46 protein-coding genes, 1 tRNA gene and 2 rRNA genes (2 of these 49 running past the window's edge) are annotated in these 57,671 nt (G+C 62.2%); 21 read left to right on the top strand and 28 right to left on the bottom strand.

The features are described from left to right. Window positions 1-629, bottom strand: the 5' portion of a protein-coding gene (locus tag HG718_RS01375) for a lytic murein transglycosylase (protein WP_244617580.1). 589 nt of this gene lie to the left of the window's left edge; the window shows 629 of its 1,218 coding nt (coding positions 1-629); its start codon is at window positions 627-629; its stop codon lies beyond the left edge, outside the window. A gap of 309 nt (window positions 630-938) precedes the next feature. Here HG718_RS01375 and galU point away from each other — a divergent pair, with 309 nt between their 5' ends. From galU to HG718_RS01360, 3 genes are all read left to right on the top strand, one after another. Then, window positions 939-1,808, top strand: a complete 870-nt coding sequence (gene galU, locus HG718_RS01370) for a UTP--glucose-1-phosphate uridylyltransferase GalU (protein ID WP_027838937.1) — start codon at window positions 939-941, stop codon at window positions 1,806-1,808. 79 nt (window positions 1,809-1,887) lie between these two features. Then, window positions 1,888-3,207 (top strand): UDP-glucose dehydrogenase family protein, encoded by a 1,320-nt coding sequence (locus HG718_RS01365; RefSeq protein ID WP_027838936.1) that lies wholly within the window; start codon window positions 1,888-1,890, stop codon window positions 3,205-3,207. A gap of 102 nt (window positions 3,208-3,309) precedes the next feature. Then, complete coding sequence (locus HG718_RS01360; RefSeq protein WP_160586716.1) at window positions 3,310-3,957, top strand: MlaC/ttg2D family ABC transporter substrate-binding protein; 648 nt, start codon at window positions 3,310-3,312, stop codon at window positions 3,955-3,957. 41 nt (window positions 3,958-3,998) lie between these two features. Here the strand turns inward: HG718_RS01360 and HG718_RS01355 are convergent, their stop codons facing one another. Then, on the bottom strand, window positions 3,999-5,435 hold the full coding sequence (locus tag HG718_RS01355) for a mannose-1-phosphate guanylyltransferase/mannose-6-phosphate isomerase (protein ID WP_160586715.1): 1,437 nt from the start codon (window positions 5,433-5,435) through the stop codon (window positions 3,999-4,001). Window positions 5,436-5,760: 325 nt separating this feature from the next. On the opposite strand from HG718_RS01355, the gene HG718_RS01350 reads away from it, so the two are divergent. Next, entirely contained in the window at window positions 5,761-6,573 is an 813-nt protein-coding gene (locus HG718_RS01350; RefSeq protein ID WP_205345621.1) for a sugar transferase, read from the top strand. Window positions 6,574-6,593: 20 nt separating this feature from the next. On the opposite strand, the gene HG718_RS01345 is transcribed toward HG718_RS01350, so the two are convergent. From HG718_RS01345 to HG718_RS01335, 3 genes are all read right to left on the bottom strand, one after another. Next, a complete protein-coding gene (locus HG718_RS01345; protein ID WP_160586714.1) occupies window positions 6,594-7,709 on the bottom strand; it encodes an NAD(P)/FAD-dependent oxidoreductase in 1,116 nt (371 codons plus the stop codon). A 156-nt stretch (window positions 7,710-7,865) separates the two neighbouring features. Beyond that, window positions 7,866-12,962, bottom strand: coding sequence for a beta strand repeat-containing protein (locus tag HG718_RS01340; protein ID WP_160586713.1), 5,097 nt, complete (start codon window positions 12,960-12,962; stop codon window positions 7,866-7,868). 159 nt (window positions 12,963-13,121) lie between these two features. After that, on the bottom strand, window positions 13,122-14,771 hold the full coding sequence (locus HG718_RS01335) for a ShlB/FhaC/HecB family hemolysin secretion/activation protein (RefSeq protein ID WP_160586712.1): 1,650 nt from the start codon (window positions 14,769-14,771) through the stop codon (window positions 13,122-13,124). A gap of 541 nt (window positions 14,772-15,312) precedes the next feature. Between HG718_RS01335 and HG718_RS01330 the strand changes: the two genes are divergently transcribed. Next, window positions 15,313-16,275, top strand: coding sequence for a transglutaminase-like cysteine peptidase (locus HG718_RS01330; RefSeq protein WP_160586711.1), 963 nt, complete (start codon window positions 15,313-15,315; stop codon window positions 16,273-16,275). A 6-nt stretch (window positions 16,276-16,281) separates the two neighbouring features. On the opposite strand, the gene HG718_RS01325 is transcribed toward HG718_RS01330, so the two are convergent. The 8 genes from HG718_RS01325 to HG718_RS01290 form a co-directional block, all read right to left on the bottom strand. Next, window positions 16,282-17,025 (bottom strand): SapC family protein, encoded by a 744-nt coding sequence (locus tag HG718_RS01325; RefSeq protein WP_160586710.1) that lies wholly within the window; start codon window positions 17,023-17,025, stop codon window positions 16,282-16,284. Window positions 17,026-17,188: 163 nt separating this feature from the next. Next, window positions 17,189-18,178, bottom strand: a complete 990-nt coding sequence (galE, locus tag HG718_RS01320) for a UDP-glucose 4-epimerase GalE (protein WP_160586709.1) — start codon at window positions 18,176-18,178, stop codon at window positions 17,189-17,191. 65 nt (window positions 18,179-18,243) lie between these two features. Continuing rightward, entirely contained in the window at window positions 18,244-19,284 is a 1,041-nt protein-coding gene (gene gmd / locus HG718_RS01315; RefSeq protein ID WP_160586708.1) for a GDP-mannose 4,6-dehydratase, read from the bottom strand. Window positions 19,285-19,798: 514 nt separating this feature from the next. Beyond that, window positions 19,799-21,721 (bottom strand): adenylyl-sulfate kinase, encoded by a 1,923-nt coding sequence (gene cysC / locus HG718_RS01310; RefSeq protein ID WP_027838925.1) that lies wholly within the window; start codon window positions 21,719-21,721, stop codon window positions 19,799-19,801. 15 nt (window positions 21,722-21,736) lie between these two features. Beyond that, window positions 21,737-22,531: a sulfate adenylyltransferase subunit CysD gene (gene cysD, locus HG718_RS01305; protein ID WP_027838924.1), complete on the bottom strand. Its 795-nt coding sequence runs from the start codon at window positions 22,529-22,531 to the stop codon at window positions 21,737-21,739. Between the two features lie 200 nt (window positions 22,532-22,731). Further along, window positions 22,732-24,018: an outer membrane beta-barrel protein gene (locus tag HG718_RS01300; RefSeq protein WP_160586707.1), complete on the bottom strand. Its 1,287-nt coding sequence runs from the start codon at window positions 24,016-24,018 to the stop codon at window positions 22,732-22,734. A gap of 140 nt (window positions 24,019-24,158) precedes the next feature. Continuing rightward, on the bottom strand, window positions 24,159-24,869 hold the full coding sequence (locus tag HG718_RS01295; RefSeq protein WP_244624768.1) for a metallophosphoesterase family protein: 711 nt from the start codon (window positions 24,867-24,869) through the stop codon (window positions 24,159-24,161). Between the two features lie 194 nt (window positions 24,870-25,063). Continuing rightward, complete coding sequence (locus tag HG718_RS01290; RefSeq protein WP_205345620.1) at window positions 25,064-25,549, bottom strand: YHS domain-containing (seleno)protein; 486 nt, start codon at window positions 25,547-25,549, stop codon at window positions 25,064-25,066. 216 nt (window positions 25,550-25,765) lie between these two features. Between HG718_RS01290 and HG718_RS01285 the strand changes: the two genes are divergently transcribed. The 3 genes from HG718_RS01285 to HG718_RS01275 all read left to right on the top strand — a co-directional run bounded on the left by HG718_RS01285 (window position 25,766) and on the right by HG718_RS01275 (window position 28,935). Then, window positions 25,766-26,173: a VanZ family protein gene (locus HG718_RS01285; protein WP_160586705.1), complete on the top strand. Its 408-nt coding sequence runs from the start codon at window positions 25,766-25,768 to the stop codon at window positions 26,171-26,173. 159 nt (window positions 26,174-26,332) lie between these two features. Continuing rightward, window positions 26,333-27,109 carry a hypothetical protein gene (locus HG718_RS01280; protein WP_160586704.1) on the top strand — a complete coding sequence of 259 codons (777 nt, stop codon included), beginning with the start codon at window positions 26,333-26,335 and terminating at the stop codon, window positions 27,107-27,109. Window positions 27,110-27,213: 104 nt separating this feature from the next. After that, window positions 27,214-28,935 carry a calcineurin-like phosphoesterase family protein gene (locus HG718_RS01275; protein WP_160586703.1) on the top strand — a complete coding sequence of 574 codons (1,722 nt, stop codon included), beginning with the start codon at window positions 27,214-27,216 and terminating at the stop codon, window positions 28,933-28,935. Between the two features lie 118 nt (window positions 28,936-29,053). Here HG718_RS01275 and HG718_RS01270 read toward each other — a convergent pair whose 3' ends face one another. Beyond that, the gene (locus HG718_RS01270) at window positions 29,054-29,437 is read right to left on the bottom strand and encodes a hypothetical protein (RefSeq protein WP_027838909.1); all 384 of its coding nucleotides are present in this window, start codon (window positions 29,435-29,437) and stop codon (window positions 29,054-29,056) included. 481 nt (window positions 29,438-29,918) lie between these two features. Further along, a complete protein-coding gene (locus HG718_RS01265) occupies window positions 29,919-30,719 on the bottom strand; it encodes a helix-turn-helix transcriptional regulator (protein ID WP_244624804.1) in 801 nt (266 codons plus the stop codon). A gap of 379 nt (window positions 30,720-31,098) precedes the next feature. Here HG718_RS01265 and HG718_RS01260 point away from each other — a divergent pair, with 379 nt between their 5' ends. From HG718_RS01260 to HG718_RS01220, 9 genes are all read left to right on the top strand, one after another. Continuing rightward, window positions 31,099-33,159, top strand: a complete 2,061-nt coding sequence (locus HG718_RS01260) for a TonB-dependent receptor (protein WP_160586701.1) — start codon at window positions 31,099-31,101, stop codon at window positions 33,157-33,159. 290 nt (window positions 33,160-33,449) lie between these two features. Then, a complete protein-coding gene (locus tag HG718_RS01255) occupies window positions 33,450-34,955 on the top strand; it encodes an MmgE/PrpD family protein (RefSeq protein ID WP_027838907.1) in 1,506 nt (501 codons plus the stop codon). Then, entirely contained in the window at window positions 34,955-35,848 is an 894-nt protein-coding gene (prpB, locus tag HG718_RS01250) for a methylisocitrate lyase (protein ID WP_027838906.1), read from the top strand. The genes HG718_RS01255 and prpB overlap by 1 nt, the downstream gene beginning before the upstream one ends. Before the next feature lie 68 nt (window positions 35,849-35,916). Beyond that, window positions 35,917-37,062, top strand: a complete 1,146-nt coding sequence (locus HG718_RS01245) for a bifunctional 2-methylcitrate synthase/citrate synthase (RefSeq protein ID WP_160586700.1) — start codon at window positions 35,917-35,919, stop codon at window positions 37,060-37,062. A 177-nt stretch (window positions 37,063-37,239) separates the two neighbouring features. After that, window positions 37,240-38,049, top strand: a complete 810-nt coding sequence (locus tag HG718_RS01240; protein ID WP_160586699.1) for a hypothetical protein — start codon at window positions 37,240-37,242, stop codon at window positions 38,047-38,049. Between the two features lie 11 nt (window positions 38,050-38,060). Then, window positions 38,061-39,029, top strand: coding sequence for a glycosyltransferase family 2 protein (locus HG718_RS01235; RefSeq protein ID WP_160586698.1), 969 nt, complete (start codon window positions 38,061-38,063; stop codon window positions 39,027-39,029). Window positions 39,030-39,093: 64 nt separating this feature from the next. Next, the gene (locus tag HG718_RS01230; RefSeq protein WP_160586697.1) at window positions 39,094-39,837 is read left to right on the top strand and encodes a class I SAM-dependent methyltransferase; all 744 of its coding nucleotides are present in this window, start codon (window positions 39,094-39,096) and stop codon (window positions 39,835-39,837) included. 4 nt (window positions 39,838-39,841) lie between these two features. Next, a complete protein-coding gene (asnB, locus tag HG718_RS01225; RefSeq protein WP_160586696.1) occupies window positions 39,842-41,701 on the top strand; it encodes an asparagine synthase (glutamine-hydrolyzing) in 1,860 nt (619 codons plus the stop codon). Between the two features lie 53 nt (window positions 41,702-41,754). Further along, window positions 41,755-42,495, top strand: a complete 741-nt coding sequence (locus HG718_RS01220; RefSeq protein WP_160586695.1) for a hypothetical protein — start codon at window positions 41,755-41,757, stop codon at window positions 42,493-42,495. A 5-nt stretch (window positions 42,496-42,500) separates the two neighbouring features. On the opposite strand, the gene HG718_RS01215 is transcribed toward HG718_RS01220, so the two are convergent. From HG718_RS01215 to HG718_RS01205, 3 genes are all read right to left on the bottom strand, one after another. Then, on the bottom strand, window positions 42,501-43,292 hold the full coding sequence (locus HG718_RS01215; RefSeq protein ID WP_160586694.1) for a thioesterase family protein: 792 nt from the start codon (window positions 43,290-43,292) through the stop codon (window positions 42,501-42,503). After that, entirely contained in the window at window positions 43,289-43,882 is a 594-nt protein-coding gene (locus HG718_RS01210; protein ID WP_160586693.1) for a 2-hydroxychromene-2-carboxylate isomerase, read from the bottom strand. The genes HG718_RS01215 and HG718_RS01210 overlap by 4 nt, the downstream gene beginning before the upstream one ends. Before the next feature lie 65 nt (window positions 43,883-43,947). Beyond that, window positions 43,948-44,691 (bottom strand): SDR family oxidoreductase, encoded by a 744-nt coding sequence (locus tag HG718_RS01205; RefSeq protein WP_160586692.1) that lies wholly within the window; start codon window positions 44,689-44,691, stop codon window positions 43,948-43,950. Window positions 44,692-44,875: 184 nt separating this feature from the next. Here HG718_RS01205 and HG718_RS01200 point away from each other — a divergent pair, with 184 nt between their 5' ends. Next, entirely contained in the window at window positions 44,876-45,364 is a 489-nt protein-coding gene (locus tag HG718_RS01200) for a winged helix-turn-helix transcriptional regulator (RefSeq protein WP_160586691.1), read from the top strand. Window positions 45,365-45,409: 45 nt separating this feature from the next. Here the strand turns inward: HG718_RS01200 and HG718_RS01195 are convergent, their stop codons facing one another. Next, the gene (locus HG718_RS01195) at window positions 45,410-47,011 is read right to left on the bottom strand and encodes an ArnT family glycosyltransferase (protein WP_160586690.1); all 1,602 of its coding nucleotides are present in this window, start codon (window positions 47,009-47,011) and stop codon (window positions 45,410-45,412) included. A gap of 183 nt (window positions 47,012-47,194) precedes the next feature. Beyond that, window positions 47,195-47,707, bottom strand: a complete 513-nt coding sequence (locus HG718_RS01190; protein ID WP_027838898.1) for a peroxiredoxin-like family protein — start codon at window positions 47,705-47,707, stop codon at window positions 47,195-47,197. A 284-nt stretch (window positions 47,708-47,991) separates the two neighbouring features. Here HG718_RS01190 and HG718_RS01185 point away from each other — a divergent pair, with 284 nt between their 5' ends. Both HG718_RS01185 and HG718_RS01180 read left to right on the top strand, forming a co-directional pair. Beyond that, window positions 47,992-48,936 carry a helix-turn-helix transcriptional regulator gene (locus HG718_RS01185; RefSeq protein WP_205345619.1) on the top strand — a complete coding sequence of 315 codons (945 nt, stop codon included), beginning with the start codon at window positions 47,992-47,994 and terminating at the stop codon, window positions 48,934-48,936. Between the two features lie 91 nt (window positions 48,937-49,027). Next, window positions 49,028-49,561 carry an SRPBCC domain-containing protein gene (locus HG718_RS01180; protein ID WP_160586689.1) on the top strand — a complete coding sequence of 178 codons (534 nt, stop codon included), beginning with the start codon at window positions 49,028-49,030 and terminating at the stop codon, window positions 49,559-49,561. Here HG718_RS01180 and HG718_RS01175 read toward each other — a convergent pair. From HG718_RS01175 to HG718_RS01160, 4 genes are all read right to left on the bottom strand, one after another. Further along, entirely contained in the window at window positions 49,558-50,412 is an 855-nt protein-coding gene (locus tag HG718_RS01175; protein ID WP_160586688.1) for a universal stress protein, read from the bottom strand. The genes HG718_RS01180 and HG718_RS01175 overlap by 4 nt on opposite strands. A 64-nt stretch (window positions 50,413-50,476) precedes the next feature. Beyond that, entirely contained in the window at window positions 50,477-51,952 is a 1,476-nt protein-coding gene (locus HG718_RS01170; RefSeq protein ID WP_244624803.1) for a SulP family inorganic anion transporter, read from the bottom strand. Window positions 51,953-52,151: 199 nt separating this feature from the next. Beyond that, a complete protein-coding gene (locus HG718_RS01165; RefSeq protein WP_160586686.1) occupies window positions 52,152-52,790 on the bottom strand; it encodes an NAD(P)-dependent oxidoreductase in 639 nt (212 codons plus the stop codon). A 27-nt stretch (window positions 52,791-52,817) separates the two neighbouring features. Further along, window positions 52,818-53,624 (bottom strand): MBL fold metallo-hydrolase, encoded by an 807-nt coding sequence (locus HG718_RS01160; protein ID WP_160586685.1) that lies wholly within the window; start codon window positions 53,622-53,624, stop codon window positions 52,818-52,820. Window positions 53,625-53,740: 116 nt separating this feature from the next. Here HG718_RS01160 and HG718_RS01155 point away from each other — a divergent pair, with 116 nt between their 5' ends. Next, window positions 53,741-54,631 (top strand): LysR family transcriptional regulator, encoded by an 891-nt coding sequence (locus HG718_RS01155; protein ID WP_160586684.1) that lies wholly within the window; start codon window positions 53,741-53,743, stop codon window positions 54,629-54,631. Between the two features lie 96 nt (window positions 54,632-54,727). On the opposite strand, the gene HG718_RS01150 is transcribed toward HG718_RS01155, so the two are convergent. From HG718_RS01150 to HG718_RS01135, 4 genes are all read right to left on the bottom strand, one after another. Beyond that, on the bottom strand, window positions 54,728-55,405 hold the full coding sequence (locus HG718_RS01150; RefSeq protein WP_160586683.1) for a nitroreductase: 678 nt from the start codon (window positions 55,403-55,405) through the stop codon (window positions 54,728-54,730). A 135-nt stretch (window positions 55,406-55,540) separates the two neighbouring features. Further along, a tRNA-Met gene (locus HG718_RS01145) sits at window positions 55,541-55,617 on the bottom strand. Window positions 55,618-55,773: 156 nt separating this feature from the next. After that, window positions 55,774-55,888 (bottom strand): 5S ribosomal RNA (gene rrf, locus HG718_RS01140). A gap of 133 nt (window positions 55,889-56,021) precedes the next feature. After that, window positions 56,022-57,671, bottom strand: a 23S ribosomal RNA gene (locus HG718_RS01135); it runs 1,071 nt beyond the window's last position.

Here is a 57,671-nt window from a genome sequence, read left to right as displayed (position 1 = left end):
ATATTGCGTTTGCCATCCCCATCGAAATCCACGGCATGCTCAAGATAGGTCGTGGGAATGAACTGGGTGTGGCCCATCGCGCCAGCCCAGGAGCCATTCATGGCTTCCGGCGAGATGTCGCCATTCTCGAGGATCTTGAGGGCGGCAAGAAGCTGCGTCCTGCCGAAGTCGGCGCGCCGCCCTTCAAAGGCAAGGGTCGTCAGAGACCTGATGACATTCCGGCTACCGGTGAAGGTGCCGTAATGGGTCTCAAGCCCCCAGATCGCTGCCAGCACTTCCCGCTCAACGCCATATTTTGCTTCGAGCTTGTCAAACAGGGTGCGGTTTGCCGCAAGCTGGGCTTCCCCATCGGCCTTGCGTTTGTCCGAAAGCGCCGAACCCAGATAGTCCCAGATGGGTCGCACGAATTCCGGTTGCTTCTGGTTGAGCTCCAGCACCTTCACATCAAGGGTGATGCCCTTGAACGCCGCATTAAAGGTCCGGGCACTGATCCCCGCCTCAAGCGCCTCTGCGCGGAATGCTGTCAGCCATGCTGCAAGGCGGTCTTCCATCTCCGCCGTCACCACCACGTCATCCGCCACCGGCGCCATCTGTTGCGCCTGCACCGGTGCACCTGCCAGAGCTGCCATACCTGTAGCCAGAGCCGCTACGAAATAGCCGGACGTAAGGAGACCTGAATTAAGGCCGTTTCGTGCTGATTTCCGCCGCATCGATTTGTCTTTCCACCCTCAACTTGCTGAGCCTGCCGCAGGCCGCGCGCCACATTACGGCAAGCAAACTCACAATTCACTGTGGCAATTCTATGCGCCAAAGAGAGCACGATCGGGCCCGCTCGCTGGGGCGCAACCTGTGCGCCTTGCCGCGCGCGACAAAGCCATGGCACAAACCGGCAATCCAGTTGAGCGGCTCTCATCCGCGTCCTGCCCGGAAGGCATGTCATGTCCAAGAAAGTTCGCAAGGTCGTATTTCCCGTCGCCGGTCTCGGCACCCGCTTTCTGCCGGCGACAAAGTCCGTCCCGAAAGAAATGCTGCCGGTAGTCGACCGCCCGCTCATTCAGTATGCGGTGGATGAAGCCAAGGAAGCCGGCATCGAACACTTCATTTTTGTGACCGGGCGCGGCAAGACTGCGATTGCGGACTATTTCGACCATGCCTACGAGCTGGAACAGACGCTTTCCTCCAAGGGCAAGACACAGGCCCTCAACATGCTCACTGAGATGCGCCCGCGTGCCGGTGCCGCGTCATTCCTGCGCCAGCAGGAGCCGGCAGGTCTCGGCCACGCTGTATGGTGCGCCCGCGATCTTGTGGGCGATGAGCCTTTTGCCGTCATCCTCGCCGATGAACTGCTTAAGTCTTCCCCCGGCTGCCTGGCTCAGATGGTGGAAGCTTACGAGCGCACCCAGGGCAATGTCGTCGGTCTCGTGGATGTCCCCAAGGAGCACACGGATCGGTACGGTGTCATCAAGCCCGGCGCGCGCGACGGGAAACTCGTTGAAGTGTCCGGCATGATCGAAAAGCCGAAGCCGGATGCAGCCCCGTCAACGCTGGCACTTGTCGGCCGTTACATCCTGCAGCCATCCGTATTCGACCATCTGGCCCGCCAGGACCGCGGCGCGGGTGGTGAAATCCAGTTGACCGACGCAATGGCGCGCCTGATCGGCAACGAGCCTTTCCATGGCCTCGAATTCGACGGGACCCGTTTCGACTGCGGTAACAAAGTGGGCTTCATGGCAGCCAATGTGGCCTACGCGCTGGAGCGCGAGGACATGGCCGACGAACTGCGCGCCTATCTGCGCTCCGTAATCTGACGATTTCTTTCAGCGGCAGTCTCGCCGCACTCTGACGAGTCCGCGGCTGAAGAAGCCGCCCATCTGATAAGGATGCGCCATGCGCGTTGCAATGATTGGCACAGGCTATGTCGGCCTGGTCTCCGGTGCCTGCTTCTCCGACTTCGGCCACGAAGTGATTTGCGTCGACAAGGATGAAAGCAAGATCGAAGCGCTCAAGCGCGGCGAGATCCCCATCTACGAGCCCGGCCTGGATGTGCTTGTGAACGGCAACATGCGTGTTGGCCGCCTGAGCTTCACTTCTGACCTCGCAACCGCCGTGCCGGACGCCGATGCGGTCTTCATCGCCGTTGGCACGCCGTCCCGCCGCGGCGACGGCCACGCAGACCTGTCCTATGTTTTTGCTGCCGCGCAGGAGATTGCGCCGCTGCTCAAGGACTACACAGTCGTCGTGACCAAATCGACCGTCCCCGTGGGGACCGGCGACGAGGTGGAGCGCCTGATCCGGGAAACCGCGCCTGACGCCGCTTTCGACGTGGCTTCGAACCCCGAGTTTCTCCGCGAAGGCTCAGCCATCGAGGATTTCAAGCGCCCTGACCGCGTTGTCGTCGGCACCACGTCCGAACGGGCACGGGACGTCATGCGCGAACTCTATCGCCCGCTGTTCCTGCGTGAGACCCCGATGGTGATGACCAATCGCCAGACGTCCGAACTCATCAAATATGCAGGCAACGCGTTTCTCGCGACGAAGATCACCTTCATCAACGAGATGGCTGACATCTGCGAGAAGGTCGACGCCAATATTCAGGACGTTGCAAAGGGCATCGGCCTTGATGGCCGCATCGGCAAGCTGTTCCTGCATGCGGGCCCGGGCTATGGCGGCTCGTGTTTCCCGAAGGATACGCTTGCCCTTGTGAAGACAGCTGAGGATGTGGGTGCACCGACCAAGATCGTGAATTCGGTCGTTGAAGTGAATGCCGACCGCAAGAAGCGGATGGCAACGAAAATCATCGAGGCCGCAGGCGGATCCGTTGACGGCAAGAAGATTGCCGTCCTGGGCGTCACCTTCAAGCCCAACACGGATGACATGCGCGACAGTCCGAGCCTCGACATCATCCCGATCCTGCAGGAAAAGGGCGCAACCATCCGCGCCTTCGATCCTGCCGGCATGGAAGAAGCCGGACGCCTGCTGCCGGGCGTGGACTGGTGCGAGAACGCCTATGACACCATCGCCGGTGCGGACATTCTGGTGATCCTCACCGAATGGAACGAGTTTCGTGCACTGCAATGGGACCGCGTGGCGGACGCCATGCCCGGGCGGCTCGTGGTCGATCTGCGTAACATCTATTTTCCGCATGAAGTGGCCCGCCAGGGCTTCACCTATCACTCCATCGGTCGCTCGCCCGCCGAAGCGGAGTAGCCGCGCGAAAGACGCTCGCAGACTTTTGCCGCATTTGCGCGATAGGCAGGAACTGACCCCACACCGACACGCCCGTGTCACCTGAAATGTTGCGGAGCCCCCATGCAGACCTTCCCCTGGCTCAAATCCATCTGCGCCGCTGTCCTTCTCACCGCTGTGTCACTCCAGGCCGCCTCGGCCGCGCCGGCGGAGGACGCTCAGAAATTCATCCGCGACGGCGTTGATCAGGCCCTCACCATCCTCCAGGAAACCGGGCCCGAAGATCCTGCCCGGTCAAGCCGCTTCCGGGGGTTTGTCGATGACGTGATTGATACCCGCTCGGTTGCCCTGTTCACGCTCGGTCACTACCGCAAGGGGGCGGACCCGGCACTTGTCAATGCATTCGTCCAGGGCTTCAAGGCCTACGCCACTGCCAGCTATGAAAGCCAGCTCGGCCTTTATGGCGGCCAGACCATCACCGTAGGAGATGCGATTGCGCGCTCCGACACCGATGTTCTGGTGAAAGGCACCATCAATAACAAGGCCGGTGAGGCCGTCGCTGATGTGGCATTCCGCGTGCTTGATACGCCCCGGGGCATGCGCCTGTTCGATGCCCAGGTAGAAGGCATTTGGCTGGCCGTGGAGCAGCGCAACCAGTTCGGTTCATATCTCGCCCAGCACAATGGCGACCTGCAGGCGCTGATTGACTTCCTGGCCGATGAAACAGCGCGTCTGCGCGCGAAGTCACCCGACGTCGCCGTTAACGGCTGACCTCGGCACGGCAGAAGTAGAACTTGTCAGGCAGGCGGAGCTTACTCCGCCGCCTGTACCTCCCGCACACGACCGTAAACGTCATCGAACCGCACGATGTCGTCTTCGCCCAGATAGCTGCCCGACTGCACCTCAATGATGGAGAGCGGCATCTTGCCGGGGTTCTCCAGCCTGTGGGTGGCCCCAATGGGGATGTAGACGGACTCATTCTCTGAAAGCAGGCGGGTATCGTCACCGACGGTTACCCGCGCGGTGCCGTTGACCACCACCCAGTGCTCGGCCCGATGATGGTGCATCTGCAGGGAAATGGCCGCACCCGGCTTGATCATCAAATGCTTCACCTGATGGCGTTCGCCCGTGTCCAGCCCCTCATAGAAGCCCCAGGGCCGGTGGACGCGTGCATGCACTTCATGTTCGGCACGCCCCTCCGCCTTGAGCCGCGCCACCACGGCCTTGACGTCCTGAACCTTGTCACGACGGGCAACAAGCACGGCGTCTGAAGTTTCCACCACAATCAGGTCATCCACCCCAATGGTGGCGACCAGACGGGACTCTGCGCGGATGAAGGTGTTCTGCGTCTCCTGCATGACCGCGTCTCCGCTGACGACATTGCCATGGGCATCCTTGTCACCGATGTCCCACAGCGCGGTCCAGGAGCCGACATCGCTCCAACCGATATCAGCGGGCACCACGACGGCATCCTTCGTGTGTTCCATTACCGCATAATCAATGCTGTCGGACGGGCACAACTCGAAGGCTTCAGCCGACAGACGCAGGAAATCGAGGTCGAGCCTGCCGGTGGTGACGGCCCGAGCCGCGTGGCGCCAGATATCAGGCGCCAGGGCTTCCAGTTCCCGGATCATCCGGTCAGCGCGGAACAGGAAGATGCCCGCGTTCCAGAAATATCCGCCAGCATCAAGGTAATCACGCGCAGTGTCTGCATCCGGCTTTTCAACAAAAGCATCTACCGCAAAACCGCCCTCGCCGGCTGCCTCACCTGCGCGGATATAGCCAAAGCCCGTTTCCGGCGCATCCGGCACGATACCGAAAGTGACGAGCTTGCCCTCTTCGGCAAGCCCTGCGCCCTGAGCGATCACATCAAGGAACAGATCCGGCCGGGCAATGTGATGGTCGGCCGGCAGCACAAGCAGCAATTCTTCCGGATCGTGCGCCGCACACAGGGCTGCAGCTGCCGCAATGGCAGGAGCAGTGTTCCGACCGACGGGCTCAAGGACTTCCACTTCCGGCGAAATGCCTACCTGCTGGAGTTCCGATGCAACGGTAAAGCGGTGCTCCTCGTTGCACACCACCACCGGCGGCAGAAAGCGCTCGCTATCCGATACCCGCAGGGCGGTTTCCTGGATCATGGTGCGCTCAGAGGTGAGCGGCATGAACTGCTTGGGATGCAGAGCCCGCGAGGTCGGCCACAGCCGCGTACCGGCTCCCCCGGACAGAATGATCGGGCGGATCGCTTTCATTGGTCGGATGTCCCCTTGCTGGACGCAGACGGGCCCTGAATGAGGGCCGCGAGACTCCTAGCACGAATCAGGCCGCATGCAGCACAGCTTCGCAGTGTCCCGCACCGGCACACCCACTGCCCCATTGCGGATCGCCAAAAGTTAACGCACCCGCGCGTAGAGCGGGTGACAGGCGCTCAGCCTTACACCCATGTCGGGCAAAAATTTCACTCAACACACTGAATTTAAAAGGAAAACGCCAACTTCACTGCCAGGCAGGCATCACTGGCACGCGGCTTGATCCCTCAAGGGCAGACGTTAACGCGCTTGAGGAGACATCCCCCCAATGTCCGCGCTCCCGAAGACCAACGCCACCGCCCTTCCCTACGGCTCTGTCGACGTAACCGACCGGGCACCAAACCGGTATGTGATGCGCCGCGAGGGTGCTTACGCCGGATCTGTGGGCCCTGTTGCCCTGCCCGTTTACGGCACCGCGGAAATCACCGATTTCGCCCCGGCTGAAGCTCAGCCGGCGCTCGCGGAAAGCGCGGTGCGCAACGCGGCCATCCGGGTTCTGGATGTTCTGGGGTCCATGGCCGGCCTGCTGCTTGCCTCGCCGATTCTGCTGGTTCTTGCGCTCCTTATTCGCCGCGACGGCGGCAAGGCGCTGTTCAGCCAGATTCGCGTCGGTAAGGATGGGGTTGGGTTCCAGTGCTACAAGATGCGCTCCATGGCGTCCGATGCTGAGGCGCGTCTCTCCTCGCTACTGGAGTCCGACCCGCAGGCCGCTGCGGAATGGGCCGAGCATCGCAAGCTTCGCAACGACCCGCGCATCACCCCGCTGGGCCACTTCATCCGCAAGACCAGCCTAGATGAGCTGCCGCAGCTGTGGAACGTGCTGAAGGGCGACATGAGCCTTGTTGGCCCGCGCCCCATCGTGCCGGATGAGCTGGCCATGTATGGCAAGGATGCCGCGGCCTATATGGCCCAGCGCCCTGGCCTGACCGGTCTGTGGCAGGTGTCCGGCCGCAGCGACTGTGACTACGAGACCCGCGTTGCCCTGGATATCGAGTGGAACAACCGCCGCACGGTGCTGTCCTATCTCGAAATCATCTTCAAGACGGTGCCCGCCGTGCTTGCCAAGGACGGCGCCTACTGATCACCGGGTGCTTGCCCTCCTTACGCATCGAGGCGCGCAAGGATTTCGTCGGCAATCGCCAGAGACGACGTGAGCCCGGGGGACTCAATTCCCAGAAGATTGACGAGGCCCGGCACACCGTGTGTGCCGGGTCCGTCTATGCGGAAATCCGCAGCCGGTGCGTCCGGCCCGCCCAGCTTGGGCCGGATACCTGAATAGGCCGGATGCAGGCTCCCCTCGCGCAGATCCGGCCAATAGCGCCGGATCGCCGCGTAAAAACCATCGGCCCGCGACGGATCAACGGTGTAGTCGATGCCGTCTACCCACTCCGTGTCAGGCCCGAAGCGGGCCTGTCCCCCCAAATCAAGCGTGAGGTGAACACCAAGTCCGGCTTCCTCCGGAACCGGATAGATCAAGCGATCAAATGGCGCCCGCCCTTCAAGACTGTAGTAGTTGCCTTTGCAATAATGGGCCTCGGGCACATGAGCTGGATCCAGTGCACCGATCATCCGGGCAATACCTGGCGCAAATAGTCCAGCGGCATTGATCAGCACACGGCAGGAAATCCGCGTTTCCTGACCGTCACCCGACGCACGCACCTGGAACCCATCGCCAGTAGCCTCGATGGCGTCGACCCTTGTGCCGAAGGCGAGCATACCGCCCGCATCCTCCATCTCGCCCTGAAGCGCGAGCATCAAACCGTGGCTATCAATGATGCCGGTTGATGATGAGAGAAGCGCTGCCCGGCAGGACAAGGCCGGCTCGAGCGCCACCGCCGCATCAGCATCGAGAAGAGACATGTCTTCGACACCATTGGCTTCCGCCTTGCCCAGGATAGTTTCGAGCTCCGGCACCTGAGCATCGCTAGTCGCAACAATCAGCTTGCCGCATCGCCGATGAGACACGCCACGGGCAGCACAATAGTCATAGAGTTTGCGTTTACCCTCCACGCACAGACGCGCCTTGAGAGACCCTTGTGGATAGTAGATACCCGCATGGATGACTTCGCTGTTGCGCGCACTTGTGTGACTGCCGATGAGTGTTTCCTGCTCGAGCACCACCACATCGTGGCCGGCAAGCGCCAGGGCACGTGCCGCCGCCAAGCCGATGACACCCGCCCCCACCACGATCGCATCTGTCGAATAGCTGTCAGACACCTAAATTACCTGCCGCCCGCACTCGTTTCTTGTGACCTGAGATACCCGCCTGCCCGGTGCTCAGGCAAGCATCCAGCCCTTGGGCGCGAGCCTGAATCGAAAAGGCCGGGCAAAAACCCGGCCTTCCCAAAGTCGATAATGAAGATCGTGGAGATCTTACTGGGCGAGAGCAAGCTCCTGCTCTTCATCACTGAAGCCACTGTTCAGATCGATCACGATGGCTGTGTAGCCTTCCGACAGAAGCTGGCCCAGGCGCTGGACCGAGCGGACCAGGACAACCTTGGTTTCCAGGCCACCCTCCGGCCCCGCAGCCGGGCTGATGAGGCCCAGCGTAAGCCCCTGCGGCAACACGATCTCGCCGGATTCAGAGATGAACGCGCCCTGCGGAAGCGTGAAGCCCTCAACGACAATCTGGTTTGCATCAGCATTGCTGGTGCCGATCACATTCTGGCCATTGACCGAGAGGGTACCACTGCCGGCGGTGCTCAGACTTGCTGGGCTACCGGTAACGCTACCGCCCTGCGCATTCACTGCGAATGAACCACCACTCAGGTTGGCATTCACCGTCTGGGCATTGATGGTACCGCTCTGGCTGGCGTTGATGTTACCGCTCACAGATTGACCGTTCAGAACCACCGTGGAACCAGAGATATTGCCGTTGATGCTCCCGCCGGAATTCACCGTGACGGGTGCGTTAGTGACGATCGGACCGTTTGCGTTCCCCCCAACACTGCTGTTGACACCGCCATTGGCATACAGCGTCTCGGTGCTGAACGTCTGGTCACCTGTCAGTTGAGAGGTAAATGCACCGGCCAATCGGACAGTATCGGCTTCAAAGTCGTCGCCGTTTGCGGTCATTGACCCAAGCAGGACACCAGCGGTGCCGGCATTCTGCAGAGTAACGTCACCATTGGACGATGCCGCACCAAGACCATTGCCAGCGCTGAAGCTCACTGACTGCCCGCCATTGGCCGTACCAAAGAGATTACCAAGGAAGGTAATCGCACCAGCGGCGGCGTTTGAGATGGTGGTATTGAAGGTCGTCAGGACCTGCGTAAGGCGCACGTCAGACCCGAATGTCAGGCTGTTGGCATTATAGTTGGCACCCGTCAGCACCTTCTGACCGGCGCCAGTCAGCGTCGTTGCACCCAGACGCGTCGTGTTGCCGAGTGAACCGACATTGGCTGCCCCCGCGGTGTTGACCACAAGCGTCTGGCCACCGGCAGTGGTGCCATTGATTGATGCCGCATTGAAGGCCGCACCACCGGTCGTTGTGAAGCTGGTGCTGCCGGAAAGAAGGATCGGTGCGGCAAAGTTGAACCCGTTGACCGACGAGCCCAGCGTGCCGGATACCGTCGTGCCCGCACCATTCAATGTCAGACCGTCAACCGACACATTTCCGAAGATGAAGTTAGCCTGACGGTTGGACACAACGTTCTCGGAGTAGTTGCCGTCGGCAACATTGACGAAGCCGCCGGTCACCAGTCCGTCGAGTGCCGCTTGGAAGTTGGGCAGCGCCTGACGCTCGTTGCCGAGGCCATTGCCGATCGCAAAGTCTTCAGCAGGCGAAACCGTGCTGTCGTCGTCCACGAAGATATGTGTGCGGTTTGCGAAGGCGAAACCACGGTCGAGAACTGTCCAGCCACCGTTGCTGGTGCTGAGCCCGAGAAGCTCAGCCTGGCGGGCGAGGTCGGCCGTCAGCGTTCCGGAATTGTCGATATTGGACAGATTGAGGACGACACCCCACTCATTGCCCAACGGCCCTTCGGAGTTGCCGGAGAGTTCACTGATCTGCCCCGGCCGCAGCAGAACGGCACCCTTGGTGTTCTCGATTCGGTTGTTGGTGATCGTGGCATCGCTGCCGTTAGAGACGTTGATGCCGCTGCGGATGTCGTGAATGTTGTTGTTGGTCACCACAATACCGCTGCGACCACCGCCAATATTGATCGCCATGCTGGAGCTCACGGACGGGTCAGTCCAGTCCACGTTCCGCCAATCGCCAACCACCGGGCCGATGAACTCAAGACCCGAAATGGTCACGTCATCAGCTGTCACGGTGAAACCGGTCTGCGTGTTCGCAACATTGATAACAGCGCCAGCCGAGCCCTGAACCGTCAGGCCAGTCTTGTTGACTGTGTTACCTGCAGCAAAGTTACCAGCCAGGACGTTGACCGTATCACCGTCATCTGCCGCGGTAATGGCCGTCTGGATGGACATGGCCTGCGTGCCGCCCCCAAACAGATTGCCCACACCAACGAAGAATTGGTCAGTAACGTCCGTACCATCCCAGCCCGCGACAGCGCTTGATCCCGGGTTCACGAGATTGACTGCGAAGTCGAGCGCTCCCTGCAGGGTCTCCTGGAAGAAGGTGAACTCATCGCCATCGGCGCGATGATCCGGATTTGCGACGACATGAGAGAAGCCAGCAAGGTTGAGCGTGCCGAAATCGTGGAGGGCGGATTCGTCTTCCGCGTACAATCCAATCCACTCATTGAAGCTGTTTAGCGACGCATCAATGTTAATGTTGGTCGACTGCTGATCGTAGTAGGTGTTGTTTTGGAACAGCGCAACACCACCCCAGTCATTTCCGAGCGTGGTCACGCCAGTAAGCGTCACATTGGCGCTATCGCCGATTTGTATGCCAGCGCCGGCGGTGGTCACGTTGTCATCGTCAACGGTGCGGCCATCGGCTGTGACATTGGTCAGCACAGCGCCGTTGACGCCGTTGAGATCGACTTCGGCGCGACCGGCACCGCGGCTGGTGACGTTGGTGAGGGTGAAGTTGTTGAGGCGGGCTGACGCATCCGGTCCGTTCGGCGACACCTTGATGCCGTAGCTATTGCCGGCATCTGCGGTCGCGCCATACAGGGTCAGGTCTTGAATCGTTACGTCGTCAGCCGAGACACTGATGCCGTAGCCGGAGCCTGCGCGCCAATCAATGATCGTTCCCGTCTGGCTTTGGCCTGCGAGGGTAAGAGCTTTGTCGATCACCACGTTTTCCGCGTACGTCCCATCCTGGACGTTGACGAAGCCGCCATGGACGACAGCCTCGATGCCGTCATTGATCGAACCCAGCGGCTGCCGCTGGTTACCCAATCCGTTTCCGAGGGCGAAATCATCCGCGGCGTTGAAACTGGAACCGGCGTTCACCTCAATATGCGAACGATTGCCGCCTGCGGTAGCCGTGATGAAGCCGTTTGACCCGTAGCGACGATCAAGAACCCGCATGCCGCCATTGCCGGACGACAGCGCCATGATGTCGACACCATACTGCACTTCATCAGTAGTCGGGTCTGCAGTGTAGCCCGCTGCAGTCACCCCGTTGAGGAAGACGATATCCCACTCATTTCCGGTCGAGCCAATCGTGTTGCCGGTCATGGTGATGTTGTCGCTACGGACAATGAAGGAGCCTTTGGTGTTGTCAAAGACGTTGCCGGTGGCCGTGGCAGAACTACCGCTGACGAAGGACACACCTGTGCGGATGTCGTGAATGTTGTTGCCGGAGATGGTGACACCGGAGGCATTGACGGTAATGCCGGTGCTGCTACTGAAGGCCGCATCACCCCAGTCAATCGTGGTAAACGCCCCCAGGCCGGCAATCGGGCCGACGATTTCGAAACCGGAAACCGTGGTGTTGTCACCGTTGACGGTGAAGCCGGTCTGCCCGTTGGCGACGGTGACGCGGGCTGCGCTGGCACCGTCAATGGTCAGGCCCGTTTTGGTGACGGTTGTGCCGGCGGCGTAATTCCCCGCAGCGACATTGACAGTGGCATTGTTGGCCGCCACGTCGACGCCGTCCTGGATGTCGACGCCGTTGGCGACGTTCACTGTGGTGCCCTGACCGGTCAGGGTCTGGCTGGCACCCAGGCTGATGTCGGCGTTGAGGTTGATGGTGAGGTCGTTATTGTTGTCCTGGTCATTCAGGGCCAGCGTCGTGCCGGTGCCCTGGGCGCTTGAATCGATCTCGGCATCAACGGTGATGGAATTGTTTGCTGCCAGCGTGACACCGGTCGTTGCCATCTGGTTGACGATTGTGGCGTTGGTGACCGTTGAGGCCGAAGGATCAATAGGGCCACCGTCAGCACCGGCAATAACAGTCAAATCGTCCGGGTCGATGGTCCAGTTACCGGCCTGACCATTCGGCGCCAGTGTAATGACGGTGATGCCGTCGTCGATGCGGACCGTCTTACCTGAGGTTTCGACGAAGCCGCCGTCGCCGGAGGTGGCGCCGCCCTTGGCGGTGAAGGTGCCGTTATAGGTGCCGGTGTCGTCGGCATAGGCGATGATGGTGCCGCCATTGCCGGTGGTGGTGGCGTCGGCTGAGAGGCTGGCTGTTGAGGTGGTGGTGATGGTGTCACCGGAGATGGAGATGGCACCGCCGCCGGTTGCGCCCGAGGCATCAAGCGCGCCGGCGATGGTGACGTCGTCGCCGCCGAGAATGATCTCGCCGCCGACCACAGTGGCGGAGGCAGCGCTGGTGATGCCGGAGACGTTGACCACGGAATCGATGATGGCGCCGGCAGCCTTGGCCGAAATGTCGATGATGCCGCCTTCGGCAACCACCTGACCGAGCTGTTCAGCGCGCGCGCCTTCGGCACCCAGGCCCAGCTCGATCAGCTGATCGCCCGCCAGGTCGATTGTGAATTCCTCACCTGCGGCAAGCGTAACCTTGCCGAGGCGCGCTCGGATGATGCCGTTATTGCGCACATGCGGGGCGACAAACGCCGCCAGGCCACCTTCGCGGATGGTGATATCACCGTCATTGATGACCGCGCCGCCACCGCCCGAGGTGAAGTCGATCCGGTTGCTGCCGGACATGAACTTTGACACATTGATATTGCCGGTGGACGCGACAAGGCCGGACACATCGACCCGCGCGCTTGCACCGAACATCACGCCATTGGGATTGAGAACCCAGACATTACCGTTGGCTGTCAGCCGGCCATTGATCTGGGTCGGGTCGGTGCTGGCATTGACCCGGTTTACGGCGATTGAGGACGATCCAGGCTGCGCAAAGTTCACATGCGCATCACTGCCGATATCGAAACTGCGCCAATCAATAACGGCGCGGTCGCTCGACTGGTTGACGTCAAGCCGCGCACCGCTCTGCGAGACCGTTGCAGCACCCCCGACGACATTGCCGCCCTGAGGCAGCGTATTGGGGTCAATCGCATGAGCTGCGGTCGGGACAGCCACGAGCGCAGCAATGGCGCTGAGAGCCGTACCGGGACGCGAAAGGGCCGTGGTGCCCATGGCGAAACTGCGTGATTTTGGCTGGATACTCATGGTCGTCCACCTCCTTGAACGGGGCCGGCGCCATGTGCGGCCAGGCCCACTGCGCTGTCGCGCAGATTTCGAAAAAACCGTCAGGCACACTCGGCAAAGGCCGGGGCAGCCCGACTCCCCAAACAGCTAGAAACTCGAACTCACAGAAAAGAAGACACGCAGGTCGCGATCACGCTCTGCGGTAATGTCGTGACCGAAGGGCTTGGCGACATACACATTCACGTTGGCGCGCTCGGCAACGCCGAGGCGCACACCGAGACCGGCGGAACGGATGGTTTCCCGCTCCTCTTCCCCCGGCAGAAGCGTTACCTGGTCCACCGTGGCAATTTCATAGAACGTATAAAGCTCCGGGTTCTGAACAACGCTGGAGCTGTGCGGAATGTACCAGCTGGCCTCAGCCTTGCCCGCCAGGCCGTTTTCACCGGTAATTTCAGACGGGTCGAAGGCCCGGCCGTAATTGGTGCCGCCGAAGCCGACTTCTTCGCCTGCCAGCAGATCTTCGTTGAAGGATGTCTGAGCCGCAGCGCCGACCAGAAGTCCGAACTCGTTCCACAACGGCTGCCAGCGGCTTACCTCTACGTTGAGACGTGAAAACTCGCTATCGGCGTTCACGCGCGACAGATTCCCGTCGCTGCGCTTGGACCCGTTGAAGGCGGTAACGCCCTGGGTGAAGGTCACCTGGCCACTGTTGGACCCGCCCCAGCTATCCAGTGCGTTGACGAACACATCGGCCTTCACGCTCCGCAGCCGGTCTTCGAAGGTCGGCTTTACAACGGCATTTTCCGACCGGACATTGGACGCGGCAAATCCGACCGTACCAATGACGTTGAGATCTCGCGACCGCACGATCGGATAGGACAATTCAACCCGCATCGACTTCGCTGTGCCTTCGGTATCCAGCCGCTCGAGCTCAAGCCCGGGACGCGTTTCCGAATAGCTGGCCGAAGCGAACAGCGACAGGCCACTGGACGTCAAAGGCTGTTGAATGCTGAGGGACCCATATGCAAGTTCCGGATCCCCGTCCGGTGCCACGACGCCCGTCAGGCCAACCCGCCCCGCAGTGCCGAAGAGATCGTTGACGTAAACAGCGCCAATCACTTCCTCACGGCCCAGATAGCGGCTGCCGAGATTATCAACCGCGGCGTACCCCTCGAACCGGTCACGCTCGACAATGAGAGTCAGATCGGACGCCCCTGGCGTGGTCTGAGACGGCTGCAGGACGCTCCGGATGCTGAAGCCGGGAAGATCCCCCGCCAGCAGCAACTCACGCTCAAGCACATCGGCAGTGAGCGGACGAATTGAAGAGATGCGGCGCGCATGAGACTGCAGGAACGGCAGTGCCCCGCCTGCATCTCCCTCAATCTCGATCTTGTCGATAAACCCTTCGATGATCTGAATACGAAGAGTCCCATCACTGATCCGCTGAGACGGCACGACAGCCTGCGTGAGAATGTAGCCAGCATCGCGATACTTCGCGGTGACCTTGGCCGCCAGTTCCCGCGCATCAGACAGGGTAATGGGACGGTTCACATAAGCTGCGGCGAGCGCCTGCAATTCGGCATCGTCGAGAACCTTGTTCCCGTCGAATGCAACACTGGAAACCGTGAAAGGTGTTTCTTCTGCTTGCTGTGCCGGAGCACGGTCTTCACCGCCAGGCAACACCAAAGGCTCTCCGACTTCCGGCACGGCCGGCCGCGTCTGGAAACGCTCCTCGATCCGGCTGGGATCAGCAGAGGTCTGCGCCGCCGCTGATGTGAGTGTGGCAAGAAGAAACATGCCGGAAAGCGCGACTAACCCCTGCCGCGAAACAGTGTGCCGCCGTGATGAAATGCCAGCCATTCCTGTCCCCCTGAGCTTTTCCAATGGCAAGGGCGCAACCAGATGCTCTGGCGCGCCGCAGAAAAGCTTAACAATGCGTAAACAGCCGGAACACTACGGGACCGTTCCGGGACGGTCTAGTTGATTCAGGTCATTAAGTCGGAATTCCGGGACTTATTGTTAAAATGCCGCATCAACCGAAAGTATTAGACCCAGTGGAAAAAGGCGGCAAAGTGCCATATTTGAAATTCGAGATCAGACTATTTGGGTTTAACTCCAAACCTTGCGTACGCGCGACACAAATCCGAAACATTCGTTAAACGAGCATTTCGCAAGCGCAGCACTCGCTAGAGCTGTGTAAAAATTGAGCCAAATGCGGTTACGGCCTCACACGCCGACTTAAACGCCTATCGACACACTCACTCCATCTGAAAACTCAGAATGAGTGATCTTGATGGGTATCTGTCGCGTTCTTCCCCTTGGTTTCCTGGCAGCCGGCATGGCGCTGATCACCGCAGGTAATGCAGCCGCGCAATCTGTAGCCATGAAACCCGTCGCAGAAACTGTGTTCACAGGGCAGAAAGTCGCTGTCGACTTTCCCCGGTTCCATGCTGGCAGCAGCGACTTCTCGTTGGTGCCGAAATGGCAACGCATTCTTGCGGACGAGCCGCGCTTTCTCGCCCAATCACCCATGCTCGACAAGCGCGAACCACACAAGGCAGGAACCACACACACCGCCGCAGCACGGCAAGGCCGATCAGACGAGAAGTCGACAGGCGCCACAGCGAAAAGAAACGAAACCGACCGCCTCGGACCTCAGCCGCGGATAACACTCCCCCTGCCAGCAGCACTCGGCACATACCTGCCCGGCGCCGCAGACGCGCTGTCACCGAACAAGGTGACTGAATGTAAGTCAGATGATACCGAGTGTTTGCTCAAAGAATGGGCGGCGATCATCACGGAAACATCTGACGATGAAATCGGCTTGCAGATTGAGCGGGTAAACCAGTGGGTAAATCGCACACCATATCGCGATGACACGGAGACATGGGCCACCCCAGACTTCTGGCAGACGCCCGATGAGTTCTTCAGCCGGGGCGGTGATTGCGAAGACTACGCAATAACCAAATATTACAGCCTCGCCGCACTCGGCTTTGATCCTGCCGATATGCGCATCCTCGTCCTGTACGATGAGGGGTTGCGGCTCCACCATGCTGTCCTGCTCGTGCGCCATGATGGGCAGATCCTGGTCCTGGACAACCAGCGCGATGCCATTCTGACGTTGGCAGAGCTCCCGCAATACCGGCCGATCTACTCCGTCAACGAACAGGGGTGGTGGATGCACCGAGCACTTGCCCCGGTCCGCCTCACCGCAACTAAGCCAGTCGCACTGAAAACGGCACGCGTGGAAACATCTCCGCACCACCAGCGTGCGCCACGGGTGATGCGGCGGCGCTTCTAGGACCCCTCACACACGGTCAGCAAGGTCACTCCAGGCATGCTGTGAGATCTGGTGTGCGTGAAGCGCCATCAGCCACCCGTTCCCAAGCCACGCCTTGGCCGTTGCAGCATCCAGTTGCCGTAACTTGTCAGCATCCACCAGCTTGAAACCGCTCAAGTTGAACACCTCTCCATCAGCCCTGGTCACTGAGGTTTGTCGGCTTGCCAGCAATCCGTGTGCCTCTAGAGCGGCCGCGAAAGCCTCAGTTGGTTTCACCGAGGAATGGTAAGAGCGACAAAACTCAAGCGCGTCTGCTGTTGTCACGGACGGCTTCCCATCTTCCTCGAAAAACACTGCGCCCTCAGAACCCGAGATACGTTCGGAGGCCTCATCAATTGCCAGAGTAAGCTGATCACTGCCGTCTTCAGTCAACAACACGAATGGGTACCGCCGCACATAGGCCGGAATATAAACACCCGGAGTCCATGCGCCGACCTCATTGATGAAGAGGTTTTCTTCCTTTCGAAGACCCACAATCGCAACAGGGAAAGGCTCGACCGCATCAACAAATGCTATCGGGTAATGCCTGCTAACCGAAGCAAACTCAGCAAGCGTGATCGGAATGGCGTTTGTTTCCCGGGCAAAAGACAGATCGGTTGAGGGACGAATATACTTCCCCGCATGCCGATCGGGACTGAGGGGTGTCGGCTGCTTGTAGAACAACGGCAGGCGTGCCGCCTCAGATGACATTTTTGTCTTCTCAGAGCCCACTCTAAATCTCCCCCGGACTGATTGAAAATGCGACCAGCCTGAAGCCAGGCCGACATACTGACCGCAAGCGTAAAGCGCATACGGCAGGGCGTCAGAAGAAAAAAGGACTAATCCCCACCTGCATCAAAACAGTATATCATCAGACCACTGATGTTTGATCGCTTCAGACGGTGGGCCGCTGACGCAACCGCTGCTCCCATCTGAGGGCATGTTCGACAATCACGGCAAGGTCATCAAGCTGCGGCGTCCAGTCCAGCGTTTGCCGCAGGAGGCTTGGATCGGAAACAAGGCTTGCCGGATCGCCCGCTCGGCGCTCTTCCTCGCGGACATCGATGCGCTGCCCGGAAACACGCTGCACCGTATCCAGTACCTGCCGCACAGATGCCCCGTGGCCATAGCCGCAATTGAACACACCACCCGGCTCACCGGCACGGAGGTGATCAAGTGCCGCCAGATGCGCGGCAGCAAGGTCGCTCACATGGATATAGTCGCGCACGCCCGTTCCATCCGGCGTGTCGTAATCGGTGCCGAAGATCGACACTTGGTCCCGCGCGCCCGTCGCGGCTTCGACTGCGACCTTGATGAGATGCGTGGCCCGCGCCGTTGACTGCCCCGCCCGCCCCTGAGGGTCTGCCCCGGCCACATTGAAATAGCGCAAGGCCACATAGTTGAGGGGATGAGCCGCCGCCGTATCGCGCAGCATCCACTCCGTCATCAGCTTGGAGGAGCCGTAAGGCGAAATCGGCGCCAGCACCGTGTCTTCCGTCACCGGAACAATTTCCGGCATGCCGTAAACGGCAGCGGTGGACGAAAAGATGAAGCGCGGCACCGCATGCACGACTGCGGCCGCCAGAAGCTCCCGCGTCTTCACCGTGTTGTTGAGATAATAGCCGAGCGGATCGGTGACCGAATCCGGCACCACGATGGAGCCGGCAAAGTGGATAACCGCATCCACCTCGTACCGGTCCATCACACTGTCGAGCAAGGCACGGTCGCCGATGTCACCGACGACAAGCTCGACACCTTCCGGGATCACGGACCGAAAGCCTGTCGACAGATTGTCGAGGACCACGACATCCTCGCCCCGGTCGCTCAGCGCCAGGACCGTATGGCTGCCAATGTATCCGGCGCCCCCGGTTACCAGAACCGTCATTACCCCCTCCAGGACTCTCAGTCACTGCCCGCGCAGCCATAAGAGCGTCGCGCCAGGGCGGGAGCTCAGGCAGAAACGCGCGCCAGATCCGAGTCGATCATGTCCGACACAAGTTGCGTAAACGTGACCTTCGGCTCCCAGCCTAGCTCGTCCCGCGCCTTGCCCGGATTGCCAAGCAATGAATTCACTTCGGCCGGCCGGAAGAACTGGGGATTGACCTCAACGAGGATGTCGCCGGATTTTGCGTCCCGGCCCTTCTCATCCACGCCAATGCCCGACCATTCGATCTCGCGCCCGACATGGCGGAAAGCGAGCTCCGCGAATTCGCGGACACTGTGATCCTCACCGGTTGCGAGCACATAGTCGGACGCCTGGTCCTGCTGCTGCATCAACCACATGCCCTCGACATAATCCCTGACATGTCCCCAATCGCGCTTGGCGTCGAGATTGCCGAGGCTCAGAGACTTGCTCAGCCCCTTATGAATACGCGCAACGCCGATGGTGATCTTGCGGCTGACGAAGTCTTCACCGCGCGTCGGGCCTTCATGATTGAACAGGATGCCGTTTGACGCATGGAAACCATAGGCCTCGCGATAATTCACCGTTGTCAGGAAAGCATGGTGCTTCGAGATGGCATACGGGCTGCGCGGCTGAAACGGCGTGGTCTCGCTCTGCGGCATCTCCTGAACATTGCCGTAAAGCTCCGACGTGGAGGCCTGGTAGAACCTCACGTGATCGCCCATGCCAAGGAGACGGATCGCCTCCAGGAGGCGCAGAGTGCCCATCGCATTCACATTGGACGTGTATTCCGGCTTCTCGAAACTGACCTTCACATGGCTTTGCGCGGCGAGGTTATAGACCTCATCCGGCTCGCAGGCCTTGAGGGCCTGGACGAGGCTCGCACCGTCGGTCATGTCACCCGTGTGCATGGTGATCTCGTCCCGCGCCCGATCCGCGCCCACCACTTCATACAACTTGCCGACAGTTGAAGACGATGTGCGGCGCTGCAGACCGTGGACGTCATATCCCCTGTCGAGCAGAAGCTTGGCCAGGTAGCCACCATCCTGACCGGTGATCCCAGTAATGAACGCAGTCTTTTTCGGCATCGGTATCAGGCTTTTCACGATGGGGAGGAATCGACGTCGCAGGCGGAACCACTGCGCCAGCTTGCCTCTTCTTTACGGAGCATGGCCGTTTCAATAGAGCGTCCGGCCCGCTTCGACAATAGGCAGCCCCCCGACGCAACGGCTGTTGCGCGTTTGGCAGGCTGATGGGCGCACTTATCAGTAGATTCTGCCCATCCGCAGGCATTGCAGGAAAGCATCCGCCCGGGCCGCCATCTCCCAGTTCCGACCGGCTTCCGCGCCATTCCGCCAGAGACGGGCCAGAGAGAATACTTCCATGCCGAAGCGCTCGGCACACGCCTGAGCCCGGGTCTGGCGCCGCGCAAGCCGTCCGAGAACCGCGTCATTGAATGCGATTGCCCGGCGTATCTGCTGTTTCCGGCGCCCCTGGCCCCACATGAAAATCTCCCCGCGGATATGCGTGCCAAGGTGGCACAGCCCCGCGGGGAGATAAAGCAGGCGTTAACGAGTGGCGCAGACCGCAAGGGCCATCGCGTCAGACGCGGAAATTGGCTTCCACGTAATCGACAAGCTGCTGCACGCAATCGTCGATGCTGCCAGCCGACGTATCGACCGTGAGCTGAGGATTATCCGGTGCTTCGTAGGGCGCTGAAATGCCCGTGAATTCCTTGATCTCGCCGGCACGGGCCTTCTTGTAGAGCCCCTTCGGGTCACGCTCCTCGCAGGTCTTGAGATCTGCGGCCACATGCACTTCGTGGAACGCCTCCCCTGCCGCTTCGCGCGCCCGGTCGCGGTCCGACCGGTAGGGCGAAATGAACGAGGTGATGGCAATGGCACCGGCCTGCGCGAAGAGTGCGGAGACTTCGCCCACGCGGCGAATGTTCTCGGCGCGATCCTCCGGCGAGAAACCGAGATTTGCATTGAGACCGTGGCGCACATTATCGCCATCGAGCACGAACACATTCATGCCCTTCTCGAACAGGCGCTTCTCAAGCTCCACCGCCAGGGTCGACTTGCCGGCGCCGGACAGGCCGGTCAGCCAGATGACGCCGCCCTTGTGGCCATTACGCCGGGCACGGGCATCAGTGGTGATACCGTGCTCAACCTTGGTGATGTTGGTGGATTTCTGCGTGATCAGGCCGCGCTGGTCCGCATAGCCTTCCATGGAAATGATACCGCCACCGGCGATGTCGTACCCATCCACCAGCACGAAGCGGCCGGTGCGCGGGCTGTCGATGAAGCTGTCGAGCGCCAGCAGGCGCTTGGCACGCAGCACGACTTCCGCAACCTGGTTGCGCTCCACCTTCTGGGCATCCGTCGCCGACAGATCCGTCGTGTCGATGATGCGCTCGATCTCCTGAACCTGGACACGGGCCTCGAAGGTGTTGAGCTTGATCTTGTAGGTCTTGCCGACAGACAGTGGCTCATTGCCAAGCCAGAAAAGACGGGCGCGGAACACTTCGGTCTCGATCGGCGCCTGCTCGACATGGCTCGCGATGTCACCACGCTCGACGAAAATCTGCTCATCCAGCGTGATGCCGACACTTTCGCCCGCCTCGGCACGCGTCGGCGCCACGAAATCGGAACGCGACGACCAACTCTCGATGCTCGCCACCTTCGCGGTCTTGTTGGAGGGCGAGAAAACAAGCTCGTCACCCACTTCCAGCGCACCCGCCTCGATGCGGCCGGCAATGATGCGGCGCGTATCGAACTTGTAGACATCCTGGATCGGGAAGCGCAGCGGCTGATCCACCGTCGGTGCAGAGGGCAGGAAGCTGTCAAGCGCCTTTACCACCGTCGGGCCCTTGTACCAGGGCATGTTGGCCGACTGATTGGAGATGTTGTCGCCTTCGCGTGCCGACACGGGAATGACGAAGGTCGGCGTCACGCCGATGGAAGAGAGGTAGTCGCGGTATTCTTCCTCGATGAGGTCGAACTGCTCCTGCTCGTAATCCACCATGTCCATCTTGTTGACGGCCACCGCGACCTGGCGGATGCCCATCAGGTGCAGGAGATACCCGTGACGGCGCGACTGCTCGCGCACGCCTTCAGCTGCGTCGATGATCAGCAGCGCTGCGTCAGACTGCGCCGCACCGGTGATCATGTTCTTCAGGAACTCTTTATGGCCCGGCGCATCGATGATCGTGTAATCGCGCTGGTCCGTCTTGAACCAGATCTGCGACGTATCAATGGTAATGCCCTGGTCACGCTCCGCCTGCATGGCATCCATCAGGAACGCCCATTCGAACGGCATGCCCCGGCGTTCGCACATTGCCTTGATGGACTCATACTTGCCTTCCGGCAGCGAGCCCGTGTCGTGGAAAAGACGGCCCACCAGCGTGGACTTGCCATGGTCCACATGACCCACGATGACGATGCGCAGAAGGTCACGGGCGCGCTGCGACAGCACGGCCGGGTCTTCGTTCACGGAAGCGAGGTTCACGGATGAATTGGTCATAGGTTCGGTCCCCGCTTACATGTAGCCGTCGGCACGAAGACGCTCGAAAGCGTCTTCGGAGTCGTGATCCATGGCGCGGCCTGCGCGCTCTTCGGTACGGATCGTCTCAAGCTCGGCAATGATCTCGTCGATGGTGGAGGCATTGCTGTCGATCGGGAAGGTGATGCCCTTCTCGCCCAGCGAGCGGAAACGCTTGCCGTCCTTGGCGAAATAGAGCGGCACGAGCGGGATTTCCTCGCGCTTGATGTACCGCCAGATGTCGAGCTCCGTCCAATGCAGCAGCGGATGAATACGCAGATGCGTGCCTTCCGGATAATCCGTTTTATACTGGTCCCAGAACTCCGGCGGCTGATCGCGGAAATCCCACTGGCCGTCGGCGCCGCGCGGGCTGAACACACGCTCCTTGGCACGCATGGACTGCTCGTCACGCCGAATGCCGGCGATGATGCCGTTGAAGCCATACTTCGCCACGCATTCCTTCACCCCGGCCGTCTTGCGGGCAGCAAGACGGGAGTTCGGCGGCAGGCTCGGATCAATGGTTTCGATCGGCGGGCACGGGTCTGCAATCAGCTTGAGCCCCCACTCCTTCGAGTACTTCTCACGGAACTCATAGGTCTCGTCGAATTCCAGCCCCGTATCCAGATGCGCGACCGGGAACGGGATGTTGCCGAAAAACGCCTTGCGCGACAGCCAGATCATGACGTTGGAGTCTTTGCCCAACGACCAGAGCATGGCGATATTGTCGATGCGGTTGAACGCTTCCCTCAGGATGTAAATGCTCTGCGCTTCGAGTTGATCGAGGCGATCCATATTGCCCTCCAAAGGCGTGGCCACGCGCCGGTAGCCATCTACACGGGCAGCCCTGGCAGGACTGCATCTTGGAGGCCTAGGTAATTATCCACGTATTGAATGTCAATTTCCCATAATAACAAATATTTTGTGTTATTGTGGGTCCAAGCCCCTCTCTATCCAGCAGACATATTGCCGGCAACCCTGACCAATGAGGGAAGCTAGAGACTTGTGCGCAGGGAAAGAATGACGCTGTTCGTCGTAAAATCCGCGCCAGGCGCAGTCGAGTCACGCCGATCGTAATCGTAATCAAGAACAAGGCGCAGATTGCGGTTCACCAGATAGGTGATGTCCGCGCCGAGCGCCAATGTGTCGTCCTCGCGCGCGGTTCCCTCGAACTCACTCATCTCGTAGGTGGCATCAGCACCAAGAATAATGTTCCGCCGAAGCTCGTGATCGACGCGGGCACCGACCCCCGTCACGAGGTTGCCGGAAGCGCCGGCCAGCGTTGTCTCTTCAACCCTGCGCGCGCCGAACAGACCCAGTGTTGTGAGGTTGGTCACGAACCAGTCGACCGCGCCTTCGTAGATCGCGCCATCGACAGAGGGAATAAGGGAGCTTTCGTATTCGCGCGACAGATAACCGACACCAAGGCGGCCGCGCGCGAGATGGCCAACGTCAAATGACGCGCCTGCAAGTGCTTCGTAGCCATCAGAGTCCCTGCGGGCGACACCGCCCCCGCCAAGCGTGTCATCAAAATTGTCGTACCTGATGTCGCGGTAACGGCCCTCAGCAAAGAGTTCGAGCGCTGGCGACACTTCGTAGCCAATGCGCAGTGCCGCGACGACTTCTTCCCGATCACGATCGTCATTGTTGATTTGCCCGCCAGCCGGCGGCAGCAACGCAACATCGTCAAAGTCAGTTTCGCTGTAAGCCAGGCTTGGCCGCAATGACAAACGATTGAATCGCTGTGTGAGGCTGACTTCAGCCCTAGCTTCGGTGAAACGGGTCGGTTCTGCGGCTGCATTCGGCAGATCAGGCGACCCGCGCCCCTCATGATCCACCCTGAACCCGGCAGACGCCGCCAGGCTGGTTTGGCGGGTTATGTCCAGTCGCCCGTCCGCGACAAAGCCGTAATTGGTGAAATCCTCACCGTCATTTTCTGAGTGAAACCGGCTCGCTGCTTCGGCCTGCAGGTTGAGTGCATGCCGGCTCCATCGGGATTCAACACGAACCTCAGGCGCAACCATAAGAAGGGTGTCATCCTGCTCATTGGCCGGGTCGGCAAACAGATTGTCGGTGTATTCCGCAGACGTTGTCACGCTTGGATAGACAACGAACCCGCCAGCCCTGACACCGACGGGGTCATAGTCCGGACGCGTCCGGTCTGCCACTCCAACCCCACGTTCCGGCACTTGCTGAGCCAGCGCGAATTGCCCCGCCATCGGAGAAACGGCGACGCAGATGCTCGCGACCGCAACCATGGTTGTGCCCAGCAGTCTTGCCATTTCCCCCTCCAGCGCTTCAGGACACGCACTCCGAGCGCACATCCGTTCGGTTAACGAATTACTGACGAGAAAGCCTCAGAATGATGAAGACGGCGTTAACGAATGGATTTTCGTTGGAGATTGAGACTGCCAGATAAAACTCAGGCCGACAGGAATCGATAGTCCTGGCCGTCGAGCACCAACGCGGTAAGCGTGCCGGTGATATAGGCCCCGGTGTCGACGCCGATGCGGTTGCGGCGCACCACGGGCTCCTCCTCGGGCGTATGGCCGTGCACCACGACCTTGCCGAAATCACCGTCGGCCTGCAGGAACTCATCACGGATCCACATGAGATCCTCCGGCGCCTGCTCACCGAGCGGCACGCCCGGTGCCACGCCGGCATGGGCAAAGAAATAGCCGCCCTCCTCGTGGCTGACGCGCAGCGTATCAAGAAAGGTACGGTGCGCCTCGGGCATCAGCTCCGCCAGTTCGTCACGCGCCGCGATGAAGGCCTCTGGCTCATCCTTGAGTGGCAGGGCGCGGACGCCATAGCTCATCAGGGTCTCAAGCCCGCCGTAATACTTCCACTCGCGGCCGAAGGCCGGCTCGGACATGAACTTGAGAAACGCGTCCTCGTGATTGCCCTTGAGGGACACCACCTCGAAGCCCGGCAGCGGCGTACCGAGCAGCCGGTCGATCACGCCCTTGCTGTCCATGCCGCGATCCACGTAGTCGCCGAGATAAACGACCACGAGGCGCGTCCCCTCGGGTGCCTGTGCCGCATCGGCGCGGATCATGTCATGCAGGCGGTCCAGCAGATCCGCACGGCCATGGATGTCGCCGACGGCATAGACGCGCGTTCCCTCGGGCACCGCGGCCGGGGATTGAAAGACGGCTTGAAGCCGGGAAAACGCCTGCTTGAACATTCCCCACTGATACGACCGCCGGACCGCAAACGGCAAGCGCAGTGACGGCGCTCCCGAAAGCCCATTCCCCTGCCCCCCCTGCCGGACTAGCGCAGATGAATGCCCGCCACGTCAGCAACAAGTCGGGGACAGGCCCGCCTTCAGTTGAGAACCCGCGGCCAGTTGGTATCGGCCTTGCTGATATTGCCGGGAATGTCCTTCTCCCAGCGCGCCTGAACAGCGTCGTCATAATTCAGGTAGAGCTTGCCATCGACGATGGACCAGTTGTGCGGATTGGTGGATGCGGTCGTGCCCTGCGCCACAGCCCAGGCACAATAGCCGCCATATTGCGGCAGATAGGCTTCAGGCTCCGCAATGAAGGCATCGAGATTGGCCTGGCTGGAGAACCGGTAGGTGTAGCCCTCATGGTCGGTCTCGAAGTCATCCGAGCCTTCGACCGGCCGCCCTTCGGTGAAATAGGCCACCGGGTCATAGCCGCCGACGGCGACGCTGCTGAAGAAACCGGTATAGACCGGATCCTTTGCAGCATGGGCTGGCGCGGTAAACAACAGGGCCACAAGCACGAGAAACGCCGAGATGGCGATCTTCGCCGACAGCCGGGACATCAGGATCGTCTGGGACAGCATGGCATGAGCTCCCTGCCGGATGAGCGGGCATGGCAAAAATCAGGCCCGCTGGAAAACCTGGCAGAGAGTGTGGCAAGTCACGGCGCGCGCGCCCAATCACAAGCCGCGCGCGGCGCTTCACAGCTTGCTGAGAGAGATGTGTTCACTGATCCGTCATGGATCTCGGGCTTGGTTAACCGATTGGCAGGCCACCGGGGCCCACAGTGCCTGCATCCAATGCCCGACACACCAATTGAGCTGCCTTTCCAGGGGATTTTCGTGCGCGTCCTGTCTCCCACCGCCATCGTCCTGCTCGCCTTCGCAGCCGCGGGCGGTGCCATTGCCCTGGCCCTGCTGCCCTATGGCGGCCCGCCGGATGAACTGCAATACGCAGCCCATGGCCTCGCGTTCCTGGTCATCGGCCTCCTCTTCGCCATGAGCCTGCCTCACCGCCCCTGGGGTGGATTGGCCGCTGCCTTTCTGCTGAGCGTGGGCATCGAGGTGGCGCAGGTGCTGGTGCCCGGCCGATCCGCCTCCCTGTCGGACCTTGCCGCCAATCTTGCAGGAATTGCCGCAGCGGCGGTGCTCTACCTCACCGGCCGGGCCCTCAAGCGATGGCATGACAACCGCCGTTTCGCCGCCTGACATCCAGCACACTGGCGCGTCAGATCATTTCTGCTACCGTTCACACCAATAACGGGAACATCCGAGCGTCTTGGGGGGCGCCAGATGACCGATTGGGGTTGCGGGACCAGACCTGACAGATGTCGCGCGGCGCACGGCCGTGCGCGGTCGCGCGCCTTTTTGCTCGCCGCCAGCGCATTGCTCTGTGCCGGGCCGTCGCAGCACGCCGAGGCAGGCGCCTGGCCGCGCGCCAAGGACGAGACGCTGCTGATCTCAACCCTGGCCATTACCGGCGCCCCGAACCGCCTGACGGCCAGCGGGCGCCCCCGGGGCGGGGCAGGCTTCGAGAAAACCGAACTTGCCGCCTATCTCGAAACCGGCTGGCGCGACAGCACAACCCTTATCGGCCGGCTCGCCTGGCAAGACACCATCTCCGGCGGTGATCGCCAGCGGGGGTTTTCCGGCCTCGACCTCGGCGTCCGCACGCGGCTCTGGCAATTTGAAAGCGGCACTGTGATCTCCGCACAAGCCACAATCCTTCTGCCGTTGCGGGAACACCGCCCAGGCAACCCGCTCCTGAGCTCGGGACATGCGGATTATGACCTGCGCCTGCTGCAGGGCGAGCCCGAAGGCATCCTATGGCTGCCCGGGTTCACCGACAGCCAATTGGCCTACCGCCACCGCGGCGGCAAGGCACCGGACGAGATCCGCTTCGACCTGACCTATGGCATTCCGCTCTCAGACGATTGGCTGGTGCTGCTTCAGGGCGAGACCACGGTGACGGTCGGCAAGGCCGAAGCACCCTTCAGCCATTACCGGTCCCAGAAAGGCATCGCCTCCCTGCGCTGGACATTTGCACCCGGGCGGCACGTCCAGCTCGGGGCCATACAGACTTTGAGCGGTGCTGAGATCGTGCGGGAGTCAGGCGCCCTGGTGAGCTTCTGGGCGGAGTTCTAACAGCCGCCTTCGCCCGCCAGATCAAGTGTCACCGCATTGTCAAACGCACGCGTCATGACTGTTACCCGGAACAACCGCATCAAGGCACAATCCGGGAGGCCCTCATGTCCATCGCCATAAAGAGCCCGAAAGGGTTCATCAACGGACGCGCCAGCCACCGAAAGCTTTCTGGGTTTCTGACCACGGTGCTGCTGACGGTCGGCGTGTCAGCCAGCGCCCTCGCGGAAACGGCCCGCGGTACGGTATTCGAGGATCTCAACCTGAATGGAACCCTGGATGACGGCGAGCCGCGCCTGCAGGGCATCCATGTGTCCAATGGCCGTGACATTGCCACGACCGGTGAAGATGGCGGCTACAGGATCGAGACGCGCGATGGCGACATCATCTTCGTGATCAAGCCGACCGGCTACCGCACACCGGTGTCCGCTGAGATGCTGCCCCGCTTCCATTACATCCACGCACCGCAGGGCACGCCTGAAGCACTCAAACTGCGGTATCCAGGGCTGGCGCCGACCGGCCCCCTGCCCGAGGCCATCGACTTCCCCCTTGTCGCCCAGGACGAAAGCGGCCCCTTCGAGGTCATCCTCTTCGCTGACACGCAGCCGCAATCCGACACGGAAGTGGATTTCATCCGCGACGACGTGGTGGCGGAACTGATTGGCACGGAGGCGGCCTTCGCCGTCACCATCGGCGACATCATGTTCGATGACCTTGCGCTGTTCCCCCGCTACAACCGGATCATGAGCCAGATGGGCGTACCCGTTTACAATGTGCCGGGCAATCATGAGCTCAACTTCCTGAGCCCAGATGACCGCTATTCGCTGGAAACCTACAAGCGCCTGATCGGTCCGCCGACCTATGCATGGAGCTATGGGGGCGTGCATTTCATCGCGGTCGATAATGTGGACTACAAAGGGTTCGACGCGGGCCGGGAGGAACCGTCCTATCGCGGCAACGGCATGTATGAAGGCCGCGTTCCCGATGACGCGCTCGCCTTCGTCGAAGCCTATCTCTCGACCATCGAGAAGGGCGACCGCATTGTCCTTTTCCACCACATCCCCCTGCGTACCTACCAGGACCCCGACGCGCCCAACATCAATACGGTCAACAAGGCAGATTTGTTCCGCATACTGAGTGGCCACACCGTCTATGCGGCGCACGGGCATACGCACACGACTGAGCACCACTATTTCGGCACGGATGACGGCTTCACCGGCGACACGCCGCTGCACAGCCATGTGATCAGCACGGTCTCGGGGTCTTGGTGGTCAGGCCCCAACGACGCCCGCGGCGTGCCGCTGGCCATGCAGCGCGACGGGACGCCGAACGGCTATCACATCGCCCGTTTCGACGGGCGCAAGATGAGCGTGCGTTTCAAACCGGCCAGCCTGCCTGCCAGCCACCAGATGCGCATCCTGTTCGACAGTCAGTTCCACCAGATGGCGGCACCCATTTTCAGGGATGTACGCCATGGCGGGCTGACCGCCGGACGCATCACCGGTGACCAGGCCGCCTCGACAGATGTGCTGGTCAATGTGTTTGACGGCGGCCCGAACACCACGGTGCTCCTGTCCGTCAATGGCGGCGGCACCATCGAGATGACGCGCGTCGAGGAACCGGACCCCGCAGCCCATGAGCTGTTTGAACGGTTCTCCGCCCAGCGCAAGCCCTGGGTGAAAGCGGAAAAGTCGTCACACCTGTATCGCGCGGATCTGCCGGCCGGCGTGCGGCCGGGCGCCAACACAATCACCGTGACCGCGACCGACGAATTCGGCACGGAGCACACCGCACATGCCGTTATGGAAATGGAAAAGGCGGCACCATGACGGTGCCGCCTTTCCTGTCCCGATGCTGAGCCGTCCCCCATATCAGACCGGCATCAGCTTCGTTCCCTCCCCTTGTTACAAGGGCTGCATCTGTGCGGGGTGCAGTCCCGCCGTCTGATCAGGCGGGGCTTTGTGCGTCCCGGCCCGGGCCGAACCGCGCATCGCCAAGCTCGCGCATCATGGTCAGCATCCGGTCGCGCTCTTCATCGTCCAGGCGCGTGAAGTTCCAGATCAGTGTATAGACCTGTTCGAACATGCTGCTGGGGACGTTCTTGCTGACCCACAGCAATACGAGGAGCAGATCATATTCAAGTTCCTCGCGGTGGCGCCCCCGGCGGATCAGCGGGATGCGGGTGGCACCATCGGTCCGCATGCCGATCACTTCGGAAGTCGCGCCTTTGTCAGTGTCAGTCATGTCATTCGCCGATTCATTCTCGGCATTGTTCTTCGCCTCACGCACGAAGTTGCCGTGGAGACCAAAATTGAAATCCATGTGCTGCATGGTCCGGTTTCACTCCTTCGACCAGCCTGCGCCGCCCCGATATACACTCGGGTTGAAACGGCATGTTGCAGGCTCCCTGCCCCCAAAGACTGACGGGGTTGTCCAACCCCCTCAGACGCTCCCTCCATCAGTGGAGGCAACCTGACACCAGCAGGCACCATTTCGGCACCGAAGAATACCTACCAACCTCCATAGGTATCTCTCTTGATCCGGCTGTGGCATAGGAAGTGCGCTCGGCCCTGCAACCTCATGCACGGCCAGTTCGGCATTTTCCTCATATTCGGTTGCACGCAGCAGACTGCCCCCAAGGACTAATCCCATCGGTCAGAGGGACTAGTCCTTGGGGGCGCGTCCTGTTGAACAGTGTCATGACACCGCATGCACGCGGTCCGTAGCGGGCCGTTTGACGGCCGCGCTCAAAGGCCGGATGCGGATCAATGATCGACAGGCGGGGCCGCTGCGACCCTGCGTCAATGTGTGGTTAGCGAAGCAGGCCGACCCGAGAGGCTTCGTACACCGCCGACACGCGGCTGGAGACCTTCAGCTTCTTCATGACGTTGCTCATGTGAAACTGCACGGTTGGCTCTGACACGCCGATGATCTCGGCAATGTCACGGTTGCTCTTGCCCTGCGCCGCCCAGGACAGGCACTCATATTCGCGCTCGCTGAGGCGCGGCGGCGGCGGAACCAGATCCTTCGACCCGGCGATTGCATCGAAGATCGCGTGGAACTGAGCTGCCAGAGCGTAAACCTCCATCGGGTCCCGCGGCACATCCATCTGCGTTCCGCTTGTCGACACCGACAGCGTTGCCACGCGCCCGGTGGGGCCATGGAAGGGAATCGTGATCCCGAAGCGGTGGCCGGCATCCCAGCCCGCCTGGAAAATCTCGAGCTGGCGCTTGCTGAGGTCCAGGGCAGACGTCACCTGCTCCCATTCGATCGGCCGCTGATTGGTCAGCGCCAGGTCGAACAGCACATCGTCTTCGAAATAGCCTTCGCGGGCGTAGAACTCGATCCAGTCCTGCCCGTAGGTAATGGTCCGGCGGGCGGGTTCTCCGGACTGGCCGCTGAGCGCTTCACCCGTGTGCTGGAAATTGACATAGGCGACCTGGTCAAAACCGAAATCAGCCAGCCTGTTGGCGAGGGCATCGAACAACCGCAGCGGATCATGAGAGGCCATGGCTTCGGTCCACAAGACCTGCCACGACTCTTCGCGCGCAATGACATCGCCCACATCCGGCGTGCCTTTGCGTTGGCGCACATTCGAACGAAGCTGAACCACAGAACTCAAGGGTCACTCCACAACAGGATCAAAACTCACAAGGTGGGCTGTCTTGCCCGGCACGCCTCACATCACACAGGTTTCAAGACCCGCGAGATCACCTTCTGAAGACCCACCTCGCCGGTTGCCCACAGGGTGGATGCTCGCCCAACACCGGCAGCACGACAACCCTGCAACCCATTGTCAAATTAGCCTTTTTTGCCCGGAACCACCAGCAACATCGCGCAAAAGTTGCGTATAGGCTAACCGCATTTCGCGGATGGCTGGGTGCGCCGGAACAGCAAGACTTGCCTTTCCTGAACGGATTTTCACCATCCCGGGTAAATAATTCCGGAACACCGGGTCACAACATCGAGCCTTTGCCTATAGTGCCCGCACCATGAAAAAAACGACGAAAAAGCTCCTGCTCTGCACTGCCCTCACGGCAGTCACAGCAATCTCGGGGAAAAGCCAGGCCCAGGACGCACCGGAAGGCGCGCTTGTCCTCGACCCCGTGGTCATCACCGGCACACGCATTGCCCAGCCTGCCAGCGAGCTGGCAGGCAACACCGCCGTGCTTGAAGCCGACGAGATCACCCTTTCAAGCCACGACAATCCCGCCGAGCTGCTGAACAGGCTGCCCGGCGTCTACATCCACTCGAATGACGGCCAGGAACACCTGACGGCCATCCGGTCGCCGGTGCTGACCGGTGGAGCCGGCCAGGGGTCATTCCTCTATCTCGAAGACGGCATTCCCCTGCGCGCGACCGGCTGGGGCAATGTGAACGGCCTGTTCGACGCCCATTTCGAAACCGCTGACCGCATCGAAGTCGTCCGCGGGCCCGGATCCGCACTCTATGGCTCCAATGCGGTGCATGGGCTCATCAATGTCATCACCCCGGACCCGTCCTTCACCGCGGAACGCACCCTGTCCTACGAGACCGGCGGCCACAGGGATAAGGGTTCAGCGGACGTGACCGGTCCGCTGTCGGACAAGACGGCCTATCGGGCCTCGGTCTCGGTGTTGGAGGATTCGAGCTTCCGTGAGCACGCCAATGTGGGTCAGCAGAAGGCAACCCTCAGCGTGCTGCATGATGACGGTCCTGACCGGATCAAGCTTCTGGTCTCCGGCCAGAACCTGAACCAGGAGACTGCCGGCTTCATTCGCGGCTTCGAGGCCTATCGCGACGGTGACCTTGCGCGCTCGAACCCCAACCCGGAAGCCTTCCGCGACGCCTGGGCCCTGCGGGCCTCCGCGCGATGGGACCGGGAACTGAATGACAGCATGACGCTCTCCATCACGCCCTTCGCGCGGGTGAACGACATGGAGTTCCTGCGCCATTTCGTGCCGGACCAGTCGCTGGAGGAAACCGGCCACTGGAGCGCCGGCGCGCAATCCGCGCTCTATATCGACCTTGAGGGCGGCCACACACTCGTTGCAGGTCTCGACCTCGAATACACCGACGGCTACCTGAAGGAGACACAGGCGCGCCCGACCTTCGGCAGCTTCCCGCAGGGCATCCACTACGACTTTGAGGCAACGCAGATCGTTGTGGCGCCTTATGTGCATGCCGAATGGCAGGTGACGCCCACCACCCGCGTCACCACCGGGGTGCGCTTCGACTGGACGCGGTATGACTATGACAACAAGACGGCATCCAACACCGTCGGCCGTTTCCAGCGCCCTGCCGACCGCACCGACGACTTCTTCAACGTGACCCCCAAGCTCGGCGTCGTGCAGGCGCTCAGCGATGACGTTGAGATCTATGCCAACCTCGCCCGCGCCGCCCGGGCGCCGCAGGTGACGGACCTGTATCGCCTGCAGGTCAACCAGGCCGTCGGCGACGTTGAGTCCGAGACCCTGGACAGCATCGAGATCGGCACCCGCGCCACCATCGGCCCGGTCACCGCTTCGCTGGCGGCGTTCTATGCGGAGAAGGACAATTTCTTCTTCCGTGACGCGGACGGCTTCAACGTCACCGACGGGGAAACCTCCCATCGCGGCATCGAGCTGGATGCCTTTGCAGAGCTGCCCTTCGGGTTCGATCTCGGGGTCAGTGGCGCCTACGCCGTTCACCAGTATGAGTTCGACCGGCCAATCACCAGCCCCGCGCAGCAGACCGAGGCGATCCGCTCCGGCACCGACATCGATACCGCCCCGCGCTGGACCGGCAATGCCCGGCTCGGCTGGTCGCTTGATGACCGGGCACGGGCGGAACTCGAATATGTCTATGTGGACGAGTACTTCGTCGATGCGGCGAACATCAACGAGTATGACGGCCATCAGGTGCTGAACCTGCGCGCCCGCTACCAGGTGACCGACAATCTGGAGATCACCGGTCGCATCATGAATCTCGGCAATGTCGAATTCGCCGAGCGCGCCGACTTCGCCTTCGGAAGTTTCCGCTATTTCCCGGGCGAACCGAGAACCGCCTATATCGGCACGTCCGTTTCGTTCTGAGCGGCCTGCGCACAACATTTGTGCGCCGATGAAAAACCGAGCCCGGCTGACGGCCAAGCTGCCGCTACGTCAGCCGGGTTTCGCGTCTCCGCGGCCTGCGCAAATCGCCGCCTAGACAGTTGACTCACAAGGCGAAAAAGCCAAAGTGGCGCCCAAATTGGGCGCGCGCGTAATGTGTGCACGCATTTCCTCAGGCGCATGCCCGATGAATGAGGGGCGGACTGGCCAGACAGTCGGCACTGCCTCCGCAAAAATGCCAACGCAACATTTCGATCGAGAGACATCCGCACATGAAGAAGCACAAGGTCCGCGTTTACCCGTCAAAGAAGCATCTCCCGCGCGAGAAGCAGCTCGCCTGGAAGATGGCTGAAGTCTGCGCCGACAAAGTGCCGGTGGAAAAAGACGTCGAGGCGATGATCATCAACCGCATCATCGACAACGCCTCCGTCGCCATTGCCTCGGTCAACCGCCACGCACCGGCCACCGCCCGCGTTCAGGCGCTGGCGCATCCGCGCAAGGGCGGCGCCACCGTGTTCGGCATGCCCAGCAACCAGACCTACTGCGCCGAATGGGCCGCATGGGCCAACGGCACCGCCGTCCGCGAGCTGGACTTCCATGACACCTATCTCGCCGCTGACTACTCCCACCCCGGCGACAACATCCCGCCGATCCTCGCCGTCGCCCAGCAGACCGGCCAGACCGGCAAGAACCTCATCCGCGGCCTTGCGGCAGGTTATGAGCTGCAGGTCGACCTCGTGACCGGTATCTGCCTGCACGAGCACAAGATCGACCACATCGCCCATCTCGGCCCGTCGGCCGCAGGCGGCATCGGCGCCATGCTCAAGCTGCCGACCGAAGTGATCTACCAGTCGATCCAGCAGGCCCTGCACACCACCGTCTCCACCCGCCAGTCGCGCAAGGGCGAAATCTCGTCCTGGAAGGCCTTTGCTCCGGCCCACGCCGGCAAGCTGGCGATCGAGGCCGTTGACCGCTGCATGCGCGGCGAAGGCGCACCGTCGCCGATCTATGAAGGCGAAGACAGTGTCGTTGCCTGGATCCTCGATGGTCCGGATGCGGAATACACCGTGCCGCTGCCGGGCGCAGGCGAACCCAAGCGCGCCATCCTCGACACCTACACCAAGGAACACTCGGCCGAGTATCAGAGCCAGGCCCTGATCGACCTTGCGTTCAAGATGGGTGCGGAAATCGACAACTTCGATGACATCGAGGAAATCGTGATCCACACGTCGCATCACACCCACTACGTGATCGGCACCGGCGCCAACGACCCGCAGAAGATGGACCCGAATGCCAGCCGCGAAACGCTGGACCATTCGATCATGTACATCTTCGCCGTCGCCCTGCAGGACGGCTCCTGGCACCACGTGAAGTCCTACGCCCCGCGCCGCGCGGCCCGCAAGGACACCGTGCGCCTGTGGCACAAGATCCGCACCGTCGAAGATCCCAAGTGGACCGAGCGCTACCACTCGCGCAACCCGAAGGTGAAGGCCTTCGGTGCCCGCGTGGAGATCAGGTTCAAGGACGGCTCGCAGATGGAAGACGAAATGGCCGTCGCCAACGCGCACCCGCTGGGCGCCCGTCCGTTCGAGCGTGAGAACTACATCAACAAGTTCATGACGCTGACCGACGGCATCATCACCCAGAACGAAGCCGAGCGCTTCATTGAAACCGCCGAGCGCCTGCCGAAGCTGAAGGCTGATGAGCTGAACCAGCTCAACGTCCAGGTGCCGGCCGGCAAGGTGAAGCGCCTCGCCGACAAGAAGGGCATCTTTTAATGCTGAATGTCACGAAGACCGCCGCTGAAAAGCGCAAGGCCTTCAAGGACGGGATCAACTCGGGGACGCTTCAACGCGTCCCCGGGGCCTTCTCGCCGCTTGTGGCCCGGCTGCTTGAGGAGCAGGGCTTCGACGCCATCTACATTTCCGGCGCCGTCCTCTCCGCCGATCTCGGCCTGCCCGATATCGGCCTGACAACGCTGACCGAAGTGGCCACCCGCGGCCACCAGATTGCCCGCTCCACCAACCTGCCCTGCATGATCGACGTGGACACCGGCTTCGGTGAACCCATGTCGGCCTACCGCACCATGGTGGAAATGGAGAACCAGGGCCTCGCCGCCTTCCACCTGGAAGACCAGGTGAACCCGAAGCGCTGCGGCCATCTCGACAACAAGGACGTGGTGCCCGTGGACGTGATGGTCCGCCGCATCAAGGCTGCCGTTGAGGCACGCCAGGACGAGAACTTCACCATCATGGCCCGGACCGATGCCCGCGGCATTGAAGGCCTCGACGCAGCCATCGACCGCGCCAAGGCCTATGTGGATGCCGGCGCCGACGCGATCTTCCCGGAAGCCATGAAGGACGAAAGCGACTTCGAAGCCTTCCGCAAGGGCGTGGACGTTCCCATCCTCGCCAACATGACCGAGTTCGGTAAATCGGACCTGCTGACCACCAAGCAGATGCAGGATTTGGGCATCAACATCGTCATCTACCCGGTGACGTCCCTGCGCATCGCCATGGGCGCCGTTGAAAGCGCGTTCGAGCGCATTCGCGACGAGGGCACCCAGGAAGGCGTGGTCCCGCAGATGCAGACCCGCGCCCGGCTCTATGAGCTTCTCAATTACGAAGAGTACAACAAGTTCGACACCTCGATCTTCAACTTCAAGGTCTGACCCAGTCGAACACCGCTTACCGGCTTTGCGGCGCACCGTCATCGCCGGCAACAGGAAGGTGAATACCAATGAGCGAAGTACCCGCCGAAGAAATCAAATACGGCCTGGCAGGCGTCGTCACCGACACCACAGCCGTGTCCAAGGTGATGCAGGAAACCAACTCCCTCACCTATCGCGGCTATGCCGTGCAGGACCTCTGCAAGAAGGCCGACTTCATGCAGACGGCCTATCTGCTGTGGCACGGTGAACTGCCGAACAAGGCACAGCTGGCCGAGCTCGTTGAGCAGGAAATCGGCTTCCGCGCCATTTCCGACGACGCGATCGAAGTGATCCGCCGCTTCAACAAGAATGCCCATCCGATGGACACGATCCGCACGGCTGTGAGCTTCCTCGGCCAGGAAGACCCCACCACCGCGGATGAGAGCCCGGAAAGCAATCTTGAAAAGTCGATCAAGATGCTGGCCCGCATCCCGACCTGCATCGCTGCGGACTACCGCATCCGCAACGGCAAGGAACCGATTGCGCCGAGCAAGGATCTCGGCTTCTCCGAGAACTTCTTCAACATGTGCTTCGGCGAAGTGCCGGCCAAGGAAGTCATCGACTGCTTCGACATCTCGATGATCCTCTACGCCGAGCACTCCTTCAACGCCTCGACCTTCGCTGCCCGCGTCATCACCTCCACCACGTCGGACATCTACTCCGCCGTGACCGGTGCCATCGGCGCCCTCAAGGGCCCGCTGCACGGCGGCGCCAACGAGGCCGTGATGCATATGATGATCGAGATCGATGACCCGGCGAAGGCCGCCCAGTGGCTGCGCGACGCGCTCGCCAACAAGCGCAAGGTCATGGGCTTCGGCCACCGCGTTTACAAGAACGGCGACAGCCGCGTGCCGACCATGACCGAGGCCTATTACAAGATGGCCGAGATCAAGGGCGGCCAGAAGTGGGTCGAGATGTCGAAGAACCTGGAAAAGACCATGGTCGACGACAAGGGCATCTACCCGAACCTCGATTTCCCGGCGGGCCCGGCCTACTACCTGATGGGCTTCGACATCCCGATGTTCACCCCGCTCTTCGTGATGAGCCGTATCACCGGCTGGACGGCGCACATCATGGAGCAGGTGGCCGACAACAAGCTGATCCGCCCGCTCTCCGCCTATGTGGGCGAAGAGCAGCGCCAGGTGACGTCGCTGGACGAACGCCCCGCCCACTAGCGGCAGGTGCAACACCAGGAACGCAAAGGCCCCGGCATTCGCCGGGGCCTTTTTTGTTGCCCCTGCGCCCCGGTTATCGGGGCGACGGCCGCCGTTCATCGGCCTGTCATCTAGGCCCAGCTAGCTTTTGGGTGTAGGCATAAGACCTGCACATCAGTCACTCGGGGGATGGAACCGATGCGCATCTTGATGAAGACACTGGCCATGGCCTGGGCACTCGGCGTTTTGAGCCTTGTGCCTCTCAGCCCGGCAGCAGCGCAATATGGCGGTGACGCCCTGTCGCGCATGAACGATGTGCAGCGCAATGCCCTGACCGACGGCTGCTGGAAGCGCTATGCCGGCAATGACCGCAAGCGCAATGCCTGCCTCCAGGGCCAGGCCTATTGGCAGAACGCTCTCAGGGACGGCTGCCATCAACGCTATTCCGGCAACGGCTCCAAGCTCGACCGCTGCCTTGATACCTCCAATCTCTATGGAGGCTATGGTGGCAACAGCGGCTATCAGGGCCATTCAGACAATTACGGCAATTCCTACGGCCAGACTGACGGTCGCCTGTTTGACAAGGCGCTGGAGACCGGCTGCGACGCCCGCTTCCCGCGTTTTTCGAATGACTACGACGCCTGCATGCGCGGCAACCACTATTCCCGGTCCGCCCATGCGGATGGCTGCAACCGCCTCTATGGCGGCGGCGGCAATCGCTACTATCGCTGCCTCGACAGCTACCGCTCCGGCGGCATCAGCAATTATTCCGGCGGCAGCGGTTTCTTCGGCGGCAATTCGGGTGGCTCAGGCAGCAGCCTTGGCGGGCTCAGCGACATCCAGCAGAACGCCCTCAAGGACGGGTGCTGGCAGCGCTATGCCGGCAATGAGCGCAAGCGCTATTCCTGCCTGAAGGGCGAAGCCCACTGGCGTGATGCCCTGAGGGATGGCTGCTGGCAGCGCTATAATGGTAATCAGAAGAAGCTGAACCGCTGCCTGGATTACTGACCGCACACCACATGACATCACCCGGCCCTGCCCCCCTTCCCGGCCCGCACCCCGTGCCGGGCACCCCGGACCCTGCGCCTGAAAACGGCGTCAGCTTCGTCGTGCCGGTCTACAACAAGGCGCGCGTCCTGCCGCCCGTGCTGGACGCCATGGCCGCGCAGCAGGGCGACTTCCCGCGCGAATTCATCTTCGTGGATGACGGGTCGACCGACGACAGCCTCGACGTGGTCCGCGCCGGCACGGCGGGCTGGAACAATGTGCAGATCATCTGCCAGGAGAACGCAGGCTCCGCAGCGGCGACCAATACCGGCATCTCCGCGGCCCGCATGCCGTTTCTCAAATTCGTCGATGCCGATGACCTTTTGACCCGCGACGCCACGGTGAACCTGCTGACCGCCCTGCGCGACGCACCGGTCGCCATCGTCGCCTATGGCGACCGCGCGTTCTTTCCGCCGGGCGCTGAGCCGGACCTGTCACCGGCACCGGCCTCTCCTGCCATCACGGTAACAGCGGCCCCCCTGGCACCGGCCATCCGCAATTCGCTGTTCAACCCCACCCAGTTCATGACCCGCACAGAAATTGCCCGCGCATGCGGCGGCTGCGATGAACGGGTGGTGTTCAGCCAGGAATATTCCCTGACCATGCGGCTGGCCCGCCATGGCAGCTTCCTGCACCTGGACCAGACACTGGCCTATCTGCTGGATGACAGCGTCAACCGGCTGTCGAACAATCAGGGAAGGCAGCTCCAGCGCGTCACCAAGGCGGTGCGCCTGTTCGTTGCCGACTACCCCGACCTTGACCCGGCCCTCATCCGGTTTGCCTGCCGCCGCAACGCTGCGCGGGCCTGGCGCTATGCGCGCCGCGAACGCGGCGCCGGGCTGACAAGCGCATGGTACCGCCACTATCTGCGCGGATCATTGGGGCTGTGGCGTGACCCTGTGCGCTTTATCCGGACCTGTGAAGCGGTGTATGACCATTAAGCGGCATTGACCGGCCCGGTCTCACCGCCCCAACTCGACAAATGCGTTGAAGGCACGTCCCGTCATGTCCACCGCCGACATCAACTATGACGACAATTTCTATGCGGACCTCGTCAACACGGCGGGCCCCTCCGCCTCGGTGATCGCACCGATGGTGTTCGACATGGTACGGCCGGACAAGGTGATTGATATCGGCTGCGGGGACGGCTCGTGGCTGGCGGCCTTCAAGGCATGCGGCGCCGGGACAATCTGCGGGCTCGACGGCGAGTGGCTCGACCTTGCCGTCCTGCGCATTCCCCAGGACCATTTCCGCCGGACGGATCTGTTTGCCCCGATCGATACGGGCGATGGATATGACCTGGCGATCTCGCTCGAAGTCGCCGAGCACCTGCCGGAGAGCCGGGCTGAGAGCTTCGTCCGGGAGCTGACGAAGGCCGCACCCGTGGTGCTGTTCTCCGCCGCCATCCCCCTGCAGGAAGGCCCTAACCACATCAACGAGCAATGGCCCTCCTATTGGGCCCGCCACTTCGCAGCCAACGGCTATGTGCCGGTGGACGCGATCCGCACGCGGGTGTGGAACAACCAGGACGTCACCTGGTGGTACAAGCAGAACCTAGTCCTCTACGTGGATGAGGCGCGGCTCGGAGACTATCCCGCGCTCAAGGCGGCGCGGGACCTGATGGGCCACGAGGTGATGGACATGGTGCATCCGGACAAGTACCGGGCGCTCGCCAAGAAAGCGCATCCCAATTTCAGCCGCTGGATCAAGTCCCTGCCGCTGGTCTTCAAGAGTCGGCCGAAGATCTGACGCCATGTGTGGCTTTGCAGGCTTTCTGGATCCGGACCACCGCACCAATCCGACGCACTGGCCCGGCCTGCTGACCGCGATGACCGACGCCATCGCGCCGCGGGGACCGAACCATGCGGGCCAGTGGCACGATGCGGAGGCGGGGATCGGTCTTGGGTTCCGGCGGCTTTCCATCCTCGACCTATCGCCGGCTGGCAACCAGCCGATGACCAGCGCGGATGGGCGGTTCCAGCTCGTCTATAACGGTGAAATCTACAACGCCCCGGACATCAGGGCGCGCCTGGAACAGACAGGCGACATTGCCTGGCGCGGCCATTCCGACACGGAAATCCTGCTGGCAGCCCTCGCCCGCTGGGGCGTTGCCGAAACGCTGCCGCTGCTGGACGGCATGTTCGCGTTCGCCCTGTGGGACCGGGAAACCCGTACGCTGTTCCTGGCGCGCGACCGGTTCGGCGAAAAACCGCTGGTCTATGGCTGGCAGCAGGGCGTGTTCCTGTTCGGCTCCACCCTGGCAGCCCTGCGGCCGCACCCCGCATGGGAAACAAAGCTGTCCGCCACGGCCGTCTCCGCCTTCCTGACCCGTAGCTATGTGCCCGCGCCGCTGACCATTCAGGAGGGCATGGCCAAGCTGCCGCCCGGCCATTGGGGCGAGCTCCGCCCCGGCCGTGGTCGCGCGCTGGCGCTGAAGACCTATTTCGACCCGCTGGAGGAAGCCGAAAGTCTGCAGCCCGAAGGCGGCACCCGGCCCATTGAAGCGGCCGTTGATGAACTCGACGCCCTCATCGCCCGCTCCGTTACGCGGCGGCTGCATGCGGATGTGCCGGTGGGCGTCTTCCTGTCCGGCGGCATCGACAGCTCGACGGTCGCAGCCCATGCCGCGCGCGCTGCGGGTCACCGCGTCAAGACCTTCACCATCGCCTTCCCGGACAGCGCCCACGACGAAGCCCCCTACGCCCGCGACGTGGCCGCCCATCTGGGCACGGACCATCATGAAATGCCGGTGACCGATAAAGACGCGCGCGACCTGCTTCCGGACCTGCCGGCGACCTATGATGAACCCTTCGCAGACCCCTCGGCCCTGCCCAGCATGGTGCTGAGCCGCAAGACGCGGGCGCATGTCACCGTGGCCCTGTCGGGTGATGGCGGCGATGAGTTCTTCGGCGGCTATGGCCGCTACCGCGCTGCCGCCGAAGACTGGCGCCGTGCTGCGGGCCGGCCTCAGTGGCTGCGCCGCGCGGCGGGCACCCTGGCCCGCGTCCCCGGCATGCCGGGCCGCAAGGCGCTGGCCCGCGCAGGTATTCAGGGTCCGGACGATGCCTACCTGCCCCATGTCAGCCGCTGGCGGTGGGACATGCCCACAGCAGCCTATGACGAACCGCCATGGCCCGCCTCTCCCCTGGCGCCCGAGGCGCGCTTCATGGTGCAGGACACCATGACCTATCTGCCGGATGACCTGCAGGTAAAGATGGACCGCGCCTCCATGGGTGCGAGCCTCGAGGTCCGGGCGCCGCTGCTCGACCATGCAATCGCCCGTTTCGCATTTGCACAATTTCCGGAAATATCTACATATCCAAACATAAGCGGGAAATATTTGTTGCGCCGCACCCTGGCACGCCACGTGCCGGAGCATCTCTTCGAGCGGCCCAAGATGGGCTTCTACCAGCCGCTGCCCGACTGGCTGCGCGGCGAGCTGCGCGACTGGGCCGAGGCCCTGTTATCCCCGCAGGCCCTCGCCCGGACCGGCCTGATCGACCCGGCCCCGATCCGCGCCGCCTGGGCCGCCCATCTGCGCGGCCGCAACCGGGCGCTGGACCTGTGGACCATCCTCACCTTTCAGCAATGGCTCGCCGCACAGTCCGCCTGAGCCGCGCTATAGTCGCAGGCGAATCGGATCGCTCAGGGAAAAGGTGACCTTGCATGACCGCCAAGGCGAAGGACTTCGCTGAAATCTATCGCCGCTTCGGGGCGTCGATCGCCCAGCGCCATGACTGCGGCTGGTACTGCGCGCCGCTGAATGGCGGCGAGCCGGTCTGCTGCACCACGGGCCATGCAATCCCCATCGTGCAGAAATCCGAGTGGAAGCTTTTGAAGGGCCGCACGGATCTCTGGCGCAGCTTCAAGCCCTTCGACAAGACAAGCCGGGAAATCGTCGACGAGCTGCATGAGAGCTGCAAGGCGATCGAGTGCAAGGGCGCCGCTTATTGCGAGCGCGACAACCGCACCCTGGCCTGCCGGGCTTTCCCTTTCTTCCCCTATTTCAACAAGCAGCGCGAGCTGGTCGGCCTCGGCTATTACTGGTCCTTCGAGGACCGGTGCTGGGTCTTGTCCAACCTCGCCTGCGTGGACACCGAATTCGTCAGGGAATTCCTGTCCGCCTATGAGCTGCTGTTCGAAAAGGACGAGGACGAACTTGAGGCCTTCATCGACGAGTCGGCCTCCATGCGGCGGGTCTTCTCCCGCCGGGGCGACCCGCTGCCGCTGATCGGCCGCGACGGCAAGCTCTACAAGATCCTGCCGAAGACCAAGGGCCGGATCATTCCGGCCGTCCCGTCGGACTTCAAACCCCACGGCGCCTACAAGTCACCGAAGGCCTACCGCAAGGCCGTGAAGGAGGAAGGCGGCGATCCCGAGGCCCCCTTCCCCCCCGTAGTGCGATAGGCAGGCTACTCGGCACCCTCCGGTACCGGCAGCAGCACGGCGCTCTGGCACGACCGGCCGATCCAGCCCCTGGTGTCGTAGATCGCAGCTTCCGTCAGCCCCGAGCCGTTGGGATACCAGCCCGACCGTGGCTGGATACCGATCCAGTCGCTCTCCGGCATCCGCGACAGGTGTACCGAGATGTCCGCATTCGGCCAGCCGCCGGCCTTGGGCCGCTCACCTTCCAGATAGACGCTGAACAGGGTCGCGTAATCCGCAATGGCCATCGCCTGCGCGAACGGCACCGGATTGGGCCCCAGGGGATTGGTGGGCTTCACCCACACCGCCCGGTTGGCCTTGTCCTCGCGCACCTCGACAGCCGACAGATAGGTCGTCCCCGTCACCATGGAGGCAAACCCCCATTCCGGCATCGCATCGGGGTCAAAACTCTCCTCCGCCGGCGGCACAATGCCCGGCACCGGCCTGTCCTTGAGGAAAGCCATGCTGGCTTTCGCCCGCAGCTTGCCGCCCGCCATCAGACAGTTTTCCATCACCGTCAGGCGCGCCCCGCCGCGCACTTCCTCGATCTGCGTGGTGAACGGCTCAAGCGGTGCCGGCCGCACCAGATAGACCGTCGCCGAAACGGGTTGCCCCCAGCCGAGCTCAGCGCCTCGGGTCTCCATCTCGCCTGCCAGCGTGCCGGACACGACACCGCCATGCAGGCCGCCAAACGGCCCCATGGCAAAGGGGGTGGGGTGCCAGATTTCGCCCTCGCGGCCGACAACGGGCGGCACGCCCGCCAGAACAGGTGCATTCATGACGCCAATGCCTCATCGATAAAGTCCAGCCGGTCCTGGCCGAAATACATGTCCTCGCCGATGTAGAAGGTCGGCGCCCCGAACGCACCCTTCGCCACAGCTTCTTCCGTCGCTGCCTTGAGGCCGTCCTTCACGGCCTGGTCCTGCGTCTTGGCAAGGAACCAGTCCACATCGAACCCCGCTTCACGCAGCACCGCGGCGACTTCCGCCGGGTCGTTGAGGTTGCGCGGCTTGAGCCACATGGCCTCGAAGATCGTGGCGAGATATTTGTGGAAGAACGCGTCGCCTTCACCCTGCGCCGCAACCGCGCCGCGCATCAGCACCAGCGTGTTGATCGGAAAGTCGGGATTGAAATTGAGCTCCACGCCATACCGCTTGGCAAAGCGCTGCAGATCACGCCCCATATAGGTCCCCTTGGCCGGCACGGCACCCGGCGGATTGTTACCCGTCGCCTTGTGGACGCCGCCAAGCAGCATGGGGCGATAGTCGATGACCGCCCCCCGCGCCTCGGCGATCTTCGGCAATTGCTGCCACGCCAGATAGGCGGTCGGACTGCCGAAGTCGAACCAGAATTCAACTGTCTTGGTCATGGATTTTCCCATTAGCTTGATAATTCGTATACGGACTCAATTGGCCGGCTTCGGGCGGACAGCACCTACCAGCTTTCGATCCACGGGCGCAGGTCGATCTCGTGTGTCCACGCCGTCCGCGGCTGCCGGTGGATCTGCCAGTAGGTTTCGGCGATGTCATCGGGCTTGAGGATACCGCCTTCGTCGTCGAGCGCCGCCCTGTCAGGAAAATTCTCCCGGATCCAGGCCGTATCAATCGCCCCGTCGATGACCGAATGCGCCACATGGATGCCCTTGGGCCCCAGTTCCCGCGCCATCGACTGGGCCAGCGCCCGCAGGGCGAACTTGGCGCCGGAGAACGCGGCAAACCCCTTGCCGCCGCGCATGCTGGCCGTCGCCCCGGTAAAGATGATGGTGCCTTCCCCGCGCGGCGTCATATAGCGCGCCGCCTCGCGGCCGGTGAGGAACCCGGCAAAGGCCGCCATCTCCCACACCTTGCGATAGACCCGCGACGTCGTCTCGGTAATCGGGAAATTCACATTCGCACCGATGTTGAAGACCATCACTTCGACCGGCCCGACTTCGTCTTCCACCGTGCGGAAGAAGGCTTCCACCTGTGCCTCGTCGCGGGCGTCCACACCGAAGGCCCGGGCCGTGCCGCCCTCCGCCTCGATGTCGGCCACCAGCGGCGCAAGCTGATCGCCATTCCGGCGGCAGACACAGGCGGTGTACCCCGCCCGGGCGAACCGGCGCGCCACAGCGCCGCCTGTCGCATCGCCTGCGCCGATGATGATGGCCGCCTTGCCGGCGCCCGGAGTGTCATTGGCCATGCCGCAGTCCCGCCTTTCGGAAATGGTTAGTTTCTTTTCAAAACTTACCGCTTGACTATGGGTTCAAAAAGAAAACGGATCAAGGTAGAATTATGCAAACAAGGGTGTGAAATGGTGCACACCCTCATCGTTCCGGACCAGCCTCGATCCGCGCAGGCCGCCGGAACACCTTCAGGAGCTGCCCATGCGCTGGTCTGATCTGCCCAATGTTTCCTGCTCTGTCGCCCGCGCCATGTCGGTGGTCGGCGACCGCTGGACGATGCTGGTGCTGCGCGACCTGTTCCTGGGTGTCCGGCGGTTCGAGGATTTCGAGCGGCGGCTTGGCATTGCCCGGCCCGTCCTCTCCCAGCGGCTGAAGAAGCTGGTGGAGGAAGATGTGCTCAACAAGGTGCGCTACGAGGAACGTCCGGCGCGCTACGAGTATCGCCTGACCCAGAAGGGCAAGGACCTTTATCCGGTGGTCATGGCCCTGCGCGCCTGGGGCGATGAGCATATGCCCACCGGCGATGGCCCGCCCGTGGTCACCCGCCACAGGGCTTGCGGCCACGTGGTCACGCCGAAGCTTTGTTGCCCCGAATGCGGCGAACCCGTTCAGGCCAAGGACATGGAAGCCCTGCCGGGCCCCGGTGCGCACGAGATTGCTCACCAGCCGGCCTCACGCCGCTCCGCCTGACTCGAAGAGGCAGACCGCCTCAAACAGCGGCGCGGAAGAAATGCCTCAGCGGCACCGTTCGGCGGCAGGCATCAGCACAGCTGCGAAGCGGGAGGACGCCTCCGGCCCGGAAGCCCGCAGCTTGGGCAGGCGGAACGCCTGCACCAGTGCCCCCTCAGGCAGCCCCGTCACCTCCGCATAGGCCAGCGCCGCAGGCGGAATGACAGCCGTGCCCTCCCGCGCGCCGCTGCGCCATACCACGAGGCACTGCCCGGCTGCCCGCTCCGGCCGTTGCGGCGGATCGTAATAGCCGTAGTTAAGCGCGACCATGCGGGCGTCCGGGAAATGAGTGCGCAGATTTCCGGCGATATGTTCATCCCCCGCCAGCACGGTGCCGCCTGCAAACCCCATCTCCGCCAGGCCGTCGGCAAGCGCCGCATAGGGCTCTGCCAGCCGGCACTTGCCGCAGGTGATCTTGGAGGGCGCGACGAAGCCCGCCAGCCGCCAGCCCAGCGCCAGCAGCGTGACCGCCAGCACCACGCCCATGAACAGCGACAGCCGCCGCGCGCTCGGCCGCACCGCCCGCACCATGGCGATGAGATAGATCGGTGCCCACAGCATCAGCGGGTGCATCCACCGCTCACCATAGTGAGCCACGCCCGCCACCAGCACGGGGATGGCCAGCACCACGATGCCCGCCAGCGTGGCGTCCCGCACAAGCCGCACGGGGTCAGCCCCCGCAGCACCATGACCGCCCGGATGCAGGATGTTCGACGGCCGGAAGGCCTGCGGGAAGATCAGCAGCAGCACCGGCAGAAGCGGCATCAGAAACAGGAGCGGCGCCCGGATGCTTGACCACAGCCCGGAGAGGATCTGGATGGCAACACCCCCAAGCTCCGGCCGCGCAAGGGTGCTGCTCGCTGCCCGGCTGAAATCGAACCCGCTGGTGAAGGCCCAGTAGTAATGCGGCACGGCCAGGGCGGCGGCCACGAGCAGTGTCCCGATGATGCGGGGATTGATCAGCACACGCCGGAAGCCGGGCTGCACCAGCATGGCCAGCACCAGCGCCGCGAAGCCCGCAAAATAGGCCTGCTTGGCAAGCGCACCGATGGCAATGGCCACCCCCAGCCCCGCAAAGGACAGAAGATCGTTGCGCGCCTCCGCCCGCAGCACAGCCAGCAGCGTCAGTGGAGCGGCAAGGGTCAGAAAAATCGTGTGCGTGACGCCCTCATGGGCGTTCCAGGCCACCTGGAACAGCAGCAGCACCGACAATGTGGCGAGAACTGCCCAGCCGTCATGCTTGAGCACACGGCGTGCAGCAAGGAAGTAAGCCACGAAGGCGCCCCACAGCGCCGCATACTTGACGATCAGTGTACTGAGTGCCCCCGGTCCCGTGACCTGATGCACAACCCACAGAAGCCAGGCGGGCAGCGGCGGATATTTCGGCGTCTGCCCCCAGTCGATTGTCTGGGCATAGACGGTCTCGCCCACCCAGTCGACCGCAATCACATCCGTGAAAGGCAGCCGCACCAGCATATGGGCGATGACATATACCGCCGCGAAGACACACACCGCCGCAAGAGCCGACCAGCCCTCGGGCCAGACATGCAGGAGCCTGTCGTAGCGCGTGCCGATGGCGTGCGCGGAAGCGGATCTGGAACGTGGCATGGGCAGTCCTGGCATCGCGACCGGCGGACATGCCTGACGTCACAGCAGGCACCGCCGAAGAGGCATGAGAGGTGCCAAAGGTGCCCGAAACACCCCAAAAGACAAGAAAAACCGGCACCTCCATGGAGATGCCGGTTTCTCGTTCTCTGACCGCCACGGCGGACTGACGCGGCAGATACGCCCCTAGGCCGCCAGCTCGCCGCGCGCCGGATAGTCGTTCTTCAGCACGAAATCGAGGGCGGATAACACATCGTCCAGCGGCGGACGGGCGAACGGCATGCTCTGCACCGAGACGAAATAGACCTCGCCGCCCGGACGGATGAGGAACAGGCCCGGCTCGGAAAACTCAGCCGGCTCCTGCTTGATGCCGGTCGAAATGAAGAGCCCCCATTCCCGCGCCGTTTCGATGGACAGGCCATAGCCAAGCGTCAGCTTGTCGAGACCCCAATCCTGCTTGGATTGGGTCGCCTTGTCCTCGCTGTCCGTTGAAACCGCCACCACGTTGACGCCACGCTCGGCGAAGGCGTCGAGTTTCCGTTCGAGGTCACGCAGCTGCATCTTGCAGATCGGGCAATGCAGGCCACGATAGACAACGACCAGCGTGAAATTCTCCGGCGACTGTTCGGACAGGGTCCACTGCGCACCGCCAACGGTGGGAACGGAGAGTTCGGGAGCCTGGCTGCGGGGAAGTACCATGATGCGCCTCCATGGAAGAGATATGAGCGGGGACAGGCGGCCAACCGCCGTCGCACCAGAAATGGAGATGCCATGCGAGGGGCGAAAGCTTGCCCCCCGTCAACTTGTCGTGAGACGGCACCGCCGGCATCTGAGGCAAACCCGCGAGCATCCCCCTGGTTTCACGGGCTGCCGCACTTGGCGCGATTTTTCAATCAACTGCGTCCCGGTTTGTTACCCTTTCCGCATTTCCTGGGGTCCGTCATGTCCGGTGTCACGGCGCCCCGTTGCAGCAGAGCCGCTTGATGGACGCCTTCACCAATACCGGCCTTCTTGCCCTTCTCATCCGCGCAACGCGGGACACGGCGCCGGAACTGGTCGCCGGCCTGGAGACCCCCCACCCTCTGGCCCGCGCCATTCACCCCGCTGCCGACAAGACGGCGCTTGCGGGCAAACTGCTGGCGGCAGGCAAGGCCGGCACGCTCCTGTCGGTTGGCCGCTACCTCCAGGCAGCACCTGAGACACCGACCCTTCTTGCCTTGCGGGCATCACCTGATCCACAGGTGATGGCAGAAAAATGGATGCGCCTTGAGCGCTACAACCACGCTTCGCACCGCACCGAGATCACGATGCCACGGCCAACAAGCTGGCTGTGCACCCGTTCCAGCACAGATCCCGCCGATGCGCCGACCCTGGCTGAGAACCTGCTCATCGCAGGCGTCCTGATCGGCCTGCTCGAGATAACGGGCCATGACGGCGTCACGCTCGAGCTAGGCCGCCGCCATATACCAGCAGGGGACCTTGCGTCTTTCCGGCACGACGGACGCATGACCGCGACCAGCTGGCGTATTCACTGGTCACCCGCATCGCAGGACAGGCCACATATCCCGAATGATCCGGACCCACCCTCAGAAACAACGCCCCGTCCGGCAAGCGCCCGCCTGGTGACACTGCTTGCCACCGACATGAGCCGACCCTGGCGCATTGGTGATGCCGCCCGCGCACTCGGCCGGTCCGTCCGCTCTCTGCAGCGCGACCTGACCGGAGAAGGCGAGACCTTCTCAACCTGCATGCGCCGCGCCCGCATGACCCATGCCACGCAGATGCTCATCGGCGGTGAAACATCGCTGGCGGAAATTGGCTTTTGCTGCGGCTATGCGGACCAGGCGCATTTCCAGCGCGACTTTCTCACCGCCACCAACGTCACCCCACGACGCTTCGGCCGCATCTCCCGTGGAATGGACGTTTGACGGGCTCCATCCAGTTTGGCGTGATCATTCAATAAGGCTGACGGCAAAGGGTCCACATCACACCCATCATTCCTCACTCAGGAGACGTGTGATGACCTCTTCCCGGCCCACCCTCAGGCAGTTCCGCAAACCTATGGGCTGTGCCGCCCTGGCAACCCTGTGCGGCTTGATGTTGTCCGCCTGCACAACAGCCATTCCCATTCGGACATCCATCGAGATCGATGCGCCCCGCCCGCAGGTCTTCGCGGTCCTCACCGATTTCGCAGCCTATCCTGAATGGAACCCCTATCACGTCCGCGTTGTCGGCGAGGCCGTGGAAGGGGCTGATCTTGAGGTGCGCGTGAAGCGGCCCGACGGCAAGGTCATCGACGTCCCGCAGGTACATGTGCTGCGCGTCGAGAAGGACCGGGCCCTTTACTGGGGCGGCGGCATTTCAGGCATCTTCAAGGGAGAACACCGCTTCGACCTCGAAGACCTGCCGGGCGGCGGCACGCTGGTCCGCCACGAAGAAGACTTCGAGGGCCTGTTCATCGGCTTTGCCGACCTGCCGCCTGACGTCCTCGCCGAGGGCTATCGCGGGGTCAACCGCGCGCTCAAGGCCTATGTCGAGGCATCAGCCCCCTAGCGGAACAGCATGATCGGGACGAGGCAGGAGCGGATCATTTCCGTGGTGGTGGAGCCGATGATCAGGGTACGGATTCGCGAGTGCCCGTAGGCTCCCATCACCAGCATGTCGATGTCGCCCTGCTCGACCCGTTCAGCAATCACCTTGTCGGCCACGCCTGCCCTGATGGCGCAGCTGGCCGCGATGTCCCGCGCACGCAATTGCTGGGCGGCGGCTTCCAGCTGGGCGCGATTGGCCTCGCTGTCATCCCCCACCATCAGAAGCTCGACCTCAAGCCCCTCAAAAACCTTGCTGCCGGACATGTACTCGATTGCCTTGAGCGCGCTTGCCCCGCCGTCGAACGCCACCAGCACCTTCGACACCGGCTTGAAGGCCCGCGACGTGACCAGCACCGGCCGCCGCGTGGTCCGCACCACCCGCTCAAGGTTTGAGCCCAGATGGAGCTTGGCGAAATCCGCCGCCTCGCCGCGCTTGCCGACAATCAGCAGATTTGCATCCACCTCCAGCGCCTGCACCGTCTCCGCCAGGTCGCCATAGCGCAGCGACGTGGTGACCGTGCCGCCGCCCGCCTCCTCAAGGCGGCTGCGTGCCTCGTCGAGCAGGGCGCGGCCCCGCTTCTGGGTCAGCTTGGCCTTGCGCGCATCAAGCTCCGCCAACTCCTCCAGCAAAGCCGTCCGCGCACCCAGGCCGATATTGCCGCTCAGATCCGCGCCGTCCGCAGCACCTTCCCGGCGTCCCAGCACATGCAGCAGCTCGACGGCGGCCCCGTTGCGGGCACTGACCCAGGCCGCCGCATCACACACGCTGTGGGCGTAAAGCGAGCCATCGATAAGGGCGATTGTCTTCAGCATGTCCTGTCCCCGATTGGTCTGTCTGCGTGGTCCGGCCAGCGCTCAAAGCCGGCCCAGTGGCCGTTCAGTGGCCCATCACCCGGTCGAGCGCACCCGGCTCATCTTTGATGCTCAGCTTGTCGACGATGGTTTCACTGGCCTCGTTGAGACCGACGATCTCGACCTCCGCCCCTTCACGGCGGAATTTGAGCACCACTGAATCGAGCGCCGCAACACTGGAAATGTCCCAGATATGCGCCCCCGACACATCGATCACCACGTGCTCCAGCGCTTCCTTGAAATCAAAGGCCGCCAGGAAATCCTCAACCGACGCAAAAAACACCTGCCCCTCGATCACATAGGTCCGCCGCGTGCCTTCCGCATTGACGTGGCTCGTCACCCGGAACAGCTGCGAGATCTTGCCCGCGAAGAAGATGCCCGACAGCAGCACACCGGCCAGCACGCCGATGGCCAGATTATGCGTCGCCACCACGGTGATGACCGTCGCCAGCATCACCACCGAAGAGCTGCGGGGGTGCGAACGCAGGTTCTTGATCGACGACCACGAGAACGTGCCGATCGACACCATGATCATGATCGCCACCAGCGCCGCCATCGGTATCTGTCGCACCCAGTCGCCCAGCACCACGATCAGGAACAGCAGGAAGATCCCTGCGCAGAAAGTCGACAGCCGGCCGCGGCCGCCGGATTTCACGTTGATCATCGATTGCCCGATCATCGCGCAGCCTGCCATGCCGCCGATGAAGCCGGTGGCGAAATTGGCGATGCCCTGGCCGACGCATTCCTGGTCGCGGTCGCTCTTGGTGTCCGTCAGGTCATCGACAATGGACGCGGTCATCAGCGATTCGAGCAGCCCCACGGCCGCAACACCGGCGGAGTAGGGCAGGATGATTTCAAACGTTTCCCAGGTAAGCGGCACGTCCGGCAGCAGGAAAATCGGCAGCGTCGACGGCAGCTCGCCCATGTCCCCCACCGTCCGCAGGTCGAACCCGAAGAACAGCGCCAGCCCCGTCAGCACGATGATGCAGACCAGCGGCGACGGTACGGCGGTGGTAATGCGCGGGAACAGATAGATGATCGCCAGCCCGCCGGCGACCATCACATAGGTCAGCCACGGCACGCCGATCAGCTCCGGCAGCTGCGCCATGAAGATGAGGATCGCCAGCGCATTGACGAAGCCCGTCATCACCGATTGCGACACAAACCGCATCACCTGCCCGAGCCGCAGATAGCCCGCGATGATCTGCAGCACACCCGCCAGGATCGTGGCTGCCAGCAGGTATTGAAGCCCGTGCTCCTTGACCAGCGTCACCATCAGAACGGCCGTCGCCGCGGTCGCCGCCGAGATCATGCCCGGGCGCCCGCCGACAATCGCCGTGATCACCGCAATCGAGAAGGAGGCATAAAGCCCGACCTTCGGATCCACACCGGCAATGATGGAAAAGGCGATTGCTTCGGGGATCAGCGCCAGCGCCACCACCAGGCCCGACAGAACATCCCCGCGAATATTGCCCAGCCACTCATGCTTGAGACGTGGCACTGAAAAGTCGAACAAACCGGACCTCCAAGACCCGAACGCCAAACAAAAAGGCGGCCCCGCAGGACATCCCGCCAGGGGACATGCCGCGAGGTCGCCATTGATGCACCGCACCATAAGGATTTTGCCCGCCGATGCACCGCCTGAATGCGGATAGCCGACATGCAGGCGGGCAGCGGCCCGGCACGGGCGGCGGAGAGCGTCAATAGGCCGCCGTGAACCGCCGGTGCAAATGGCGGGGCTGCTCGGCCTCATCCAGCAGCGCCACGGCAAAATCCTCCGCCGAAATGCGGCTGACGCCTGCCTCGTCCACCACGAGATCATCCTCCCCCAGCCGATAGGCGCCGGTCCGGTCACCAGGCGCGATCAGCGCCGGCGGGCTTGCATAGGCCCAGGGTGTGTGCCGGTCCGCCTGGCACACAGCCAGTTGATCCGAACAGGCCTGGGCAATCGGCCGGTATTGACGGGGCAGATAGGCCTCATCCTCGATGACCAGCAACCCGCTCGACGGCACCCGCAGGCTGCCCGCCCCGCCCACCAGCAGGAGCCGGCTGCCTGCCCGGCATGTGCCGCGCAAGAGCGCCTGGGCCATCACCACCAACAGCCGTTCATGGCCTTCCGGCGGCCGCGTGGCACTGATCACAAGATCCTGGCCCGCTGCCACGCGCGCCACATCGTCAACGCTTGCCGCGTCCGCCTCGGCCACCTGGACGCCATCGGGCAGGAGGGAGGCTTTCCCCCGGTCCCGCAGGGCAACGGTCACCTCATGGCCGCGCGACAGGGCCTCGCGCATGGCGCTGCCGCCGATCATGCCGGTGGCACCGAAAAGAGTAATCTTCATTGGTCTGTCTCCTTCCACCAGCCGGACTCAGCCGTTGACCGCGTCGAGATACCGGTCGAATGACGCGGCAACCCGCGCCGTCGCATCGCCGATGATGTTGCGCGTCCAGGTGTAGCCGTAGAGGTCCTCATAGGCGTAAGCCGCCAGCCGCGCGCGCATGGCCACCACGTCGCTGGTGCGCATGGGAATGGCGTTCGGGTAGCTGTACATGAAGGACACCACGCGCCGGTCGAGCCCCACCTGCAGCGCATCCCCGGCAAACAGCGCCCCGCCGGGCCGCGGTCCCGTCGCCCAATGCAGGGCCGTGCTGCCGGGGAAATGACCGCCGCAGCGGATCAGCGTCACATCATCGGAAAGACGCCGTGTGTCCCCCGACCAGAATTCGATGGCACTGTGCGGCCGCTGCACCCAGTCCCGGTCCGCGTCGTGCAGCAACACGGGCACACCGCCCAGCGCGTCGCTCCACTCCCCCAGCGATGAATAGAAATGCGGATGGGAAATGACGATGAGATCAACACCTCCTTCCGCCTCCAGCCGCGCAACAGCGTCATCGGTCACAAGGCTCTGGCATTCCCACATGATGTTGCCGGCATCCGTCTTGAGCAGCGCCGAGCGCTGATCAATGGCGAATTGCGGCTCCAGCCCGAACGCCAGAACGTCCCCGTCGGTGGCGAATTTGACCGTGTGATCAGCGCCAAGCGCCTCATGGGTCGTCCAGGCCTGCCCCTCATAGGCCACATATTGCCGGTCATCCGCGCAGATAGGGCACTGCTCCGGTGCAGCATCAAGGTCGCGGGTCTGCGTCCCGCAGGTGGTGCAGATATACTTCGTCATGGCGGTCTCCTGTCATGGACGCCGCCCTCCAGGGGCGGCCCACAACAGCTACACATTTGACCTCCCGCAAATAATCCGGCTAATTCGAACAACACTCACAACCAATAGTGTTGAATATGGACAAGCTGACGGCCCTCAGGGCCTTCCGGGAAGCCGTGGACCAGGGCAGCTTTGCCGGCGCCGCCCGCAGGCTTGGCCTGTCACCAGCGGCGATCAGCAAGAACATCGGGGAGCTGGAGGCCCATCTCGGCACCCGCCTCCTCAACCGCACGACCCGGCGCATGAGCCTGACCGAGGCGGGAGAAGACTATTACGGCCGCATCCGCCGGGTCCTCCGGGATCTCGAGGACGCCGATACCAGCCTCACCGCCATGCGCGCTCAGCCCCGCGGGACCTTGCGGGTCAGCGCACCCATGACCTTGTCCCTGATTGCCCTCACACCCCACATCCCCGGTTTTCTGGATCGCTATCCCGATGTCAGCCTCGACCTCAGCCTTGATGACAGGCGGATCAACATCGTTGAGGAAGGGGTGGATCTGGCCCTTCGCGGCACCGACCAGCTCGAAAATTCGAGCCTTATCGCCCGCAAACTGATGGTCCTCGACCACGTGCTGTGTGCATCGCCGGACTATCTCGCCAACCATGGGTGCCCGCAGCACCCCCGCGACCTCGCCCACCACAATTGCCTGCGCTTCAGCCTGTCAGGCCACGCCAACAGCTGGACATTTTCCCGCGACGGCAAGGAGACGACAGTACCCGTCACCGGCCGCTACACCGCGGGCTCCAGCCTCGCCATCCGCGATGCTCTCCGGGCCGGTTTCGGCATCAGTCTCATTCCACGCATCTACGTCGCCGACGATCTTACATCCGGCACTCTCACGCAGGTTCTGGGTGATTGGCAATCGAACCGGACGCCGGTCTACGCGGTCTATCCCTCGCGCCAGTATCTGGTCCCCAAGGTGCGGTGCTTCATTGATTTCCTGGCCGAAACCCTGGGCCCCGCCTGACACGCCCGCGACCTGCCCTGACCAGGTAAAACAACGGGTCTGCCAGCGTGAGCCAGGCAAGGGTTCAGGTCATACGGCAGCAATCAAACATTGCAGCTAGTCGTCAAACCCCAGAAACACCGCGGCTTCCTCAACGCTCTTGCGCTCCGAGACAACCGCATTGGCAGGAAAGGTCTCGTCCGGCCACCCGAGAGCCACAGCCTTCATGATGACCTGATCGTCGGCAATGCCCGCATGCTCGCGCACCACCGGCGACTGCATGATGCCCTGGCTGTTGATCACCGCCCCGAGCCCGCGCGACCATGCGGCATTGACCAAAGCAGTTGTCACCGCGCCGCAATCAAACGGGGTGTCGTCGCTCTCCGCCAATTCGCGGTCATATGTGACGATCACACACACAGGCGCGTCAAACTGACGGAAGCCGCGCAGCACCCAGTCCTGCCGCCGCTCCTTGTCCTCACGGGCAATCCCCATGGCGCCGAACAATTGTTTGGCAACGCCCACCTGCCGATCACGGTGCTTCCCTTCAAAGGCCTTGCCGATGCGGAACTCACGTGAGTGCGGGACACCTGCAAGATTGCGTTCGGTATTACCCGCGCGGATTCGATCAAGCGGCTCACCGGACAGCACATAGAAGTTCCACGGCTGAGTGTTCATCGAGGACGGCGCCCGCATTGCCAGGGCCAGAATTTCCTCAATCAGCGCCTTGGGCACCGGATCCGGCTTGTATCCCCGAATGCTCCGCCGCCCCATGATGACATCATCGAATTCCATTGGTCGTCCTCGTCAATTTCATTTGCCCTGGGCGTACCCGCTAAGCGCAGGCAGGACAAGCCACCCGGCAAACCGCAGACGCGGAAAACACAAAAAAGCCCGCCGGCGCGAGCCAGGCGGGCTTACTTGAAGGATTGGTTGCGGGGGCAGGATTTGAACCTGCGACCTTCAGGTTATGAGCCTGACGAGCTACCGGGCTGCTCCACCCCGCGCCAAAGCGCTGTGCCGCCACCTAATGGGCTGACGTGGGTCTCGTCGGCGCGAGGCCGCGTCATGGGTGAGGGCGTATTAAAACCGGCGCTGACACGCGCCGGAGCATGTTCCGTGAACTGAGGGATCTTGTCCGTATCACCAGTTGTGATTTGCAGGCCCGGCAACGACCTACTCTCCCACGCCTTAAGACGCAGTACCATCGGCGCTGAGGAGTTTAACGGCCGAGTTCGGGATGGGATCGGGTTTAGGCTCCTCGCAATAATCACCGAGCCGGCAAATCACAACAAGTGAAGGGTGAATACACTGGCTTGCAGCCGCTTCCTTGCGAAAGCTGCTGCCAAAGTCCTGTGGTGCTGCCACGGCCGGACACTTGGTCCGGCCATGACGGGCATGGGTAATGAGATCGAACAAGCCGATCGAGCGATTAGTACTCGTTAGCTCCACGCGTTACCGCGCTTCCACACCGAGCCTATCAACGTGGTGGTCTTCCACGGCTCTCAAGGGAGAACTCGTCTCAAGGTGGGTTTCCCGCTTAGATGCTTTCAGCGGTTATCCCGACCGTACATAGCTACCCGGCTATGCTGCTGGCGCAACAACCGGTCCACCAGAGGTACGTCCATCCCGGTCCTCTCGTACTAGGGACAGATCCTTTCAATTCTCCTACACCCACGGCAGATAGGGACCGAACTGTCTCACGACGTTCTAAACCCAGCTCACGTACCTCTTTAATTGGCGAACAGCCAAACCCTTGGGACCTGCTCCAGCCCCAGGATGAGATGAGCCGACATCGAGGTGCCAAACAACCCCGTCGATATGGACTCTTGGGGGTCATCAGCCTGTTATCCCCGGCGTACCTTTTATCCGTTGAGCGATGGCCCTTCCACGCGGGACCACCGGATCACTATGACCGACTTTCGTCTCTGCTCGGCCTGTCAGCCTCGCAGTCAGGCAGGCTTATGCCATTGCACTCAACAACCGATTTCCGACCGGTCTGAGCCTACCATCGCGCGCCTCCGTTACTCTTTGGGAGGCGACCGCCCCAGTCAAACTACCCACCATACATTGTCCCAGGCGTTGTAGCGCCGTGGTTAGACATCAATAAGGACAAGGGTGGTATTTCAAGGGTGACTCCACTCGAGCTGGCGCCCGGGCTTCAAAGTCTACCACCTATCCTACACATGTCGTCACTAATGCCAATGTAAAGCTGTAGTAAAGGTGCACGGGGTCTTTCCGTCTAACCGCGGGAACCCCGCATCTTCACGGGGAATTCAATTTCGCTGAGTCGATGCTGGAGACAGTGGGGAAGTCGTTACGCCATTCGTGCAGGTCGGAACTTACCCGACAAGGAATTTCGCTACCTTAGGACCGTTATAGTTACGGCCGCCGTTTACCGGGGCTTCGATTCAAAGCTTGCACCTCTCCTCTTAACCTTCCGGCACCGGGCAGGCGTCAGACCCTATACGTCGTCTTGCGACTTCGCAGAGCCCTGTGTTTTTAGTAAACAGTCGCTACCCCCTGGTCTGTGCCCCCTGCCAATGGTTGCCCAAAGGCAGGGCCCTCTTCTCCCGAAGTTACGAGGGCAATTTGCCGAGTTCCTTCAGCATCGTTCTCTCAAGCGCCTTAGTATACTCTACCTGTCCACCTGTGTCGGTTTAGGGTACGGTCTAATGGAGAGGCTATTTCCTGGAACTCCATCACTGCCAGTCCAATCCAATAAGGACTGACAACTTACGGAATTCGTCACCATCTCCCGGCCCAGGAATATTCACCTGGTTCCCATCGACTACGCCTTTCGGCCTCGCCTTAGGGGCCGGCTAACCCTGCGCAGATTAGCTTTACGCAGGAACCCTTGGACTTACGGCGAGAGGGTCTCTCACCCTCTTTGTCGCTACTCATGTCAGCATTCTCACTTCCGATATCTCCAGGTGCCCTCGCGGGTCACCCTTCACAGACTTACGGAACGCTCCGCTACCGCGCACACAAAAGTGTGCACCCGCAGCTTCGGTAAGTGGCTTAAGCCCCGGTACATCTTCGGCGCAGGAGCGCTTGACCA

The organism is Pyruvatibacter mobilis (genome assembly GCF_012848855.1).
Classification (GTDB): domain Bacteria; phylum Pseudomonadota; class Alphaproteobacteria; order CGMCC-115125; family CGMCC-115125; genus Pyruvatibacter; species Pyruvatibacter mobilis.
The sequence above is the reverse complement of the archived record's forward strand: the minus strand, read 5'-3'. Positions and strand labels throughout refer to the sequence as shown.

What these genes read in the sequence shown, in the direction of transcription:
- HG718_RS01335 (WP_160586712.1), bottom strand. Translation starts at nt 14,771, where the DNA reads ATGTTTCTTCTTGCCACACTCACATCAGCGGCGGCGCAGACCTCTGCT.
- HG718_RS01300 (WP_160586707.1), bottom strand. Translation starts at nt 24,018, where the DNA reads ATGGCAAGACTGCTGGGCACAACCATGGTTGCGGTCGCGAGCATCTGC.
- HG718_RS01190 (WP_027838898.1), bottom strand. Translation starts at nt 47,707, where the DNA reads ATGGTACTTCCCCGCAGCCAGGCTCCCGAACTCTCCGTTCCCACCGTT.
- HG718_RS01355 (WP_160586715.1), bottom strand. Translation starts at nt 5,435, where the DNA reads ATGAAAGCGATCCGCCCGATCATTCTGTCCGGGGGAGCCGGTACGCGG.
- HG718_RS01220 (WP_160586695.1), top strand. Translation starts at nt 41,755, where the DNA reads ATGACCGCCAAGGCGAAGGACTTCGCTGAAATCTATCGCCGCTTCGGG.
- HG718_RS01255 (WP_027838907.1), top strand. Translation starts at nt 33,450, where the DNA reads ATGAAGAAGCACAAGGTCCGCGTTTACCCGTCAAAGAAGCATCTCCCG.
- HG718_RS01240 (WP_160586699.1), top strand. Translation starts at nt 37,240, where the DNA reads ATGCGCATCTTGATGAAGACACTGGCCATGGCCTGGGCACTCGGCGTT.
- asnB (WP_160586696.1), top strand. Translation starts at nt 39,842, where the DNA reads ATGTGTGGCTTTGCAGGCTTTCTGGATCCGGACCACCGCACCAATCCG.
- cysD (WP_027838924.1), bottom strand. Translation starts at nt 22,531, where the DNA reads ATGGATCGCCTCGATCAACTCGAAGCGCAGAGCATTTACATCCTGAGG.
- galE (WP_160586709.1), bottom strand. Translation starts at nt 18,178, where the DNA reads ATGACGGTTCTGGTAACCGGGGGCGCCGGATACATTGGCAGCCATACG.
- HG718_RS01180 (WP_160586689.1), top strand. Translation starts at nt 49,028, where the DNA reads ATGACCTCTTCCCGGCCCACCCTCAGGCAGTTCCGCAAACCTATGGGC.
- HG718_RS01230 (WP_160586697.1), top strand. Translation starts at nt 39,094, where the DNA reads ATGTCCACCGCCGACATCAACTATGACGACAATTTCTATGCGGACCTC.
- HG718_RS01340 (WP_160586713.1), bottom strand. Translation starts at nt 12,962, where the DNA reads ATGGGCACCACGGCCCTTTCGCGTCCCGGTACGGCTCTCAGCGCCATT.
- prpB (WP_027838906.1), top strand. Translation starts at nt 34,955, where the DNA reads ATGCTGAATGTCACGAAGACCGCCGCTGAAAAGCGCAAGGCCTTCAAG.
- HG718_RS01275 (WP_160586703.1), top strand. Translation starts at nt 27,214, where the DNA reads ATGTCCATCGCCATAAAGAGCCCGAAAGGGTTCATCAACGGACGCGCC.
- HG718_RS01195 (WP_160586690.1), bottom strand. Translation starts at nt 47,011, where the DNA reads ATGCCACGTTCCAGATCCGCTTCCGCGCACGCCATCGGCACGCGCTAC.
- HG718_RS01150 (WP_160586683.1), bottom strand. Translation starts at nt 55,405, where the DNA reads ATGGAATTCGATGATGTCATCATGGGGCGGCGGAGCATTCGGGGATAC.
- HG718_RS01260 (WP_160586701.1), top strand. Translation starts at nt 31,099, where the DNA reads ATGAAAAAAACGACGAAAAAGCTCCTGCTCTGCACTGCCCTCACGGCA.
- HG718_RS01235 (WP_160586698.1), top strand. Translation starts at nt 38,061, where the DNA reads ATGACATCACCCGGCCCTGCCCCCCTTCCCGGCCCGCACCCCGTGCCG.
- HG718_RS01360 (WP_160586716.1), top strand. Translation starts at nt 3,310, where the DNA reads ATGCAGACCTTCCCCTGGCTCAAATCCATCTGCGCCGCTGTCCTTCTC.
- HG718_RS01205 (WP_160586692.1), bottom strand. Translation starts at nt 44,691, where the DNA reads ATGGCCAATGACACTCCGGGCGCCGGCAAGGCGGCCATCATCATCGGC.
- galU (WP_027838937.1), top strand. Translation starts at nt 939, where the DNA reads ATGTCCAAGAAAGTTCGCAAGGTCGTATTTCCCGTCGCCGGTCTCGGC.
- HG718_RS01160 (WP_160586685.1), bottom strand. Translation starts at nt 53,624, where the DNA reads ATGACGAAGTATATCTGCACCACCTGCGGGACGCAGACCCGCGACCTT.
- HG718_RS01350 (WP_205345621.1), top strand. Translation starts at nt 5,761, where the DNA reads ATGTCCGCGCTCCCGAAGACCAACGCCACCGCCCTTCCCTACGGCTCT.
- HG718_RS01200 (WP_160586691.1), top strand. Translation starts at nt 44,876, where the DNA reads ATGCGCTGGTCTGATCTGCCCAATGTTTCCTGCTCTGTCGCCCGCGCC.
- cysC (WP_027838925.1), bottom strand. Translation starts at nt 21,721, where the DNA reads ATGACCAATTCATCCGTGAACCTCGCTTCCGTGAACGAAGACCCGGCC.
- HG718_RS01270 (WP_027838909.1), bottom strand. Translation starts at nt 29,437, where the DNA reads ATGCAGCACATGGATTTCAATTTTGGTCTCCACGGCAACTTCGTGCGT.
- HG718_RS01245 (WP_160586700.1), top strand. Translation starts at nt 35,917, where the DNA reads ATGAGCGAAGTACCCGCCGAAGAAATCAAATACGGCCTGGCAGGCGTC.
- HG718_RS01365 (WP_027838936.1), top strand. Translation starts at nt 1,888, where the DNA reads ATGCGCGTTGCAATGATTGGCACAGGCTATGTCGGCCTGGTCTCCGGT.
- HG718_RS01165 (WP_160586686.1), bottom strand. Translation starts at nt 52,790, where the DNA reads ATGAAGATTACTCTTTTCGGTGCCACCGGCATGATCGGCGGCAGCGCC.
- HG718_RS01290 (WP_205345620.1), bottom strand. Translation starts at nt 25,549, where the DNA reads ATGCTGTCCCAGACGATCCTGATGTCCCGGCTGTCGGCGAAGATCGCC.
- HG718_RS01185 (WP_205345619.1), top strand. Translation starts at nt 47,992, where the DNA reads ATGGACGCCTTCACCAATACCGGCCTTCTTGCCCTTCTCATCCGCGCA.
- HG718_RS01175 (WP_160586688.1), bottom strand. Translation starts at nt 50,412, where the DNA reads ATGCTGAAGACAATCGCCCTTATCGATGGCTCGCTTTACGCCCACAGC.
- HG718_RS01210 (WP_160586693.1), bottom strand. Translation starts at nt 43,882, where the DNA reads ATGACCAAGACAGTTGAATTCTGGTTCGACTTCGGCAGTCCGACCGCC.
- gmd (WP_160586708.1), bottom strand. Translation starts at nt 19,284, where the DNA reads ATGCCGAAAAAGACTGCGTTCATTACTGGGATCACCGGTCAGGATGGT.
- HG718_RS01285 (WP_160586705.1), top strand. Translation starts at nt 25,766, where the DNA reads ATGCCCGACACACCAATTGAGCTGCCTTTCCAGGGGATTTTCGTGCGC.
- HG718_RS01215 (WP_160586694.1), bottom strand. Translation starts at nt 43,292, where the DNA reads ATGAATGCACCTGTTCTGGCGGGCGTGCCGCCCGTTGTCGGCCGCGAG.
- HG718_RS01155 (WP_160586684.1), top strand. Translation starts at nt 53,741, where the DNA reads ATGGACAAGCTGACGGCCCTCAGGGCCTTCCGGGAAGCCGTGGACCAG.
- HG718_RS01330 (WP_160586711.1), top strand. Translation starts at nt 15,313, where the DNA reads ATGGCGCTGATCACCGCAGGTAATGCAGCCGCGCAATCTGTAGCCATG.